The organism is Mesorhizobium sp. WSM4311 (assembly GCF_002295115.1).
Taxonomy (GTDB): domain Bacteria; phylum Pseudomonadota; class Alphaproteobacteria; order Rhizobiales; family Rhizobiaceae; genus Mesorhizobium.
On sequence record NZ_NSFV01000013.1, the window covers coordinates 115,343 to 157,061 of the forward strand.

At 57.9% G+C, this 41,719-nt stretch carries 35 protein-coding genes and 3 pseudogenes (1 of these 38 only partly in view); 15 read left to right on the plus strand and 23 right to left on the minus strand.

Going from position 1 to position 41,719, the window contains the following annotated elements; all coding sequences use genetic code 11:
• The 4 genes and pseudogenes from CK226_RS27475 to CK226_RS27490 all read right to left on the minus strand — a co-directional run.
• A protein-coding gene (locus CK226_RS27475; RefSeq protein WP_063169275.1) for a HAMP domain-containing sensor histidine kinase crosses the window boundary here: on the minus strand, nt 1–24 show its beginning. Its footprint begins 1,305 nt before the window's first position; only the first 24 of its 1,329 coding nucleotides appear in the window; the start codon lies at nt 22–24; its stop codon lies off the left edge, out of view.
• Nucleotides 21–680, minus strand: a complete 660-nt coding sequence (locus CK226_RS27480) for a response regulator transcription factor (protein WP_024505389.1) — start codon at nt 678–680, stop codon at nt 21–23. The genes CK226_RS27475 and CK226_RS27480 overlap by 4 nt, the downstream gene beginning before the upstream one ends.
• Nucleotides 681–1,299: 619 nt before the next feature.
• A pseudogene (locus CK226_RS27485) lies at nt 1,300–1,732 on the minus strand (helix-turn-helix domain-containing protein); the annotation flags it as partial.
• Nucleotides 1,733–1,976: 244 nt separating this feature from the next.
• Nucleotides 1,977–2,435: a response regulator transcription factor gene (locus tag CK226_RS27490; RefSeq protein WP_224570033.1), complete on the minus strand. Its 459-nt coding sequence runs from the start codon at nt 2,433–2,435 to the stop codon at nt 1,977–1,979.
• A 751-nt stretch (nt 2,436–3,186) separates the two neighbouring features.
• Between CK226_RS27490 and CK226_RS27495 the strand changes: the two genes are divergently transcribed.
• Together CK226_RS27495 and CK226_RS27505 are read left to right on the plus strand one after the other, a co-directional pair.
• Complete coding sequence (locus CK226_RS27495; protein ID WP_063169274.1) at nt 3,187–4,308, plus strand: DUF418 domain-containing protein; 1,122 nt, start codon at nt 3,187–3,189, stop codon at nt 4,306–4,308.
• 1,543 nt (nt 4,309–5,851) lie between these two features.
• On the plus strand, nt 5,852–6,064 hold the full coding sequence (locus CK226_RS27505) for a cold-shock protein (RefSeq protein WP_008874821.1): 213 nt from the start codon (nt 5,852–5,854) through the stop codon (nt 6,062–6,064).
• A 228-nt stretch (nt 6,065–6,292) separates the two neighbouring features.
• On the opposite strand, the gene CK226_RS27510 is transcribed toward CK226_RS27505, so the two are convergent.
• The 6 genes from CK226_RS27510 to CK226_RS27535 form a co-directional block, all read right to left on the minus strand.
• Entirely contained in the window at nt 6,293–6,763 is a 471-nt protein-coding gene (locus CK226_RS27510; protein WP_024505385.1) for a MucR family transcriptional regulator, read from the minus strand.
• An 894-nt stretch (nt 6,764–7,657) separates the two neighbouring features.
• Nucleotides 7,658–8,200 carry a tetratricopeptide repeat protein gene (locus tag CK226_RS27515; protein ID WP_082826568.1) on the minus strand — a complete coding sequence of 181 codons (543 nt, stop codon included), beginning with the start codon at nt 8,198–8,200 and terminating at the stop codon, nt 7,658–7,660.
• 53 nt (nt 8,201–8,253) lie between these two features.
• Entirely contained in the window at nt 8,254–10,317 is a 2,064-nt protein-coding gene (sctV, locus tag CK226_RS27520) for a type III secretion system export apparatus subunit SctV (protein ID WP_063169272.1), read from the minus strand.
• A 232-nt stretch (nt 10,318–10,549) separates the two neighbouring features.
• Nucleotides 10,550–11,440, minus strand: coding sequence for a hypothetical protein (locus tag CK226_RS27525; RefSeq protein ID WP_024505382.1), 891 nt, complete (start codon nt 11,438–11,440; stop codon nt 10,550–10,552).
• A 117-nt stretch (nt 11,441–11,557) separates the two neighbouring features.
• A complete protein-coding gene (locus CK226_RS35775; protein WP_224570034.1) occupies nt 11,558–11,800 on the minus strand; it encodes a nodulation protein NopA in 243 nt (80 codons plus the stop codon).
• 71 nt (nt 11,801–11,871) lie between these two features.
• Nucleotides 11,872–12,201, minus strand: coding sequence for a hypothetical protein (locus CK226_RS27535; RefSeq protein WP_081714433.1), 330 nt, complete (start codon nt 12,199–12,201; stop codon nt 11,872–11,874).
• Between the two features lie 1,402 nt (nt 12,202–13,603).
• Between CK226_RS27535 and CK226_RS27540 the strand changes: the two genes are divergently transcribed.
• Nucleotides 13,604–15,664, plus strand: a complete 2,061-nt coding sequence (locus CK226_RS27540; RefSeq protein ID WP_245437864.1) for a hypothetical protein — start codon at nt 13,604–13,606, stop codon at nt 15,662–15,664.
• Between the two features lie 525 nt (nt 15,665–16,189).
• Here the strand turns inward: CK226_RS27540 and CK226_RS27545 are convergent.
• From CK226_RS27545 to CK226_RS27600, 12 genes are all read right to left on the minus strand, one after another.
• Nucleotides 16,190–16,993: a hypothetical protein gene (locus CK226_RS27545; RefSeq protein ID WP_024505378.1), complete on the minus strand. Its 804-nt coding sequence runs from the start codon at nt 16,991–16,993 to the stop codon at nt 16,190–16,192.
• A gap of 355 nt (nt 16,994–17,348) precedes the next feature.
• Nucleotides 17,349–18,386: an EscU/YscU/HrcU family type III secretion system export apparatus switch protein gene (locus CK226_RS27550; protein ID WP_024505377.1), complete on the minus strand. Its 1,038-nt coding sequence runs from the start codon at nt 18,384–18,386 to the stop codon at nt 17,349–17,351.
• Entirely contained in the window at nt 18,383–19,201 is an 819-nt protein-coding gene (gene sctT, locus CK226_RS27555; protein WP_063169270.1) for a type III secretion system export apparatus subunit SctT, read from the minus strand. Before sctT ends, CK226_RS27550 begins: the two co-directional genes overlap by 4 nt.
• Nucleotides 19,202–19,209: 8 nt before the next feature.
• Nucleotides 19,210–19,485: an EscS/YscS/HrcS family type III secretion system export apparatus protein gene (locus CK226_RS27560; RefSeq protein WP_024505375.1), complete on the minus strand. Its 276-nt coding sequence runs from the start codon at nt 19,483–19,485 to the stop codon at nt 19,210–19,212.
• A 2-nt stretch (nt 19,486–19,487) separates the two neighbouring features.
• Complete coding sequence (gene sctR, locus CK226_RS27565; protein ID WP_029354851.1) at nt 19,488–20,153, minus strand: type III secretion system export apparatus subunit SctR; 666 nt, start codon at nt 20,151–20,153, stop codon at nt 19,488–19,490.
• Complete coding sequence (sctQ, locus tag CK226_RS27570; RefSeq protein WP_095769044.1) at nt 20,146–21,174, minus strand: type III secretion system cytoplasmic ring protein SctQ; 1,029 nt, start codon at nt 21,172–21,174, stop codon at nt 20,146–20,148. Before sctQ ends, sctR begins: the two co-directional genes overlap by 8 nt.
• Nucleotides 21,175–21,263: 89 nt before the next feature.
• A complete protein-coding gene (locus CK226_RS27575; protein WP_063169269.1) occupies nt 21,264–21,776 on the minus strand; it encodes a hypothetical protein in 513 nt (170 codons plus the stop codon).
• The gene (sctN, locus tag CK226_RS27580; protein WP_063169268.1) at nt 21,752–23,110 is read right to left on the minus strand and encodes a type III secretion system ATPase SctN; all 1,359 of its coding nucleotides are present in this window, start codon (nt 23,108–23,110) and stop codon (nt 21,752–21,754) included. Before sctN ends, CK226_RS27575 begins: the two co-directional genes overlap by 25 nt.
• Nucleotides 23,107–23,730 (minus strand): type III secretion system stator protein SctL, encoded by a 624-nt coding sequence (sctL, locus tag CK226_RS27585; RefSeq protein WP_024505371.1) that lies wholly within the window; start codon nt 23,728–23,730, stop codon nt 23,107–23,109. Before sctL ends, sctN begins: the two co-directional genes overlap by 4 nt.
• Nucleotides 23,727–24,365, minus strand: a complete 639-nt coding sequence (locus CK226_RS27590; RefSeq protein WP_306462320.1) for a nodulation protein NolU — start codon at nt 24,363–24,365, stop codon at nt 23,727–23,729. Before CK226_RS27590 ends, sctL begins: the two co-directional genes overlap by 4 nt.
• On the minus strand, nt 24,358–25,221 hold the full coding sequence (gene sctJ, locus CK226_RS27595) for a type III secretion inner membrane ring lipoprotein SctJ (protein ID WP_024505369.1): 864 nt from the start codon (nt 25,219–25,221) through the stop codon (nt 24,358–24,360). Before sctJ ends, CK226_RS27590 begins: the two co-directional genes overlap by 8 nt.
• 9 nt (nt 25,222–25,230) lie before the next feature.
• Complete coding sequence (locus CK226_RS27600) at nt 25,231–25,740, minus strand: nodulation protein NolB (protein WP_024505368.1); 510 nt, start codon at nt 25,738–25,740, stop codon at nt 25,231–25,233.
• Nucleotides 25,741–25,927: 187 nt separating this feature from the next.
• Between CK226_RS27600 and CK226_RS27605 the strand changes: the two genes are divergently transcribed.
• The 12 genes and pseudogenes from CK226_RS27605 to CK226_RS27660 all read left to right on the plus strand — a co-directional run bounded on the left by CK226_RS27605 (nt 25,928) and on the right by CK226_RS27660 (nt 41,481).
• Nucleotides 25,928–26,626: a secretin N-terminal domain-containing protein gene (locus CK226_RS27605; protein ID WP_024505367.1), complete on the plus strand. Its 699-nt coding sequence runs from the start codon at nt 25,928–25,930 to the stop codon at nt 26,624–26,626.
• Between the two features lie 301 nt (nt 26,627–26,927).
• Nucleotides 26,928–28,862 carry an HrpF/NolX family T3SS translocon protein gene (locus tag CK226_RS27610; RefSeq protein ID WP_024505366.1) on the plus strand — a complete coding sequence of 645 codons (1,935 nt, stop codon included), beginning with the start codon at nt 26,928–26,930 and terminating at the stop codon, nt 28,860–28,862.
• Nucleotides 28,863–29,918: 1,056 nt separating this feature from the next.
• Entirely contained in the window at nt 29,919–30,263 is a 345-nt protein-coding gene (locus CK226_RS27615; RefSeq protein ID WP_082826567.1) for a helix-turn-helix domain-containing protein, read from the plus strand.
• Between the two features lie 37 nt (nt 30,264–30,300).
• Complete coding sequence (glyA, locus tag CK226_RS27620; protein WP_063169266.1) at nt 30,301–31,638, plus strand: serine hydroxymethyltransferase; 1,338 nt, start codon at nt 30,301–30,303, stop codon at nt 31,636–31,638.
• Between the two features lie 57 nt (nt 31,639–31,695).
• The gene (gene metK / locus CK226_RS27625) at nt 31,696–32,871 is read left to right on the plus strand and encodes a methionine adenosyltransferase (RefSeq protein ID WP_063169265.1); all 1,176 of its coding nucleotides are present in this window, start codon (nt 31,696–31,698) and stop codon (nt 32,869–32,871) included.
• 100 nt (nt 32,872–32,971) lie between these two features.
• Complete coding sequence (locus CK226_RS27630; RefSeq protein WP_063170366.1) at nt 32,972–33,985, plus strand: adenosine kinase; 1,014 nt, start codon at nt 32,972–32,974, stop codon at nt 33,983–33,985.
• Nucleotides 33,986–34,050: 65 nt separating this feature from the next.
• On the plus strand, nt 34,051–35,085 hold the full coding sequence (gene tdh / locus CK226_RS27635) for an L-threonine 3-dehydrogenase (protein WP_063169264.1): 1,035 nt from the start codon (nt 34,051–34,053) through the stop codon (nt 35,083–35,085).
• A 714-nt stretch (nt 35,086–35,799) separates the two neighbouring features.
• Nucleotides 35,800–35,968, plus strand: a pseudogene (locus CK226_RS35780) (transposase); the annotation flags it as partial.
• Between the two features lie 805 nt (nt 35,969–36,773).
• The gene (locus CK226_RS27645; protein ID WP_063169262.1) at nt 36,774–37,460 is read left to right on the plus strand and encodes a response regulator transcription factor; all 687 of its coding nucleotides are present in this window, start codon (nt 36,774–36,776) and stop codon (nt 37,458–37,460) included.
• A 71-nt stretch (nt 37,461–37,531) separates the two neighbouring features.
• Nucleotides 37,532–38,953, plus strand: coding sequence for a type II and III secretion system protein family protein (locus tag CK226_RS27650; RefSeq protein ID WP_063170365.1), 1,422 nt, complete (start codon nt 37,532–37,534; stop codon nt 38,951–38,953).
• 12 nt (nt 38,954–38,965) lie between these two features.
• Complete coding sequence (locus CK226_RS27655; protein ID WP_063169261.1) at nt 38,966–39,526, plus strand: CpaD family pilus assembly lipoprotein; 561 nt, start codon at nt 38,966–38,968, stop codon at nt 39,524–39,526.
• A gap of 83 nt (nt 39,527–39,609) precedes the next feature.
• Nucleotides 39,610–41,481: an acyltransferase family protein gene (locus tag CK226_RS27660; RefSeq protein WP_063169260.1), complete on the plus strand. Its 1,872-nt coding sequence runs from the start codon at nt 39,610–39,612 to the stop codon at nt 41,479–41,481.
• A gap of 106 nt (nt 41,482–41,587) precedes the next feature.
• Here CK226_RS27660 and CK226_RS27665 read toward each other — a convergent pair.
• Nucleotides 41,588–41,719, minus strand: a pseudogene (locus CK226_RS27665) (IS481 family transposase); the annotation flags it as partial.

A 41,719-nucleotide genomic window follows, 5' to 3' on the forward strand; every position in this document is an offset into this window, starting at 1 on the left:
CGTCATGCTGTTCGAGTTCGTCATGTGACCACGAGCCTGTATCCGGAGCCACGCACGGTTGCTATTCTATCCCCGCCGATCTTCTTGCGGAGCCGGCTGACATAAACCTCCACTGTGTTGCTCTCGAACTCCGAATTGAATGAATAAAGCGCGTGCTCGATCCTCCCCTTTGAAACGACCGAACCGGGCCGGCGTAGAAGGCAGTCGAGCACCGCCCATTCGCGTCCAGACAGGTGGACCTCCTGCCCGTCGCGGAAGAGGCGTCGCTCGGCTGCCTGTATGGAAAGCGTCCCAACCGAAAATTGCGGCTCCGGAAAATGCCCTTGGCGACGTGCCACTGCACGGATGCGTGCCGAGAGTTCCCCCAGATCGAACGGCTTGACCAAATAGTCGTCGGCGCCAGCGTTGAGCCCCTCGATGCGATGCGAAATCCGATCGCGGGCTGTCAGAATGATGACCGGCGTTGTATCAAGCCCCTTGATCAGCTCCCGCAGATAGTCGATGCCATTGCCGTCCGGCAGGTGAACGTCGAGCAAAATAACGTCGTAGCCGGCCACAGCTGCATGACCGCGCGCTCCGGACAGGCCCTCGGCCCAGTCGACCGCGTGGCCACCAGCCACCAAATGATCGTGCACAGCACTTCTAAGGTCGTCGTCGTCTTCAATGAGCAGTATTCGCATCAGGCTGCCGAGCTCCGGTATGAGGGCAAGGCTCCTGCCTTATTGATCGAAGCTGACAGTAGGCTGAACCGGCGCCAGCGAATATCTGGGGGCTTTCAGGCTGCTGTCAGCTACAATTGCAAGAAAGGGGTCGTTAACAAAGCCAAACGAAGAGGCCTTATGAAACCCCTCCTGATCTCGGCACTTTTGCTCAATGTGACCACCGGCGGCTGTACACTGGTTGGCGGGCAATTCGACGTGGCGGTCAACGAATGGCAGCCGCGCCACGCGTCAATGTCCAGGCTTGAAACTGACAGGTGTCTTAAATACGAGGGCACCGTAGCGGGTGCCTCCAGTTATCGAACAGTGCCTAGCAGGTCAGAAGTGCACTTTGACCATAGGGGTCGTCCGTATTTTCGGCGCTCGCGAACAGAGTCGACGGTCAATCGATGCGCCACTGCCAGAGTCTGGAACGGTCAAGTGTTTGTTATCCCCCGTCCGGGCCATATTCTCTGCCGAGGACCAAGAAGGCCCTATTTTCGGTGCCCACGAACAGAGCCAACGGTCAATCGATGCGCCACTGCCAGGGTCTGGAACGGTCAAGTGTTTGTGATCCCCTGTCCCGGCCGTGTTCTCTGCCGAACTCGCCCTTGTAGTCGGCACACCAAAGATCGTTAGGGCGACAGCCGTTTGAAAGTGGTGTCCCCGTCGCCCTGTTGCGCCTGCGCTTGCGGCGCTCGACCATGCCGTGGCGGTCGAGCACGGCATGCACGGCCGAGATCGCGGGCCGGTGCACATCCGGATACAGCCGGGCCAGCCGCTCGCGTATCTTCGGCGCACCCCATGTCGGCTTGTCTTGCTTGAGGCGCACAATCAGCTTCTCGATTTGAAACGGAAGCTGATTGGCGTGGCGATAGGGCCGCCGCGATCGGTCCGTCAGCCCTCCAGGCCGCTGTCGTTGTAGCGCGTGAGGATCTTGTAGCCGGTCTTGCGCGAGATATCGAACTCCCGGCAAAGCACCGCCATCTTCTCGCGTCCAGCAGCCGGGCGACGAACTTCAGCCGCTCTTCCATGACGTTACACTCCTTCCAAGGCACCTTGCTCTCCTTGCAAAGGGCCGAAAGTGTAACCCATCTATCCGGAATGAACTGTCACCCATCTCTCGGGAAGGAAAGTCATGGCCAAGGCAACTGGAAGCCGAATTTTCTTTTAGAGTATGAATCAGCGCCGTCTGCCGAAAAGCGCGTCCACGATCTTCCCTTTTGAAACGACCGTGCAGGGCTGGGGCAGACGGTAGTCGAGCACCGCCCATCCGCGTCAAGTCAGGTAGACCTCCTGCCCGTCGCGGAAGAGGCGTCGCTCGGCTGCCTGTATGGAAAGCGTCCCAACCGAAAATTGCGGCTCCGGAAAATGCCCATGGCGACGTGCCACTGCATGGATACGCGCTGAGAGTTCCCCCAGATCGAACGGCTTGACCAAATAGTCGTCGGCTCCAGCGTTGAAGCCCTCGATGCGATGCGAAATCCGATCGCAGGCTGTCAGAATGATGACCGGTGCCGATTCAAGTTCCTTGATCAGCTCCCGCAGATAGTCGATCCCATTGCCGTCCGGCAGGTGAACGTCGAGCAAAATAAGGTCGTAGCCGACCACAGCTGCATAATCGCGCGCTTCGGACAGGTTCTTGGCCCAGTCGACCGCGTGGCCACCAGCCACCAAATGATCGTGCATAGCACTTCCAAGGTCCTTATCGTCTTCAGTGAGCAGTATTCGCATCATGCTGCCGAGCTCCGGTATGAGGGCAAGGCTCCCATCTTATTGGTCGAAGCTGACAATAGGCTGAACCGGCGGCAGCGAATTATTTGGGGAGCTTTCAGGCTGCTGTCAGCTACAACTTGCAAGAAAGGGGTCGTTAACAAAGCCAAACGAAGAGCCCCTATGAAACCCGTCCTGAACTCGGCACTTTTGCTCAATGTGACCCCCGGCGGCTGCATCAGCAAATTGATTTGGGAAACAGGCGCGCCGGTTCTAATGACCGACGCAGGCCGAGGTCTGGAGCTGGACCAGCGAACGGCGTCTTCGGTTTTTCAGGCAACAGCCACATGGAAGAATATGATTGGCTCGACCATGCGCCGAGCTTTGTCGAACGGATTGGTCGCGGGCGCACTACCACAGATTATGGCAGGTTTACGCCCTGGCCTTGACACCCGGGGTGATCGTCACCGGCGGAGCCGCGGCGTACTGATCGGATATCTAACGTCGCTGAGTCTCTCGTCGGTGCAGTGGATCTCTCGGCTTAGCCATCATGCAAAAAACGACGGTTCCGCGACACCACTTTTCAGGTCCGTGACACAGGCTTTGTGAGCCGATCTGTTGTTCTTACCCCAGGCTAATGGCTGAACAGCTCTGTCGCCGGCTCGATGCGCCAGATGGCGCGATGTTTTGAACCCTTTCACGAGGCGACGGCAGCAGCCGACCGGCTCTCCTATCGCGGCTCCCGCGATCCACACACCCAACAAGGGAATCTACCATGGTAATGAAGGCACCGGTTGCCGACGCTAGGAATGGGTCGGTAGTAGATCGGCTGGTCGGCATCGACCTCGCTCGGGGCCTGGCTGTCTTCGGGATGTATGCCGCCCATCTCGGTCCCGACCCCGGCGAAGGAGGACTAGTCGGGTTTCTGATGGAACTAACCCATGGGCGGCCGTCGGCCCTGTTTGCCGTATTGGCCGGTTTTTCAATCCTCCTGATTACAGGTCGCAAGGCGCCGAAGTCGGGGATAGCCGGTAGACAGGCCATCGCCAGAGTCGCAATTCGTGCCCTTGTTTTGCTCGCGCTTGGCTCAATCCTGGGCTGCCTCGGTACCCAGGTCGAAGTCATCCTAGAATACTACGGAATTTGCTTCTTGTTGGTATTGCCGCTCCATCGGCTCAGCGCATATCAGCTGGGCTTGATCGCTGCCGCTACGGCATTAGTTCTCCCGCAAGTCCGTTCCTCCCTTCTGTCGGTTGCCCCCAACCTCCTCGACCCGGTCTTCAACCTCATGGTCAACGGCTACTATCCCGCGGTGACCTGGGTTCCTTTCCTCATCGCTGGCATGGCCATCGCGCGCCTTAATCTTAATACGCTAGCAGCGCATTGGCGCCTTGGTCTGGCGGGGGTCGCGCTGGCCGTGTTGGGCCATGGGGGATCCTTGCTCGCGCTGAGTTCCCGCGCTTTGACTGAAACCTCCTTGTGGTGGTCTGACGTTGACGGCGCTTTTGAGCCTTCCAAGTCGTCATTTATAGTCAAGTCGTCATGGATAGCCGCACCTCATAGCGAAACGACGCTTTCGATCGTGGGCAGCACCGGTTGCGCAATGATCATCTTGGCGGCTTGCATGCTCGCTGTGGATGCGCTCCCGCGTCTGCGAAAGCTGGTCTGGCCAATAATCGCAGTCGGCTCGATGTCTTTGACGGCCTATGTGCTGCACATTGCGGGAATAGCCTATCTTATGAAGATAAACATTTTCAAAGACGAGAGCCTGTCCACGCTCTTTGGCTTCGTTGTGGTTATCAGCACTTTTGCGGTGCTTTGGCTGCGCATCTTCCAGCGAGGACCGATGGAAGTGCTGATGGGTAGGGTCGCAGATCTCGCGCGTCACATCCGCTGAGCACCGCCGCGCCCCGGCCTCCCGATCACATTACGGACAAGGTGGGGCTTTGTCCAAAGCTTGTTCGCGGCAGGGGAGGGTACTTCCTCCCAGCCTGCCGCCTTGTTGATGGAAGCTAAAACGGTCGCGCAGGCGCTAGAGTTGCATCGGCATAATCAGCTTAAACTCGCGAAGTTAAACCCGCGGTTGGTCTATCTCGGCCCGCCTCACCTGAAAGGCTAAGGTATCCGTTTCGGTCAAGGGTTTTAGGGGCCATTTTCGCTGCGCCTTGAGGAGAGCGTTTGCTAGGATGAGGAGCTTTCGCAACAAGATGATGACCTTTGCGGGTTTGCCTGCCGCCTTTAGCGCCTGGTATTTTGCCTTGAGGTCGGGGTTGAAGCGCAGGGCGAAGGGCCGGGCATGTAGAGGGCCTGGCGAACATTGGCCCGGCCGCCCCGGATGAAGGCGCGGCCGCTCCATTTTGCCGAGGCCGGCGAGGCTTGCGGCCTTTGGTTCCGAGTTCCGGCATGTCGATGGTGAGTGTGCAGGCGGTGGCATCCGATGCGCCATATGCTGGTCAGGATTTCGCGGCGCTGGACAGCGTCGGGATCGGCTTTCATGAGGGTAAGCATCGTCTGATCGATATCGCTGAGTTCACGTGGATCTGCTTCCAGCCACTCGTTGTTGTGGCGCCTGAGCAAGGCAAGCGGTCAAGGTCTGGCTCTGGTGCTGGCTGCGGTGCGATCCCCGCACGGGCCAGGTGCCGATCGTGTCGACGATCCACCTCGCCGCGACCAGAGAGCTGCTACTCTCTTCCGCTGTTCATTCTGGCCTCTTCGCAATGAATGTCATAAAATCACCTGTCGCAATTAATGGTTTTTGATTTGGCTCCTACAGCTGGCAGATATCGCCGAGAGTTCCGCAGAGAGCGTCGAAAGTTTTGGCCGCCTTCTTCCGCAGCCGCGCCTTGAGTTTTGAGCAGACCTGTCTTGATCGGGTTGAGATCGGGCGAGCATGGCGGCAGGATCAGGAGCCAGTGCCCCTTTGGCCAACCAGTGGGCGGCGCGTACCTTGCCGACAATCTGGGGTTCCGAACCCGACAGTTGGTTTTCAACCCGACAGTGGCCCGCCTCAGAGCAGGCTACCGCCCTTCGGAGCAGGCAGAAGCTAATCGAGGTTCGCGGGTTCCGGTTTGAATGTGCAGGTCGCTGCGCGCCTGATCTTTCGGTCTGGCGGCACATGACAAAAACTCTCATTTTGGCCGACGATACCCGGTCAGGAGCGGGTATCGCAGTCGAGAAGCGACCCGAGCACGTCCACAAGATGTGCCGAGTTTGCAAGGTGTGTCATTGTTTCTGTCAACGTTCGAGCGACAGCGCACGACGAAACGTCTGGCATACGCCTCGTCTGGCACGCGCCTCGCATATGTTGCAGTTGCTGCTGGAGATCAGGCGATCGAGTGGGCCTTGCAATTTTCCGATTTTGATGCGCCTAAAGTCTCGTGTACAAATCAGGCTGGCGTGAATGGCCTGCCTAAGTTGCGACTTATTACAAAGGAATGGATATGGCGACTGGAACGGTGAAGTGGTTCAACAGCACGAAGGGTTTTGGTTTTATTCAGCCTGACAACGGCGGTCAGGATGTCTTTGTCCACATTTCCGCTGTTGAACGAGCGGGCCTGTCGACCCTTAATGAGGGCCAGAAGATCAACTACGAGGTGGAACAGGATCGCCGCACGGGAAAGTCCTCTGCAGGCAGCCTCAGCAAGGCTGGCTAACGGTCCGGGAAAGCCTTGGCAAGGTTCGTCATCGCCGGAACGCATTGACGGCTCGAAACCCGGGCCGGAGCATGCAAGTTAATGCCGCGGCAGGGATTGCTGGAGCCATCATGAATTACTCTGGAAATGAGGCTCTTGGACGGGAAAGGCGGGGCTCATCCCCGCCCTTTGATTCCGCGCAGATTGGGCCAACGGCTGCTGCGCGTCCGAACGACTGTTGATACGGATTTAGGCTGCGACCTTCTTGCGGGTCCGTTTCGCCGGCGCCGTGGCTGGGGCTTCCGGCTCTTTCGGTTTGCGGCCGAGTCCCATGGTCTTGGCCAAGGCGGAGCGCGCAGCGGCGTAATTCGGCGCCACCATGGGATAATCCGACGGCAGACCCCATTTGGCGCGATATTCGTCTGGGGTCAGACCATAGTGCGTCGCCAGATGGCGCTTTAGCGATTTGAATTTCTTGCCGTCTTCAAGGCTAATGATGTAGTCCGGTTCGATCGACTTTTTGATCGGGACAGCAGGTTTTTTTACAGGCACAGGCTCTTCTGCCGGTATGAGTCCAGCCGTGCCGTTTAGAGCCCCGTGCACTTGGGCGATCAGGGCAGGAAGCTCCCCCGCCGGGACGGGGTTGTTGGAGACGTAGGCTGATACAACATCGGCAGTGAGCTCGATGAGGATGTCGGTCTTGTGGGGTTCTTCTGTCATAAACTTCTCCGGGCAGCTTGAAACACAGTTGGGCGAAGTGTCGCTTCATAGTGGCGGTTGCCGCTGAAAGCAAATGGATCGACGGGTGCGCTGCTCCTCCACCATTGAAGTCTCGGCGACGCATCCCGTCATCGTCCATCGCTAAAGGCAGCGTATTGAATTATGGGAGCGGTCGCGCCCGCCCCACCATAGCGATACAGCAAGACAATCAAAAAAGCCGGTCTTTGCTTGGCCCCAAATCTTTTCTCCTTTCGTGAACGCTGAGCTGCCAAGCTGCTACAGTTCACCTCGCGGGGCAACCGTGCACAACACAGGAGTTGCCCGAGCGATACATTCTTCACTTGCCGCTTATCAGCGCTGGTGATTGCACTTTGCAGCCTGCCTCCGGACCCGCAGCGCTCACGCTGTTGGTTTTGCGCCTGCAGGCGTCGGAAGTCGGATCGCCGCAGCTAATTTCCTCAGGCGGACGAATTCAACAAATCGATTGTTTGGATCGAAGGCATCCACACCATCGATGCCTCTAGAATATGATCCAGCTACAATCACCGTGCTGTAATGGCAGGGACGGCCAGCACAAGCGCGACACGATCCGGCGGGTCCATCGCTGCGTTACGTATTCATGGCTACTGCATCGGGCGCTCGGTCGACCGCCTTAAGCCAGGTCGCCGCATTGCGAGACGGTGACCGGCGAGGGAGAGGGCGCTCTGGCAACGAAGCGAGGCGGGTGGCCTTGCGGGTGGCCGCGTGATGTCATCCGGCTCTCCTGCCGATCTCTGCCGGCCAGATCTGGAGCAACTGTTTTGCATAGATATGGCTCTCTTCAGGGGGCCATCTATGATGGGAGCCGAGCGCGTGTTCGAGCCGGGGAACAGGCTGCGCATGCACTGTGCCCACCTATTGCGATCGTGCTAACCTTGGTTGTTCGGACTTGCCGTTAAAGGCAAGCGACAGATTGAAGTTATGCTGCACCATCTGATTGCCTGGCTCGTTTTCGAGAGCTCGCCGATACAGGGCCTGTGCCGCGTCATGCCGCCCCTCAATGTCCAAAATCACGCCCTTCGCATTCAATGCACGTACGTTTCCTGGGGCTGCAACCAAGACGCTGTCGAGCACCTCAACCGCTTCGTGCGGGCGCTTCTGGCCCACCAAGGCATTTGTAAGTCGTATCGCCGCATCAACATTGTCCGGGTGCTGCTTCACCTCATCCCGCAAAGCCCGCTCTTGAACATCCTGACCAACTTCGCGCAAAATGCGTTCGCGCATAGCCGGATCGATTTGATCGGCGCTGAGCAACTCGGGGGAAGATGTCTCCTGCACGGAAAGAGCCGGCTTTTGCCAGCTGGCGCAACCGCCCAAAGGCAGAATGGCGAGTACGGCAAAAAGAAGTGAGTTCCGGCGCAGAAACATAGGCGATGGAGAAACTGTATTACTATTCATGTTATCTCTCAGTTATCGGGGAGGCGCGTGGCGTTCAGTTAGGAAAGGTGGGACTACTCTAACAATCCGCTGTTCGATCCGTGCGGGAGTGTGACGGATCCTGCGGGGCGAATTGTAAAGTCGGAGGCGAGGTCTTGATAAGACAGCACGGCGAGATCAACCCCGTTTCGCGTCAGAAAGCCGCGGACGAAACGTCGGACATCCATCGACGTCAACAGAATAGGGCGGGTTTGACCCGGTTCTGCGTTCGAAAGGACCTGACGTATCTGTGATAGCATCGCTTCGCTTTGCCGATCCTCCAGTGCGAGATAGGGGCCTGCATCCGAATCTCGAACCGCGCCACGCATCACATCCTCGCTCTCGCGCTCGACGACCAGGGCGGACACGATGCCCTCCGTGTTGGCATGGCGGTGGCAGATCTGTCGCTTCAAACCAGAACGGACATATTCCGTCAGCAGGGCAACGTTCTGCTCACGCTCGCTCCATTCGGCCAATGCCTCCAACACGAGACGGGTGTGGCGGATTGGGATACCTTCCTCCAGGAGGCGGCGCAGAACATCGGCAATCCGAGGAATCGGCGTCGTGCGTAGCACCTCTTTCACAAGCTCAGAATATTCCTGCTCCATTCGGCCCAGGAAATGTCGGGTCTCTTGGATGCCCACCAATCGCGGTGCGTAGCGGGTCAACGCTGCATGGACGCGCAAGGCGAGGAGTTCGCCGGGAGCCCTATGCTCCGTGCCGGCGCCCGTAAGGGCCTTTGCAGGGGTATGTTCAACCGGGAGTCTGTCCGTTTTCGGCTCACGTCTAAGGGGGACACCGCTCGAGTCGACGTGCGCTACATCGGCTCGGAGCGCCATCTGGTTTGGATCTAAGGCGTCCTGTTCGACTGGCACGCCCTCGACATCAATTCGGAATTGCGATTCAGGCAGCTGCTCGTCAACCAAGACAGGGATGCGAGGAACGATAATGCCCAGATCGGCTGTGACCAGGAGCGAAACGCGCCCAATATGTTTTTGCAATTCGGCTTGATCGACCGCCTGCATAAGATCTGGCGCTAGAAAAAATGCGATCGGGAATTCCTTCGCAGGCGCGGCTTGCTTAGGCTCCGCTGCAGTTCCACCTTTCGCATCGGCAGTGCCGGCGCCCAGCACATCAGCCTTGACAATGCTTACCGCAGCGAACACTGCGGCCAGCATCAGAAAGACGGGGAGGGGAAACCCAGGAACGAACCCCATTACAACCAGGACGCCGGCCGCCAGTCGCAAGGCTCGAGTGCTGGCCGTGAGCTGACTGACCATTTCTGTACCGAGGTTGATCCTCGCCGTCCCAGTCACACGGGTGACGATGGTCGCCGCAGTAATGGAGAGCAGAAGGGCCGGAATCTGCGATATCAATGCATCGCCTATCGTCAGCAGAGTGTAGTGATGCAGTACCTCGCCGAAGGACATGCCCTTGGAGAGCAGGCCGATCGAAATTCCACCCAGCATGTTGATGCAGATAACCACCAGCCCGGCGATGGAATCGCCCTTCACAAATTTCATCGCGCCGTCCATCGCGCCATAGAGTTGGCTTTCCTTCTCCAATTCGGCGCGCCGCCGGCGGGATTCGTTGGCATCGATGTGGCCGTTGCGTAGCTCTGCGTCGACCGCCATTTGCTTGCCCGGCAGAGCATCCAGCGTGAAACGCGCCGCCACTTCTGCCACCCGTTCGGCACCCTTCGCGAGGACCATGAATTGCACCATGGTGACGACCAGAAATATGACGAAACCCACCACGATATTGCCTGAAATGACGAAATCGCCAAAAGTATGAATAATGCTGCCGGCCTCCCCCTCGGCCAGGATCAGTCGCGTCGTTGCGACCGTGAGCGCGAGACGGAATACAGTGGAAATCAAAATAACGCCGGGCAAAGAGGAAAAATCAAGTGGAGTACTGACATACAGGGCAACCATCATCAGCAGTATGGCCAACCCCATATTGAATCCTATCAGGGCGTCGACCACCACGACCGGGATAGGCATGACCATCATCGCGACAGCCAGAAGCAGCATCAACGCAACCATTAAATCCGGGCTGGCCGGCGCACGCTTGATGAAGTCACGCAGGACGTTGGCCATCGAGACACCTTTGCAATCGGTTGAGACTTACTCTGCTGTTACGCCATGAAACGTGGCTTTCGAACTCCGAAGGCGCCTCAGCCTTGGCCAGCGCGTGACCCTGCATGAGAGCCACAAGCAGGCGCGAAATGGCTGGGCAGCAAATGTTTCCAACGCAGCCAGCTTGTCAGCACCGAGCGCGACAGGATGTTTGGCTGGCCATAGAGTGCTGCTTGATGGGGCCTGCGAGCTTTCAATATTGGAGAGCAGCAATGCGGCCATTCCTGCTCAGCAGCACACGGCTGTCCTCAATACGTTCGACCACCCATCCATCAGCCAAAATGGCGCCGACAAAATACTTCTCGCTGTCGATGACAATATATGGTTGGACCCCATGCCACACAGCTTCGACCGCGATTGCGGATGGCGCCTTCTCCTCTTTGATGAGCACTCCGTTCACCAGTGTTAGAGTACCCTTGGTGCGACGATCGAACGATTGCTGAAGCTTCTGCCAACTGATGACCGATTCAGACGTGACGGTGCCTTCGGCGGTCACAACACCCTTTGCCGACCCAATCTTGACGTCGAGAAGACCCGCTCGATCGACTTCCTCCTGCAGCTCTTGGGCCGCTGCCTCCGTAAGTTCATTGTCAGCGCGGTGACTGATCGTTCTGGACGCGACTTCAGCCCGAAGTGAATTGGGGCTCGATCCACTTGCATTGCCAAGATAGGAGATCGTGCCTGAAAGCGCGCCGATCCCGAGTGAGCTGATTATGACCATGGCGAGCACACCGATCGGTAGGCGCGGTATGCCGGTCGAACCAGGCGGCTCTGCATCCTGCACGGACAAAGCAATGGACATCTCGCCTACGAGCAGGACGACAGGAAGGGGCACAACAACGGACTGGCCTGCGGCGATATTCCGGTTGCCCTCGATACTGAGTCCGGGTGCAAGCGCCTCCAGTTCGATCGACTTGCCAAGAAGAGTTACACGAAGGTGATGCGGTGCCAGTCCCTGCTCGACAAAGACCAAATCGGCATCGAAGCCGCTGCCGATTAAACACTTTTGAAGATCCGTCTTGCCGGTCAGACCGCAATAGTGCCCCGAACGCACTTCGAAACGGAGGGAAACGGCGTCATCCACAGAGCATCTCTCAAACAGGATAGAAGCCGCATGGCAATTGCCATGCGGCTCATTTCGGGACTACGTCGCGTCAATAAGGAGACGCGCTAGGGGGCAGTCTAAAACCCGCTTCCGACATTACGAAACGCGTTCGTCGGCGGCCTTCTTGATGGTCTGGAGATTGGTCGTTAGAGTGCGCAACTGGACACTCCTTTTCGTCGCCTCCAAGCTAACATTGGTTAGTTCCTGCACTTGCGCCTGAAAAGCAGTAGCATCAGCTCCGCTTGTATTGCCGGGAGTGCCACTGTTAGTTTTATCGGTATTGCCGGCGCTACTGGTATTGGTATTGCCTGATTTTTTATTATTATCAACTGCAGCCATGATCATTCCTTTTTCTGTTGGAGTTGTGCCGTCAATAACGGCCTGTATGACCTCACGCCGGATTTCCCGCGTCAGGCATCTTCTGTGTCATCCAAAGCTTCATCGGCCTCAGCCATCGCATCGTTCGCGAATTGGAACGCGAACGATCGCAGGATACTTTGGAAGGCTTCACTTTGTGCTGCAGACTGTGAGTTGTCTTGAAGTTGATCATTTGAAACGGTCCGGTTATCCGCCCGATCGTTCCCGCCAGCTGCCTTGCCATCATTCCCACCAGCTGGCTTGCCATCATTGCCATCAGCCGGCTTGCCATCACCAGAATGCTCGGATTTCGAATCCCCATGGCCCTTTCGGATCAAGGAAGTCCCGAGGTTGCCAACTCCACTCCCAATTGCTGCTATCATCAGGTACTCCGGCATTTGCCATTGGCGGCGACGTGTTAAAGGTTAGCCTCGATCAAGCTAAGGGCGGGAGCTTTCGAGAACCTGACGGCTTTTGACAAAAACCGGCCAGCGCAAAAACGTATGCTCTGCAGGATGTTGCTCTCGCATCGAACAGTCGACCACGATCTCGGCTGTTCGGCCAATCCCGCCGTCCACGCATGCCGCGACCGAATGGCAGCCGCAGCAGCTCGTTTGCATCCTCGATGCTGTGGTGTCGAACAGGAGACACGGTCCACGTGCTGCATGACCGCAATGACCGTATTCTTGCTGGCTCCACGGGCGCACGCAACGAGCAGGAACTCGGTCTTTGCATCACCATTCTCTCGCCTGCACATCACGGCCCGGCGCGGTGAGCTCATTGGCTTCGAGAAGGTCGGCGACCGTACGAACATGGGATGGTCTGCCGGCTTTGGGAGGCCGGTGCGGATCCTCTTCTCACCATATCGAAAGCTTGAAGCGGTCGGATTTTCTTGCCCTGTTCGTGAGAACTCCCATCGTCAGCTAATCGTCAGCCAAGCGGTCTATCTAGGCCGGCCGTGCCTGACCTTCGGATCCAAAGGTCCCGTCTCGACACTTTTTGTAACTATAGATCGAAATGGTCCGCGTGATACGCAACGCACACGCTTCTCTGAAGCAAATGTGTGACTTTGTCGGTGGCGAACGAGAGGAGTGACGCATCAATAAAATCGTCAGGCACGTGTCTAGGAAGGGGAGCTAGCCGAGTTGGTCTGATTTCATTCGCTGTTCCTGGAAATCGGCGGACTGAAGCGCTGATAATCTCAGGACATCGATGGCAACGTTGCGAAAGTCCTGTGAGCTCGGGCCAATCTTGGCCTGCTACTGAGAAGCACTTTGGCGGGAACATTACGCCGTCGCGGGTCTGGCTGACCGTGACGTTAACCGAAAGATGCCGCTGGTCTCGTCAGCCGCCAGCACAATAGCAGCACATTCTCGCCTACTACGGAGACGCAATATGAAGGGCATTGGCCGACCACGGAAATCGCAGGCTGAAACTGGAGCCAGCCGCGCGGGGCGGGCGAGCAGTTCCCTTTCGCAATCAAGTCTTGCTGCGGGAGAAGGTGGACAGTCATTCGATTCCGTTGTGGAGCAGATGCGCTCTGGGGACGCCGATAGGAGGCCCTCCTCCCTTCCAGTTGCGCGCGGTCCAGGCGATGCCCGCGAAAGTCTGCCAGGCGCCTCGATTGGCGAAGATCAAATCCTGAACACACCGCCACGTGGAGCCGCTGCGCCACCACGCGGAACCGTAGCGCCACGTGGCGCAGCCGCAAGGCGGCGCGGTTCTCCCTCCATGTCTGAGGGCGAAGCCATGGCGCCGGTCGGTAGCCAACTATCAACCGCGCAGGTGGAAGGCACCAGCTCATCGTCAAATAAAGATATCAGTCCGACACAGCTCAGAATGAACAGTCTTGTTCAACAACTGACTGATTGCGAGGCTGCGGCCAGGAAAACCGACGTCCCCGAGGAGGCGGTGGAGCTGATCAGTGGGGTCGTCGATGCAGCCTCAGCAATTCTGGAGTACCGCGCTAGCCTGCCTGCGGCTGAGGCGCAGACAATTATGCCAGACGACAAGGTGCGTAGATGTTGCCAGATCGTGTGCGACGCCGCGAATGAAGTAGACAAACTTGGCCTGTCGACGATCACGAAATTGGACAAAAAGACCAAGAAAGCGGCAGGTATGGTCGATAAACTCTACTCCTACTCCCAGGCGGACCGGCAGGAGCTGTTGATTTTAAATGTGGAGAACCACCATACGGCGGCAATTAAGTGGTGGGAAAAAAAGGCATGGCGCTCCGAACGGCAGCGATCCGCCTGCGCTGCCACCGCTAGCCTATCCAGTGGAACGCCCGTGATGCGGGAAGCCGAGCGGTGCGCACTGCGGCTGCGTGCCGGCTCGGTACTGAGTGTCAGGATCTGGCTGGTCCGTGAGCGGATCGGTCTTGCGCGGGCCAAGATTGAACTGCGGGCGAGCAGGTTCGAGCCAGATTTGAAGGAACTCCTCGTCGGTCGAAATGGAGTGGTGCAGCTGATGGCAAGCGCCGCTCAAGAAGCTCTTCGCGCCCTCTCTTTGGCGAAGGGCATAATGGATGATGGCAAAACACTCAACGCTCATGATTGCGCGGTTGTAGAAAAAATCATGGAGCGGCTTTCGGATTTTGGATTGGCGTTGCACGAGGTGCATACCAAGCTAAGCCATACCTACCCAGATGCCGGCCTCCCATTGAAACTGTTCGAACGGATCGTGGACGATGCATGGATCACTGCGCACGATGCCATGCACTTGTTGAACCTGCAGTCTCCGCCGTCAGCCATCATGGCGCCACAGGCCCAGGCGGGCGCTGCGATGCCGGCCAGGGCAGGCGCTGCGATACCGGCTGACACTGCTGGTACGGCTGCAGTGTCAGAAGGCACTACAGCGCGAAGGAAAGGGAAGTCAAAGCATAAGTCGGCAGCTCGCGCCGGGACTTCTGCCGCCGGGCAGCCATCAACACCAGTCGCTGCGAACGCCGGCACAGTGCCAGCAGCCAAGGTTCTCGCGCGCTCGGATCAAGTTGCGAGTACACAGGTGAGAGCGCAAGAGGTGGCTGCGAGTTCGTCGGGGGCAGGCTCGACAATCGGGGGCGCCGCGTTGTCAATGGAGGTATTGACGGAGCGGCTCAAACGATTGGACGAACTTTTGCAGTTCGATCTGGCCGGTCAGCAAAGCGTCGTCTCCCAAGTGCGCCAGATGAAGCCTGAGGAGGCCGGTAAGGTCGTGGACGATGTGGCCCAGTACCTGCGAGCCCAGGCCATTGAGATGCAAACCTGTCTCGCCGGGTTGCAGGGGCGTAATGTACGCCTGCTACTCACCTCCACCCAGCTACCCAAAGTGCACGAACGCACAGACCAGCTCAAAGGGTTGCTGAACATGGTGCTGGGACAGGCCAACGCATTGAATGAAGGAAAAGCCGGCATTACGACTGATTGCATGAAGACCTACGCATTTCCGGCGCAAAAATACCTGGAACATTTGTGCAATGCCGACGAATTGATGCCGCCGGAGGCACCGGTCGCGCTGCGTGGCGAGCCAGGAAAGCTGTTTGAGATGAAGCTGCAGCCCAAGATGCTGGTCAATGGTGCGATGCCGAGCCCGATGTGGGTGCACATCCACACGAGTCGCCCCGTCATGGCCAGAAACTTGGAAGGGCTGGCTGATTCCGAATTCACCGCTTGCCACGTTAAATCCAACGAACAGCGCGGCTACAATCGAGAGCGAGAGGAAGCCGATGCTAGGTCCGGTCGCGAGAAGGTCATAATTCATCGCGGCAAACTCACCCCCGCTTTCTGTAAGTCCTTGTTGACCTCAGGGCTTGGCCGCCAACCACGCCATTCGCGTGCCGAGCTCCCGTCGGCGCAGGCTGCATGACAGGGCACTCAGAATGCGGCCGGCCACGCTGTGAGTCAGCGAGCATTTCTCCTGGCCAAACCGCGAATGCCGCTGCGCGAGTTGCGGTCCGGCGATTGGAGTCGATCGGCTACCGTCAGGGCCGATTTGCGATGTCGCGTTACCGGCTGTTGACGTGGCGGCGTATCTTGCCTCCCATCCAACTTATCGCCGAGATCGCGCCGCCAAGATCGAGGCGGAAGGTCTTCCTGCGAGCGCGGAGCAGGCATAGCCGATCCGATCGGGATCGGCGCATCGCAACGACCCAACGGTGTGGTGGAGAAAATTGGATTCGGGAGAGCTCGGTTCCAAGAGGCGGAGTTCCGGCCCGAATACAATCCGCTCGCAAGCACCCACGATGCGCATCCGCAGTTTATTGTCTGGGAGATGGGCTGGATTGCTCGGCGGCGCTGGCGCTAAGGCGGGGCTGTCGCCGGACAATTAGCATTCACTGCCAACAGCCTTGCAACCGTCACCAGTTGCAAGGCTCGGCGGCGGGTCGACAAATCACATGAAATCGTCGTCGGACCCGCTATCGCTGCTGTCGCTATCCTCGGTTTTGTGGAGATAGAGTGGAGGTTTGCCTGCACGCTGCCACTCACCGGCACTGTTCTTCGTCCATTTGTCGGGATGCTGCGTAGGGTCAAGCACCAGGTCGCCATGATCCACTTCAACAAACCCCATCGTCTGCGCGCGCGCTTGTGCTTCCGGATTAGCCGCACGCCAATTCAGCAACGGTCGGTCGCCGTCTATCCGAAGTTGATGCTCCAGCAGAATATCGCCCGCATTTTCGACGAGCGGATGGGCGACTTGAAGATCCACTATGGAAGTGACCTCAGTTCGACCAGGAAATTGTTCCCGCCAACTTTCCGATTCGAACTCGTTCATGCTGAATCCGCCTTCCATTCTCAGCAGTCCGGCACTCCGGTCTCCCAATTGGTAACTGAAATATCGCGCGTGCTCCGTATCTCGACGGATGCCATATTGCTGAGCAACGTCCGCGGTGCGCCTGGCTCGTGACGATACGAACTCCGAATACTCTTGAGGATTGTCGGCGATGTGCGTGATTTCATCACCATGAAATTGCCTCACCTGTCTCCTGAAGGAAGTCCTGTTGATCTCCACCACAGGAGGTCGGGAATTGAGGGAGTATGCTTGGGGAGCCGCCGATGATGAGGCGCCGCTACCTTCCGATCCGGATAAGTGCATTCGGGCAAATGTGTCCGCGAACCCTTCGCTTCCTGCATCCGATTGCTCGCCGGCATTATGCGCGCGGTAACTATCGGATGAGCCACCAATTCGACCATACATGACGATTCGTACTCCTATGTTTCGCAACCGAGCTCAAGTTAGCACGGCTGTTCAACATAGGGCGCTTAGTTGACGACTAGCTGACGAGGGCATTCCAACGGCTGCACCAATCAAATCCGCACTGCCGGCCTCAAAACCTCGGACTGCGCCACGCACCGGCCAGCAGAGGCTGCAAGGTCATGCCCGGAGGACTTGCCGTAGTTGCTGGGTGGCAGATCCGAGGGGAGTGATTGCCCCAGGCCCGCGGTTGCGCGGTTGGCCTGACAGAGACACTGGGGCACGGATGGCCAGCCGACATTTGCCACTAGCATGGAGCCAGGTCAGTTTTGAACTGGGCAGTCGTGGACTTCCATGACTAGGCCAAGCCTGCGGCAAAGAATGCTTTCGCGACAGGCTGGAAATATTGCATAGGAACCGCGTGGCCGAGTTTTGTAGTGCCTATCAGCTGACGCGCTAAGACATGGTCATGGACGATCGTCAGGCGTAGTGCCCGCGCCTCGCTCAACACATGTGAAACGCGCTCACCTTCGGCACGGCAAACTAAGAACGGCACCCCGGTTTCACCGCGAACGTAACGCAGACCGATCAGGACCGCCCTTCCTGTTAAGACCAGCGTGGCGCGATGCACGCCAAGCGCAGGCTCGTCGGCCGCCTCCTCGCGGATGCGACGCTGTTCACCTTTCAACTCTGGCGCTCCTTGCTGATCCTTCGACTCGCGCGTCACTTCGGTATTGGTCATGCGCATTTCGCGCAGATACAACGCGCGCTGGAGCAGAAGATCGATCAGTCCGCCGACCAGCAGTGCGCCGGCGCCAATTCCCATCAGCAATTTTGTCTCCATAAAGATGAGGCCAACACAGCCCATGCCGCAGATCGGCAGAGGGACCATTGTCTTCCACATCCCGAGAAGGACAATGGAAAAGGTTGCGCTGAGAACCAATACCTTGAACATGGTCTTGCAGACTTCGACCATGGAACGAGCAGACCCCAAGCGCTTCAGCCCTTCAAAGGGGTCAATTTTCTTAAAGCTGAGCTTCATCGGCTCCAGAGAGAAGACAAATCCACCATTGGCTAGCAGGCTGGCCAAAATCACCGCGGCGACAAGGGTTCCAAGCAGCGGGCCAACAGCCGCGACTGTGAGTTGGACGAGCACAACCAATGCCTGCGGCACCGCGGTATCGAAAGGTAGGCTCTGCAACTTGGTGGCTAATAGGAGCGCTTCCCGGCATTTGTCCTCGATCACGCTGCCTCTTAGCCAAAGGTAGCCGAGCCCAGCGCAAGTCCCGACCGCGCGGACGAAATCGGAGCTACGTGGCAGCTGTCCTTTTTTGCGCGCTTCACTTAACTTCTTCGGGCTGGCGGCGTGTGTCTTCTCTTCACTTGTGTCGCTCATGGCAGCAATTTGTCGAACCACTCCAGCACGCCGTTGGCACGTGTGACCTCCAGTTTCATGCTCTCCACCAGATAGGCAGCGTAGGTGACCATGAGAACTGGAAAGACAATGTTCTTGATTGCCGGAGACAGTTGGCTCGCCTTAAATTGCGGGGCAAAGCGACGCAGCAGCATCATCGATATATCAATCAGTATCAGGAAGAACACGACAGGCCCCGAAACCAATAATGCCGTGCGCATTATGCTGTCGAGAAGCCCCAACAACTCCATTGCTCCTGGCCCGCTCAGTGTCGGGTGAAACTGATACACCGGCCAGATCAAGTAGCTGCGGTACAGGACACTGATCAAAGTTTCCAGGCCTCCTGATCCGACGAATATGGCAATCGCAGTGATCCCCAGAAAAACGCCCATCGCGGAAGCCTGACTGTTCGTCGCGGGATCGGCCGAAGCGGTCGGGCTGCTGATGCCGCGTTGGTTGTCGATAAGCTCCCCGGCAGCCTGAAGGCCCCAAAGCGGAATGCCAAGAAAAGTGCCAAGGAGTACACCGACAAAAACTTCCTTGAATCCGAGCAGGGTTAGCTGGATCAGGCGCGTATCAGGATCCAGCGCCGGCAATCCGCCGCTGACGTGTGCCAGGCATGGTAGTGCGAAGCCAACAGCCAAACAGCCCCGGATCAGCCCACTGATCTGCGAGCGTGTGAATACGGGAAAGATCAGCATGATGCCCATCGCGCGGGCTGCCCCAAGACCTGCCGCAACGACGAGTTCGAAAGCCGTCTGGATCAGAATTTGAATATCGGCCGATGGCGCGTCCATGGGGCGGACTAGTAGCTAAGTGTCATTGCGGGAAACTCGGTGAAGATCTGATCGGCTAGCTCTATGAGCGGGGCGCTTAGCACAGGAGCAAACAGCCCAATCACCGCGACAACGACCAGAAGCTTCACGGTGAGCGGCAAGCTTTCATCCTGGATCTGCGTCGCCGCCTGGAGGATGCCGATGACGAGGCCGACAACCACTGATGCAATGAGCGGCGGTAGAATCCAGATCATGAAAACCACCAGTGATTGGCTCATAAGAGTAATGATGCTGGATTCAGTGATGATCAGCCTCCCGGTAACGTATAACTCAGCACAAGCCCATGCATCAATTTTGACCAACCATCAATGGCAACAAACAAGAAGATCTTGAACGGAACAGATATAACAGTTGGTGAGACCATCGACATACCCATTGCCATCAAGATAGTTGTCACTATCAGATCTATAACAATAAAAGGCAGATAAAGTAGAAATCCTATCTCAAATCCGCGCTTCAATTCTGATAGCAAGAAAGATGGTACAAGTATTGCAAAGTCATCAGGCGTGGCTGCAGCGTGCATTTCCTCTGGCCAGACCTTTTCTGTCGAAGATAGGAAAAATCGCCGCTGCTCTTCATTTGTGAATTTCTTGAGATGCTCGCGCAAGGGCTCACTTCCGGCTTTAGCGGCGCTTACCCAGTCGTCGAATGTCTGATAGTGGAGCTTGGGATCCGACATGCGGTCATAGGTCTGCTCAGCAACGGGCGCACTAACGAACATAGTGAGGATCATCGCCGCGGCGTACAGCACCACATTGGGTGGTATGGTCTGGGTCCCGAGCGCATTGCGGACGAGGAAAAGAACAATTGATACCTTTACAAAGGCCGTTGTCGTGGCAACTGCTAAAACCAGCAGACCGAGTCCGGCGGTAACCGCAAGAAGCGCCAGGATTGTCGGCTGAGCTTCACTCATTGCATGCAAACCCGCCACGGAGCCTGATGCCCAGCTCTTCTCCGATGCGGACAATGTCGCCACGCCCGATACGCTGACCATTGGCCACTATGTCGACCGGGCCGTCGATCGGCCATCCAAGTTCAAAAATATGCCCTTCGCCGGCACTTCTTAATTCCCCAAGAGAAATAGGCCAGCGGCCGCATTCAAAGACAAGCACGATCTCGACATCGTCGAGATCCTTAGTAAGCTCCAGTTGCGATCCGGGTTGTGTCATATGCGCACTCTCCAAAGGACACGGTCGCGGGCGGAAAGGCCCCCGCAAGATTAATTCATCGCCGTCAAGATCCGCCTCGGCGCACAACTGGCCGACAGCTAGGGTGATCTGGCCGCGGCCGAACGGCGCAATATCGGGCAACAATGCATCACCGACACATGCGCTTCGAAGAAGCGCCGCAGGAAGGCGAAGCGTGCCGACCTCTCCTGCAACAATGAGCGGGAGCTCTGGAGGCAGCCCGCCCAGCTGCCGCGGCAACTGGGCAAGCAGTTCGCCTAGCGCGCGAAACGCAGGCGGTACTAAGCCGTCAAGTGGCGTGAACAGGAATAGACGGCCCTTGCCCTTGACCGCGCCGAAAATGATGTCGAGTTCAAGATGAGGAGCCAGCATCGTGGCTTCGCATACCCGCACGAGTTGCACGTTCAGACGCGTCGTCTCCTCCAGTCGAGTGACAAGCGGCTCCAGAGCGAGTTCGAGAATTAGCGAAGCAGTTGGCTCGGAAGGGAAGGCCAAGCCGTTCTGCACTGTCGTGATGAACTCCTCTACGAGCGGGCGCGACAGTGACAAGATGACCGTTTCGGCTCCCACTCTCCAGACGCAGTCAAGCATCGGAATGGCAGCAGGTTCCTGCTGCCAGACAAGCCCTGCCGTTCGCACCGATAGCGGCACCTCGTTGATCCGGCTTTGAAACGGCGTGCGCGGCGCTGCTGTATCATTGAGCCACGAGACAACCGTGTGGGACAGTTTCAGAACTGGTTCGAACATGGCGGGTGTGACCGCAGCGCCTATCAAAGACTGCACGGTCGTGTCATTCGGACGACCTCTTGCGACCGTCGGATCCGGTTGCGCGGCATTTAGGCAAGCGACCCCCTCGCATATTTCAGCAGTATCTCATCGTCGGCCTCGATCTCGGCTGCGGCCTCCGAATGAGTCTCGACGGCGCGCCGCACGTCGTCCTCGATTTGTTGCCATTTGTCCCTTGCCGCCGAACATATGACCCATAGCTCCCTCGTCCTGGACGCCGCCATCTCAGCCTCCTCTTGAGCGATTTGGGTATCATCAAGCATCTGCCGTCTGGAATTGATCTCAGCGGCAAGTTGTTCAGTGTGAAGGCGGTGACGGTCGAGCGCTGCGCTAGACAAGTTGTCGAGTGACATCAGATGCTGATAGAGCGCTGCTTCTTTTCTTGAACAATGTTGCTGTATCATTGCAAGCTCCCTAGAGGCATTTTGTACGGCTGAGGCGGCCACATCGCGCTGGGCTTCCTTCTTGGACAGCTCGCCAAGGGCACGACGCTCTTGCATTTCCTTCAGAAGCCGTATACTCGAAGACTGAATCCAGTTTACGCGGTCAGACGCGACATCCATGCGACCGTCTCCTCGAAATCTGACGCGTCATCTTCGCTCTGGCGCAGAAACTCCCTCAGTTCGTCGATTGACGCGACAGCCCGGTCAGTCAGGGGATCTCCACCTGGCTTGTATTCGCCAACATTGATCAAGAACTCGGTCTCGGCATAGCGCGACAGGAGCTCGCGGAAAATGGATGCTGCCTTGCGATGTGTCCCCGAAACGACTGCATCCATGACGCGGCTGCGACTCTGCAGCACATCAATAGCGGGGAAATGCGATCGCGCCGCAATAGCGCGTGAGAGGATGACATGGCCATCGAGAATACCACGCGATTCCTCGGCGATTGGATCACCCGTGCCATCACCCTCTACAAGCACCGTATAGAAGGCCGTGATTGAGCCCCGCTCACCCATGCCGGCGCGCTCGAGCAGGCCTGGCAGCATGCCAAAAACGGAAGGAGGAAAGCCCCGTCGCGTCGGCGGCTCACCCGCAGCAAGGCCTATTTCGCGCATAGCGCGGCAGAAGCGCGTCAGCGAATCCAGCATGAGAGCAACGCGTAGGCCTTGATCGCGGAAATATTCCGCGAGCGCAGTCGCCATTGGAGCGCATTGCGCACGCTCTACCGCCGAGCGGTCGGATGTTTCAACCACGACGACCGTACGGAGAAGGCCCTCTTCACCAAGATTCCTTTCGATGAATTCACGAACTTCCCGTCCACGTTCGCCTATGAGCGCCACTATGACGACGTCAGCGGCGGCACCCTTTACGATCTGTGACAACAGCGTCGACTTGCCACCACCTGGCTCGCCATAAATCCCGATCCGCTGGCCCTCGCCGCACGTCAGCAGACCATCGAGGACACGGACCCCAAGCGGGAATGGCCGCTCAATCATGCGCCTCGTCATCGGATTGGGGGCTCTGCCATGCAGGGGCCGAGTTTCGACGGTCTTGATTTCGCCTTTGCCGTCCAATGGGCGGCAACGACTGTCGATCACGCGACCGAGCAAATCGCCGCCGACGGGCACCTCACGCATTCGGCCAGTGGCCACGACCTCTGCGCGGCTGGATAGGCCCACCAAGTCCCCGATCGGTGTCAGCAATACACCATCACCCGACAGGCCGATCACCTCGGCCTCGAGCGACAGCCCGGTTCGCGGGTCCTCTAGGAGGCAAAGTTCCCCAATACGAGTGTCTGGCAAGACGGCATGAACCAGTGTGCCGATAGCCCGCGTGATCCGACCGCGCACCGCACGCGTGTCAATTCGCTTGGCCGCAGCCCTCAAAGACGAGATTGCTGGAACGAGAGCTCGAGTGTGGGCGTCAGCGTTATGTTCTGGGACGGGCTTTCTCATAGCTCGCCTTTCTCACAGAGCGTCCCGAAACCAAGGCGCAGCGCGCGCATCTGGGCGTCAAGTCCAAGGTCAACATTGCCGTACTCGCTCCACAGCACGCAGCGTTGCGGCGACAATGTCGGGTCGGGCTCGATCCGCACCCTTGGTCGACCATCCTGGCCGTCGCATCGAGCAAACTCTCGTGCAAGCATGTCGACTTGCATGGGAGAAACATGAAGGCAAACGTCGGCGCCGCTGTATTGACACTCTATGGCGTGACGAACAGCCCTCACCAATAGCTCGCCCGGATCGAAAGCGCCGATAAGATCGCTCAATATTTCCATCACGAGCTGCGGCAATTCCTGCTCCAGAGCCGCCTTTCGTCGCGCGATTTCGGAGATTGTCTCCGCAATCAACCCTGCCATCTCCTCGGTGCCTGCATTCGAGCCCTCCATGTGGCCGCGCGCCCACGCCCGCTGGTAAACCGCGCGTGCCCAGTTTCGAACGCGCTGCCGATGCCGTTCTGCCGCGGCAAGGGCTTGCGCGGCGCTGTGCCAGGTTTCGAGCTCGCTCGCGGGTATCAGTGGTCCGACTGGACGCATCTGCGGCGCTATTGGCCCCTCGGAAAGTTCGACTGTCATTTCACCGGGGTCTCTGTCTCAAAATGAGCTACTACAAGTGAAAGCAATTGGCCGGCGGCGGTCCAATGCTCATGTGCTGGAGTCTCCGCGGCAGTCCCCTCGGGCAATCGAAGAAGCACGCGGTTACGCTCGGTCGCTGAACTGTCCTGGAGCCAAGCTCCAAGACATGCGTGTCCATCGTATTCGATTTGCTGAGCGAGTTTTTCTGGGTCCGAGATCAGTCTTTTGTCAACAGCATGCAGCAGGTGTCGGATTCCGAATGCGTGTGCATCCACGCCGATGCGTTTAACAAGGATGGCAAGCTCAGGCTGAGAGACAAACGCGACCAGCGAACGGGCATGCCAGATACTACCAGCAAGAAGGGTCGCTCGATATGGATCATGCCCGCGTAGAAGGTCCGGCCTGCAGCCGATGTGGTTCAGATCCACGTCATCGTTGCCCAGCAATTCTGCCAGCCTTGGATGCAGTCTGGAACACTTCTGCAACTTCACTAACGTTTCGGCCGATAACGCTGGATCAAGACGCGCCGCAAGACGGGTTGGATGGGCCGAAGCCGCAAGCTCGCTCGCGCCCGGAAAGTGCGGACCATCAGGTCGGGCGGTCTGTATAGGCATTGGCAATGAGATGTCACCCACGTCCAATTGCAGGCATTCTTTTGCGAATGGCCTCGACAGCAGAAGCATCCCGGCGCCCCTCGACCTTGGAAACGCCGGTTGATTGCTTGCGCCGACGCGTAACAACGCCGATCAAGAGATAACAGGCCACGGCGAATACGGCTGCGGCAAAACCTGTTACGGTCGCCAGAAGTGGCGCAGGAAGAGGTAGTGATGCTTGTGGCAAAACAGCAGTCGGATCGGGCCGTTGCTCGTGTGCGGAACGTTCTACCGGCACCAAAACCACTTCCACCTTATCGTAGGACAGGCCTTCGATGCTGTCGGCTACAAGCATCTTTATCTTTGGCAGCAGAGCCGCGACATTTGTTTTTGCGTCGTGCCTGATAAACACCGAGGCCGAGGATGGCGTGGCACCGGCTCGCACAAGGTCGTTATGCGGCAGCACGACGTGAACACGTACAGAAAAAACGCCATCGATATCGCTGATCGTCCGCGACAACTCTTCGCTCAGGGCATACACGTAACGGGCACGCTCTTCGGTCGGCGAGGCAATCAGGCCTGATCCTTGGAATATCTCACCGAGGTTCTTGAAGGATTGGCGCGGCAGCCCCTTGGCGTTCAGAAGGTTGATTGAGAAGGCGAGCAGCTTTTCGTCAACCTGGATCGTGCTGGTTCCATCCTTGGCGACCACCCGGATCGCGGCGACCCCGTTGTCTTCAAGAAGTGCGAGCATTTCATTTGCCTCACGCTCTTGCAATTGCGTGTAGAGGTCGGCTTTGCAAGCAGTGAGGGCGACGAGAACTGGCAGCATGACAAGTCTAACCGACCGCCACCCTGACAGGCCACGCATGATTTCGCCCTCGGCCAAGCCAATCATGCGCGCGGTTCAGCCTTCCTTCAAAAGTTTATTCACGGATGATGTGACGCCGCTGACGCCTTTGGAGATAAGCGCCACCTGGGTGACGCCGTTGTAAACATCCCGAAGACCAGCCATCATCGTTTCGAAGTCTTGCCCTTGTTGGGGAATGCCCGAGATTCCGGTTCCCGCCTCACCTGGAACGGGAAGCTTCTGCGCCGGTCCCGGTAGAGCGCCCTTCGAAAGGGCTATGTCATGGTCGAGCGCGGGGAAGGAAACAGTGTTGTGTGGATATAGGGAGGAAATCGTCTGCAACACGCGATCGCCCATGCCGCTCGTCGGCGCAGCCGCGCGCTGAACATCCATCGCCGCAGCAACTGGCGCCGCACTCGCTGGCCCCGCGGCGGCATCGTTTTTCAGCGAGTCGGCTGCATGCCCTAAGGCGCGCTCAAACTGGGCCTGCTCGACAATCGACGGTGATCCGACCCTGGGGAGGCCAGCCGTTAGAGTGGCAGAGATCGACGTGACAGGCATCATCATGTAAGGACTCGGTTGCTCTCTCTGACCGGGCGAGCCCCGCCCATTCATCACCCGGTGTCGGCGCAACACTCCTAGGGGGGCAAGCTGACAACAAGCTGACTAACGGCGGCGTCATTTCGACAATCTAAAATCTCTTCGGCAATTTAGTCACTTGTGATGATTTCAGCGTTTGGTTTATCAGTGCGACATGCCGAGAACGCTTATCCAACCCGTCACCCTGCATGTTTTGAGACTTCTTTGTGCCGGGTTTTTTCTGTCCACCGGGATTCACCCGGCGCATGCAGTCCCGCTGTCCCTTCCGGCGACACCCTATAGATACACGGTTCTGGATCAGGAGCTCGCTGCAGCGTTGCAGGAATTCGGCAACAACCTGAATATCAGGGTCAACATCAGTCCTGCGGTGAAGGGGCGAATTCGCGGACGTATGCCTGATTTGCCACCGCGCGCGTTCCTCGACCGCTTGACGAACCTTTACGGTCTACAATGGTACTATGACGGCCTTGTGCTCTATGTGTCTGCTGCACAAGAATCGCAAACTCGAATGCTTTTGATGACGTCGATTCGCTTCGATGCGTTCAAGGGGGCTCTCGACAAGCTTGATATCTCCGACGAGCGCTATGTGGTCAAACCCGTGCCAGGCAATGGCCTCGTCTTCGTTTCCGGTCCACCGCGCTTCGTCGCACTCGTGGAGCAGACCTTTAACGGCTTGGTGGCGCAGGCGCAGGCGCAGACTCACATAGCGGCAACGCCAAAGGAATCAGTGCTGATCTTGTTTCGCGGCTCCTCCACTACGGTCGTTCGCGACGGACGACCGGATGCTTCTTATTCTTCTGACATCCCACAACAGGATAGCGTTGGCGGGAAGCCTGAGCTGGGCAAGAAATGAACATTGAGGATTTCCCGCAGCTCTGAAGAACATGACTGCGGCTACCCCTTTGTGAACTCTTCGCAAACTCGTCAGTTTCTCGAAAGCTAATCCGCTCATGATGAGTCCCGGCAGCTCTCGCGGTGACTCCGGCCATTGTGTTGGACCGAACCTTGGAGCCGGCCCGGAACACAGCAATTGAAGGCAGGGCAGGCGCATTCGTGACCTGCCGACGCTTGGAATTGTCGAATTTTGTGAAACGCAAGGGATCTTCTGTCGGGGTCTCTTGTGGGGATTTCAACGTCACGTCTGAGGATGCATAATGTCGGCCAGTAATCTTTCAACTTTCTACCGCTCAAATTCGCTACAGTCCGCAAGGGGTTGGCCGGGCCTGAAAGTTTCCCATTTTGCGACCCAGCATCAGCAAAGTGCATCGTGCTTCGAAGCGATGCTGTCCACTTGTGTGCTGGCAGACAAGCCCGGCTCTTTCGCGCAAGGGGATCTGCCAGCGTCGAATCTTGATTCGACAATGGATAAATTGCGGCAGGACCCTTTGGGCCATCTGGCACCGGATGTCTTGACATTGAATGGCTTGGAGCAACACCCACTGGATCTGCTGCCGCCAAATATGAGGGCGGCTCTCAAGGAGGACCAATCGCAACGCTCCAAGGCGACTGAAGCCCAACATCTGCTCGGCGTCACTCCGAAGATCGAGCCGGCTCCCAGGCCGAGCCCCGGAATCACGTGGAACGGTGGGTCGCTGACCACGGCTGAGTTGCAGATTGTTGCGGTACTCAACCGTCACAAGGACCAATGCCCGCTTACTTGGAAGTCGTTGACCGACAAAGCCAATGATCCCTCTACGCCACCGGATCTGAAAGCGGCGATCCAGGGACTGCAGCAGGATTCGGGACTTTTTTATGCGATTGGCTCGCAGGGCGACGGCCGCTGTGGAGGCAAGATCAACGCCAAGGACTTGGCCGGATTTTCAAACCACCACCCACAAGTTGCTGCATTTCAGGAAGCCCAAGCGCGAAGCTACGAGCAGAACTACATACCATCCGACGGCAGCGGAGGTTTGCAGCCTTCGGTCATGACCTTGAGCGATGCCTTGCGGGAGTTTTACCGGTACTCCGAAAATCTGTCCAAGGACCTGAGTCTGGATGAGTTCAAGAAAATGGTCGGCGGCGAATCGAAAAACGGCAAATTTCCGCCCCAGGTCATTGCGGCGGCGCAATATTTCCTCGATCACCCCGATGCTTGGAACCAGTTGTGCGGTGGCTCGAAAGGGAAGATGCACAAAGAGGATTTCCTGCAAGTCGCCTCATCGTCGATGAGCCTCACGCAAACTGAGCTGAATACGGTCGAGATGATCAAGGACCATCAGGACACGTTCTTTGGAAGCGGTGTTCTGACTCGCGACAAACTGGCGAAAATGAAAGACGACAAGAGCCTTGATCCGAAAGTGCGGGAAGCAGCCTCTCAGCTCCTTTCAGATCCTCTTTTGTTTGGCCTCCTGAACAATTCGATCACGGGCTATAAGACCCATCATAAATTCTTCGACTTTGGCGGCGGGCATACGGTTGATTCCGGCAATATCAGCAAAAAAGACTTTGCCCATTTTTGCACAAACATGTCGTCTGCGAACCGCAACGTTCAGCAGCCAATCACCCACGGCGCCCAAACCGCAGAAGAGCAGAATGCCGTCGCGGACATGAAGATGGGCCTGATGGACCAGCCTGACATTAAGTCAGCCAAAAAGAACGGCGGGGCCGTCATGCACGTCGTCGACTCCGTGCTCAAAATCGAGACGAAAGTGCTCGACTTGGCGGCAACGGCGGTGGGACTGCTCAGCTTCATTCCGGGCCTCGGACAAGTAGCCGATCTTGCCTCGATGGTTCTCGAGGCTGAGTCGCAAGCAGCCAATCTCCTGCGTACGGCCATTAACGGAGGCGATATGAAGCGAGCGCTGGAGGAAGCTGGCCTCAATATGGCCGCGCAGGCGATCGGCCTTATCGCAGGCCCCGAGGTCAAGCTGGCCATTCGAAATGGGCTCGTAAAGCACCTGATGGAAGAGGCCTTGGCGGCAGGCATTGATCTTTCGGTCTCGACGGCGCAGGACTACGCAGAAGGCTATGTGAATAACCTCAAAGCGCGCCTTGCAGGCGGCCCTGAGCAAAGCCTAGGCCTTCCGAGCATGCCATCATTCCAGAGTGTGGCAAGCAATGTGCCCTTCGTCGGCATTGCCTTATCCTAGCCGTCGCCTTGCGCGGAAGCTTTGGCTCGCGCGCTGACATAAGGGTCATTGTGGCACAAGCAGGGGTTCATCCGCATCAACGCAAGCGGTGTTCCTGACGCCATCTGGATCGGACTGTGAGGGGGATGTCCGAAGTCTGTGAAGACTTCGGTATATGACGACTTCAGAGTTACGCTGAGCCCAGCCATCTCGAGCCGGTGCGCCGGGTCGAGGTTTTCACGGGCGCCGGCCGGTAGCGGGAATGGTCTCCGGAAGGCACGGCGCGGATGGTGGCGGAGCGGCGCAGCCGAAGGAACGGCTGTCGCGCGCCCAGGGCGGCCTCCCGAACAGCAGACGATGATCTCCTGCCTTGGGCCTATATCCTCGTGCCACGCTCAAGGCAGTCGGCTGAAAACAGCGCTGATTTAAAACAGCATTATCCTGCACTGCACCCTCGATCCTTGCGCTCACCGATCGCTCGTCGACACGCACGCGGTCAAGTCGTTATCGGCGCTATGCCGATGGGCTTCGAGAGCAAGGTGGACGCTGAGCGGTGCGTCAGCCTCAGGGCGCGGCTGGCCAGCTTTGGGTCTCACGCTCTATGACGGCAACACCCGGCTGATCCACTTGGCCTGTTCGCGGGCTCCCGGCAGCGGCGCGGAAGCCACGGTCCGCCTTCCTCGGCTTCAGGCCAAAGATACCGCAGCATGCTCCAGAGCTATGTCTGCCGCCTTCGCCCCATCGTCGCTGGTCATGTGGAAAGGACAAGCAGGCTACGCACCCTATAATCCCGTCGGGCAGGATTCGACAGTCGACGGCGAGACATTCGCCAAACCTCCCCCTTGATTCTCAGCAACGTTAAAAAAAATTCACATAATGTTCGTGAGTGTAGTCTCCTGTCAGGTGGTACATTAGCCCCAATATCTGGCGTCTTAGTCGTAGAAAGGACTGTGATCTATCTTCCATTAGCATCCATACCAGCGGATTTACAGCAAATGACGAGAGAGGTCTCATGCGGATTGATGGGGATAGAAGGGCTAGCGGCTTGCTGCATCCCGTCCGGGTTGATGCTAACCAATGTTGACACTGGTAAATCGCCTAAGGACGGCAGCGCATCTTGATCGCCTTCGAATCCTGGGCCTTTGCGCGCATGCGGATCTAACCGTCGGCGAGCTGGCCGATATTACCGGTCTGCCTCGCGAGCAGGTTCGACGCCACGTTCGGCGGCTGGTCAGAGCCAACTTTCTTTGCTGCAACGAACAACGTCCGCAGTCTTCGTACCATATGCAAGCAGGAGGCAAGGATGGCGAGCTGGCTCAATTGGTGGTCGATCTCCTGCCCCACGATGATGGCCATCATAAAAGAGACCTACAACGCCTGGAAGCAATACAAGACGCGCGGTTGAAGGGACCGCCTGCTTGATCGTGAAATAGATCAGTCCAAATGGAGCGCGACTACCATGGATAACTCCGCCGGCGGCGCCATCGCGCAGCCCGACACTTACGGGCGGCCTCACTTAGCCGCCGTCGACTCCCGCGTTCACGAACTGCTTCTAAGACAGGAGCGTCAGGAGCGGACAACTCTCAAACTGATCGCCTCCGAGAACTTTGCCTCCTCGGCGGTGTTGGAAGCGACCGGGTCGATTTTCACCAACAAGTATGCCGAGGGATACCCCGGTGCGCGCTACTACGCCGGAAACGAGATCGTCGATGAGCTTGAGACCCTCGCGATCGAGCGCCTGAAAGCGCTATTTGGCAGTGAACATGCCAACGTCCAGCCTTATTCAGGCTCGCCAGCCAACCAGGCTGTCTATCGCGCGCTTTTGAGCCCCCGTGACAAAGTCATGGGCTTGCCTTTACCCGAAGGCGGCCATCTGACTCACGGTTGGTCCGTCAATTTTTCCGGCAGCGATTATCAGCGCGTCCCGTACAGGCTGCACGAAAAGACACAGCAAATTGACTATGACCACTTGCGCGAGACCGCCAAGCGGGAACGCCCGAAGCTAATTTGGGTCGGCGGAACTGCTTATCCGCGTATTTTTGACTACGCGGCAATGGCCGAAATTGCTTCGGAGGTGAACTCGTATCTGGTGGCTGACATCGCCCACATCTGCGGCCTGGTTGTCGCAGGAGTGCATCCGAACCCCGTGTCCCATTGCGATGTGGTCACCAGCACCTCTCACAAGTCGATCCGCGGTCCCCGGGGTGGCTTCATTTTATCAAGGAATGAAGACCGTTATCAGCCCCTCCATCATCCGAAGAGCAAACACAATCTGGCCAAACGTATAGACCGCGCCGTGTTCCCTCTTCTGCAAGGCGGACCGCATATGAATACTATCGCCGCGCTTGCCGTCGCTTTGCAGGAAGCAGCGAACTCGTCCTTTCGTGTCTACGGTCAGCAGATCGTCCACAACGCCAAGGCTCTGGCCCAGGCACTTCTGGAGCGAGGTTATGAACTCGTCACCGGGGGCACTGACAATCACATGCTGATCCTTGATCTTCGGGACCGGTCGCTGTCAGGCAAAGCCTATGCGGAGCGCTTATCGCGTGCAGGCATCATTGCGAATTTCAATATGGTCCCGGGCGACCGGCGGCATCCGGCGCTGACAAGCGGCATCCGCTTAGGGACACCAGCGGTGACGTCCATGGGCATGCGCGAAACGGAGATGGTGCAGATCGCCGCTTTCATCGACTCGGTCTGCCGCCAGCCCGATGACCAGGAAGTTCATGCGAGCGTACGAAGAGACGTTGCCGACTTCTGCACTGCGTTCGATGTTCCCGGCATCCCCGACCGATAAGCCACCCCAATCCAGAAACTCCTCACTAACTCCAGCACTTGAAGCGAGGGCATTTTTATGACCAGGCAGTTCGTGTTCTCTTCCGAATCCGTCGGCGCGGGACACCCCGATAAGATGGCAGACAACATCTCCGATGCCATTCTCGATGCGGTCCTGCGCACCGATCCGAAGGCGCGCGTCGCCTGTGAAGTGTTGGTGAAGACGGGGATGGTCGTTGTGGCTGGCGAGATCACCAGCCATGCCCACATCGATTACAGCCAAGTCGCCCGCGATACGATACTCGATATTGGCTACGACGATGATGCGATTGGCTTTGATGGTCGACGTTGCGCCGTCGTTCTGGCCCTCACCGAGCAGTCGCCCGACATAAGCCAGGGCGTTGATGAAGGACGAGGGCAGGATCTCGGGCAAGGGGCAGGGGATCAGGGCATCATGTTTGGATTCGCATGCAACGAGACGGATACATTGATGCCCCTGCCGATCCAACTCGCTCACCATTTGACGAAAAGACAGGCCGAGGTCCGGAAAGCGGGACAGCTTGGCTGGCTGCGTCCGGACGTGAAATCTCAAGTGTCGGTACGCTACGAAGGGCTCCGCCCGGTGGCGCTGGATACCATAGTCCTGTCAACGCAGCATGACGAAGCGGTCTCACAAGCCACGGTCCGCGAAGGCGTCATTGAGGAGATCATAAAACCGGTCCTGCCGGCCCACCTGGATACTTCGGGGATCAGATTTCTGGTCAACCCAACAGGGCGGTTCGTGGTCGGTGGGCCTGCCGGCGACTGCGGCCTCACAGGACGGAAGATCATCGTCGATTCCTACGGTGGGACCGGGCGTCACGGCGGCGGTGCCTTTTCGGGCAAGGACCCATCCAAGGTTGACCGCTCGGCGGCCTATGCCGCCCGGTATGTCGCGAAGAACATCGTTGCCAGCGGCCTTGCGGAGGTCTGCGAGGTTCAGCTTGCCTACGCGATCGGCGTGGCCAGTCCGGTTTCTGTCATGGTCAATACCTTCGGAACCGCAAGGATCGAGGAAAAAAGGATCGAGCGCCTTGTTCTCGAGGTTTTCAATCTCCGACCGAAAGGCATCATCAAGATGCTTGATCTCTTACGGCCGATATACCGCAAGACGGCGACATACGGACACTTCGGGCGTGAAGAGCCTGAGTTCACTTGGGAGAAGACGGACAAAGCTGACGATTTGCTGCGTGAAGCCGGACCGGCAGCTGCGTGAGGGCGGCTGGATCAAGCGCATGCGGCAACCCATTTCAACTCGCGAGACCACGCCCGGCCGGCGTGGCAAGAAGCCGGCTCGGGTTTTGGCGGAGATTTTGATGCCGGATTATGACGTGCTTTGCATCGGCAATGCCATTGTCGACATCATCGCCCAGTGCGACGAGGAATTCCTCGAGACCAACGGCATCATCAAGGGCGCGATGAACCTCATCGACACACAACGCGCCGAACTGCTCTACAGCCGCATGGGCCCGGCGATCGAAGCGTCCGGCGGCAGCGCCGGCAACACGGCGGCCGGCGTCGCCAGCTTTGGCGGCCGCGCGGCCTTCTTCGGCAAGGTCTCCAACGATGCGCTGGGCGAAATCTACGCCCACGACATCCATGCGCAGGGCGTCGCCTTCGGCACCACGCCGCTCAAGGGTGAGCCGCCGACGGCGCGCTCGATGATCTTCGTCACGCCCGACGGCGAGCGCTCGATGAACACCTATCTCGGCGCCTGCGTCGAGCTTGGCCCTGAGGATGTCGAAGCCGACAAGGCGTCCGGCGCCAAGGTCACCTATTTCGAAGGCTATCTGTGGGACCCGCCGCGCGCCAAGGAGGCAATCCGCCAGACGGCGAAGCTGGCGCACGCGGCAGGCCGAGAAGTGTCGATGACGCTGTCGGATTCGTTCTGCGTCGACCGCTACCGCGACGAATTCCTCGACCTGGTGCGCTCGGGCACGGTCGACATCGTCTTTGCCAACAGCCACGAGATCAAGTCGCTCTACCAGACATCGTCGTTCGACGAGGCGCTGGCCCAGATCCGCAAGGATTGCCGGATCGCCGCCGTCACCCGCTCGGAAAAAGGCTCGGTGATCGTGCGCGGCGACGAGACCGTGGTGATCAAGGCGACCGCCATCAAGGAACTGGTCGACACGACGGGCGCCGGCGATCTCTATGCCGCCGGCTTCCTGCATGGCTACACGCAAGGCCGCGACCTGCAGACTTGCGGCGACCTTGGCTCACTGGCAGCCGGATTGGTGATCCAGCAGATCGGCCCCAGGCCCCGTCAGAATTTGCGCCGCGAGGCTGAGCAGGCGGGGCTGACCATTCCGGACGTTCAAACGAGTTAGTGGCCTACCTTCCCGTTGTGCAGGCTATCTCGCCAGAAGCGCAATCACGGAATAGGGAAATCCTGATGTCGAACATGATGAAGGCGCTTGTGAAGGCCAAGGCCGAACCGGGCATCTGGATGGAAGAGGTGCCGGTGCCGGAAATCGGCCCCAACGACGTGCTGATCAAGATCAAGAAGACGGCGATCTGCGGCACCGACGTGCACATCTACAATTGGGACCAGTGGGCGCAGAAGACGGTGCCGGTGCCGATGGTGACGGGCCATGAATTCGTCGGCACCGTTGCCGATTTCGGCGCAGCGGTCACCGAATACAAGGTCGGCCAGCGTGTATCGGGCGAAGGCCACATCGTCTGCGGCCATTGCCGCAACTGTCGCGCCGGGCGAGGGCATCTGTGCCGCAACACGCTCGGCGTCGGCGTCAACCGTCCAGGCGCCTTCGGCGAGTATCTGGCGATCCCGCAGCACAATGTCGTGCCGATCCCCGACGATGTGCCCGATGAGATTGCCGCGATCTTCGATCCCTTGGGCAATGCCGTCCACACCGCATTGTCCTTCGATCTGGTCGGCGAGGACGTGCTGGTGACTGGCGCCGGGCCGATCGGCATCATGGGCGCGCTCGTCGCCCAATGCGTCGGCGCGCGCAAAGTGGTCATCACTGACATCAACCCGGTGCGGCTGGCGCTAGCCAAGAAACTCGGCGTCCAGCATGTCGTCGACGCCTCGAAGGAGAAGCTGCGCGACGTCATGCCGGTGCTCGGCATGACCGAGGGGTTCGACGTCGGCCTCGAAATGTCAGGCGCCGCCCCCGCTTTCCGCGACATGATCGACACCATGAACAATGGCGGCAAGATCGCCATTCTGGGCATCGCGCCGACCGGCTTCGAGATCGACTGGAACAAGGTCATCTTCAAGATGCTGCATCTCAAAGGCATCTACGGCCGCGAGATGTTCGAAACCTGGTACAAGATGATCGCGCTTGTGCAGGGTCCGCTGGATGTCTCCGGCCTGATCACCCACCGCATCGGCATCGACGATTTTCAGATCGGTTTCGATGCGATGAAGAGCGGCAGTTCCGGCAAGGTGGTGATGGACTGGTAGGGATTGCCTTGGCCGCTATTCAGGAAAAGCTGACGACAGCACCTCTGGTCCGCCGGACATTTTCCAACTAGGGGAACATGGCTGGGTGGAGAGCTATGGCTCCGCTACGTGCGCTCGCTAATCATATACGGCGACGTATCGCGGCCCACCCGGTGACGGTCGATGGGGCAATTCGCTTCAGTCGATGACGGAAACCCGGTGAACCGATGCTGAGGCCCCGACGCGATCGTCTATTTCCTATGATCTGCGATTGAGGTCGAGGTGTTGCCGCTTTCAGCGGGTAAGATGCGATAGACGACTTCCGGTACCCTTCCGGTCAGCGAAAAGGAAGGCAACGAGCCGCATTGCCTCAAGCAAAATGTTACCAATAGTGTCCTGTTCCAAAGGGGATGGACAGGTCGTGCCATTCCGGTTCGGGGGAAGGATGGCGCGGCTCAGCATGGCGACACGGTGAAGCGGCGATCGTGGAGCTTTATTGCGGCGTTGACAAGCGGCGCATTCTGGATGAGTTCGAGGCGGTAACCGGCTATTATTCGCAAGCGCGCGATCCGTCTTATGAACCGTCGTGAGCAGAGGCCGTCTGCGGGCAAGAGCCGCAGCCGCTGTTACGGCAGCGATGTCCGCGACGCGCTCATCGTGTTGTGGGAGGATTCGGAGCGGCTGGGTCCGCATCGACGCTCGCGGCGGCCAGCGCCGCCGGGCAGGAATGAGTTCGCAGTTCGCCGCTCGGTGCCAGCCCGCACCTTCGGCGATTGGAAAGATCCGCCGCCCGGCTTTGTTGAGCGCATTCGGGCACGTCTTCGTCAGGGAGCTTCGTGCAGACGATGGTGCTGACCGGATTGCCGCCGGCTGGACCGATTGCATTCCGCTCCGCACGCGCGACAGCGGCAATGTGATCATGGCGATCAAGCAGGCCCGCTCCCGGTTTCGCTGACCCTGTGCTGCTGTTTGCCGGCATCCGCCCGCACAGGAAGAGCTTGTAAAAGTGCGGAAATCGAGGAGCCGTTGGTCGTCGATCTTCAGCCTGAACGCGGTCGTTTGCTGGTGCCGCAAATCGGCTGTTGCATGTACATCCCTGTCAGACGTCAGTTTTCCTCGCCTATTTTGGTGTCGAGCGCGAAGTGCTCCAACCAGATTGCAAGGCTTTTTGGAAATGAGAGCGGCTTTGCGCAGGGCGCTCCGTTGTTGAGCATTCAAGCTACCAAGCCAATGACGCGCAGGTTCCACCAGGCTCGCCAGCCTTGAAGGACAGCGAAAAAAGCAGAGCACGACAGACACAACAGTGCATCAGGACGCCGCAGTCGTTGAAGATGGTGCGCTGCATCCATACCGTGGATGCATTCGATCCAAATAATCGATTTGTTCAATCAGTTTCTCGAAAGCTAACCCTACCCTCTGTGGGAATCGGGCTCTGAGCCGCGACGCTGCCTTGCGAGCGCAGGGGCTGCACGTAGGAGAGATGATGCAACGAGAAATCGCACGCGGGTTGCTGGCCTCGTGGGTTCGCCGACCGGCGTATTTGAGCCCGTCAGTTGGTCCTCACCCGCGCCTATTGCCACCGAGCGACTTGCATGTCCCTCCGACTCGGACCAGTTCCGAGAGCTGCGACGAGTTGCGCGCCGTGTGCTCCGATCAGATGGCCGCCGGTGACGCGTTCGATGGGCCGTCCCTCTTCGAGAGGAGATGAAATGCGAACGCTGCTCGTGGATCATCATGCGGATCTTGCGCGCGCCATGCGACTTGCGCTCGGGGATGGCGGCTTCGTCGTTGATGTCGTTGGTACTCTGGAACTGGCTTCGAGTGCATTTTCTTGCGCCAGCTATGAAATTCTCCTGCTGGAATTGGCTCTGCCAGATGGCGATGGCTTGGGTTGGCTGAGGCAGTTGAGGACCCACGGGCATTCAGTTCCTGCCGTCATTATGAGCAGCCTTAACGATCTCGATAAGCGAATTGCGATCTTCAACGGTGGTGCGGACGACTTTCTGCTCAAACCCATCTCTACCGATGAGCTTATTGCCAGAATGAGAGCCATTCTGCGCCGGGCGACACAGATGACCGACCTGAGGCTCGTATTTGGCAATCTCGACTTTGATCCGGTCGCCCGCCAGGTTTTCGTTGATGGGCACCCAATGATGATCGCACGTCGCGAACTCTGTGTTCTAGAGCACCTGCTTAACCGGGCAGGCCGCATCGTGCCCCGTGCGCAATTGGAAGATCACCTCTATTCATTCAACGACGACGTGTCTGCCAACGCGCTTGAAGTCGGAATTTATCGTTTACGGGGACATCTGACCAGATCAGGTGCAACGCCACGGATCAAGACCATCCGAGGCATTGGTTACATCCTAGAATTGACTGACGCCTCGTCCGCATAGTTTGTCGAATCGAAAGAAGATCTATTTTGCTGATCCTTCAACATCCTTGCGCTGCGCTCAATTGGCGGGCGATCGCCAACAAGGTTACAAGACCTGCAGTGCCCCGTTACCTGGGCCATCTCCTCTGCGCGCTTATTGTGACTTTCCCACTTGGTGTCGCGGCGCAAAACAAGCAGGACAAAGGCCCGCCGCATGCGGCTTCGAATAGCATCAACGCCACGCTGACCCTTTCCTCTTCGCTCGGGGAGACCGTTCATCTGCCCGGGCCAGCCACGACCATCTTTGTTGCTGACCCCACGATCGCGGATTTTCAGGCGCCATCGAGCAAAACAATCTTCGTCTTTGGCAAGAAATCGGGGCGGACCAGCCTATTCGCCTTGGATGGCAATGGCGAGCCTCTCGCCGAATTGCGTATCGTTGTCACGCAACCGATCGGGGATTTACGCGCCATGTTGCGGGAGCAGGTCGGCGACTATCCCATCCGCGTCAACTATACGCCGCGCGGCGCAATCCTTAGCGGGACGGCGCCCGACGCAGAGGTCGCCGACACCGCAAAAAGAGTCACTGAGCAATATCTGGGCGACGGAGCGCAAGTCGTCAACAACATCAAGGTCGCTGGATCCCTGCAAGTTAACCTCAGCGTGCGCGTAGCCGAAGTCTCACGCAGCGCCATGAAGTCACTCGGCGTCAACTTGTCCGCCTTCGGTCAAATCGGCAATTTCAAAGTGGGCGTTCTAAGCGGAAGCGCTGCAAGCGCTGGGTCTGGTTCAACCCAGGGTGGCGGTACAGCAGAAATCGGATTCGACAACGGTGCCGTCAACGTCAGCGCGGTTCTCGACGCGCTCGCCAAGGAGCATATAGCTTCCGTCCTGGCTGAGCCGAACCTCACCGCTATGTCGGGTGAAAAGGCCAGCTTTCTCGCGGGCGGCGAATTTCCCATTCCTGTCCTGCAGGAAAACAGGCAGGTATCGGTTGAATTCCGTCACTTCGGCGTCAGTCTGGAATTTGTGCCGACAGTTCTCAGCAACAATCAAATCAACATTCACGTAACGCCCGAAGTCAGTGAACTGTCGACGCAAGGTGCCGTGCAAATCAACGGAATTTCCGTGCCGGCAGTTTCCACGCGCCGAGCCGATACGGTCGTCGAACTCGCCAGCGGCCAGAGCTTCGCAATCGGCGGTCTAATCAGGCGGAACGTCAACAATGATGTCAGGGCCTTTCCCTGGCTCGGAGAACTGGCGATCCTGGGACCGCTTTTTCGCTCGACCTCGTTTCAAAAAGAGGAGTCAGAACTGGTCATTCTAGTTACGCCTTACATTGTAAGACCAGGCTCCAACCCAAACCAGATGAGCGCACCGACCGAGCGGGCGGCACCGGCTTTGAACGGAGGGGGCGCTCCGACGAATTCCGTGACAAGTCCCCCGCGAGACCGCGCTGCTATCCGTGCGGGCGCGCCAAGCGCCCAGGGCGGTCTCGGCTTCATCATCGAATAGTGTCATCCAAAGATGTTGCGTTTTATAATCCTCTTTGTCGCTCTGGCACCAAGCGTAAGTGGCTGCACAAGCACTACGCCAGTTGATGTCGAACCATCGGCACCAATGCTTGTCCGAGAGGAGACCACCGTCCTGACGTTGCAAAGCCTGCGCGCTTCCGAACGGCAGCGTTTGCGTGTTTTCCTAGACAAGGCCAGTCGCGGCCGGTTCGATGCCATCCACCTCCTCATCAGCGGTTCGCCCCAGCTCAGCGCAGGGGTAGCCCATCAGGCCAGGCAGTTGGCAATCGAAGAAGACAACATTCAATTGCGCGATCAACACGACGCCGGCTCAGTGCGAATTGAGGCGATTGTCTATCACGCCCGTCCGCCGGTCTGTCCCTCATATGGTGCCTTACCCAATGAAGAATCCTTCAAACAGCCGCTTGGTTGTTCGACAGGACATAACCTGGCCGTGATGGTCAACGATCCGCGCGATCTGCTCGACAATCAGGCCGTCAAGGCCGGCGATGGCGATCGTGCTTCTGTACCAGTTGCAACTTACAGAACATTCGGGACGGATAAAGGTGGCTGATACCGCCCTTATCTCGGCAGCACTCCTACCGGAGATTGAAAGCTTCCAATCGCGTCCTGATCTAAAATAAAAGGAACCGCTGGATGCAATATAGGCGCTATATCGAGGGCCTTAGGGCCGTTGCTGTACTTCCGGTCGTACTCTTTCATTTCGGAATTTCGGCGATCCCGGGTGGCTTTAGCGGGGTCGATATCTTCTTCGTCATCTCCGGCTACCTAACCAGCGGAAGCCTCCTGGATGACCTTGAACGCGGCCAATTTTCCATCGTCAACTTCTACTGGCGCCGTGCCCGGCGCATTCTGCCGGCGCTCGTCTTTGTGATGCTTCTCACCTGCATTGCGGCATTGTTCATTCTTCTGCCACCGGATCTGCGCGGATTCAGTCTTAGCATCATAGCTACCTCGACCTTCTGGTCGAACGTTTTCTTCTGGAAAACGTCAAGTTACTTCTCTATCGATGCCGCGCTTCTACCACTGTTGCACACTTGGCCGCTTTCCGTAGCGGAGCAGTACTACATCTTCGCACCAATCCTGATGTTCCTAATCTATCGCTACATCGGGAAGCGCTGGCTGACGACACTTCTTCCGATAATTCTCTGCAGCTTCGTAGTGGCGGTGATGGCGACATCGCTGGCACCCACCGCCGGATTCTATCTGCTGCCGACCCGAATCTGGGAACTCATGTTGGGCGCCCTGCTCATGCTCAAATGCCCCTCGCCGCTGGGCAACCGACTCCTGATGGAGTCGGTGGGGGTGGCCGGATTTGGCCTTCTCGCCATCGGGTTCTTCGCGATTTCGGCGAGTGATCCGTTCCCAGGCTACAACGCCTTGTATCCATGCATCGGAACGGCCCTTCTGATCTATGTTGGCCAAAATACCCCCTCGACGGTCGCCACCCGCATGCTCGAAGTCAGGCCGCTGGTCTGGATTGGGCTCATCTCGTATTCGTTGTATCTTGTTCACTGGCCTCTCAATGCGTTCGCGCACTATCTTTCGTTCCAAAAACTCGATCCGTTGATGACCGGTGCGATGTTGGTGGCAAGCCTCGCATTGGCTGCATTCTCCTGGAAGTTTGTAGAGCAGCCGTTTCGACAGAAGAGGGCCTTCACCTCCCCGGGGCCTATCTTCGCCTTTTCAGCGCTCGCGATCGTTGTCCTTTGTGCCGGCGGAGCGGCGGGGGCGCTCGGCAACGGCTTTCCGCAACGGTTTCCGGACTATGTCCAGCGGCGCATTTCCGTCGGGGACTGGAGGAATGGCATCTGTTTCAACGAGGGCACCAGCCGGATCGAAAGCTGGAATATGGAGGATTGCACGCGCACCAGCGGTTTTCCAACAACGGTTTTTTTGTGGGGCGACTCCTTCGCCGCGCACTATGTTTCCGGCTTGGGTGCTAACATAAATCGATTGCAGGCGAACATCGTTGAATATACGTACGCCAGCTGCGCGCCGATACTCTATTACTACCCGTACGATCGTCTTGATTGTGTCCGGTTCAATCGCAAGGCCTTGGACGTCATCTTGGAAGCGGACATCAAGACGGTTATCCTCAGCGGTAGATGGAGTGACTATGAGGTCAGAGGTTTCGACGGTCTTCAGCAAACAATCGCTACGCTTCGTGCCCTGGGCGTGCGCGTGTTTGTCATCGGCCAGTCTCCGCAGTTCCCAACTGACGTCCGGAAAATTGCGTTCTTCGCCAAGCGCCAAAATCTGGACGATACGTCCTGGCCGATCGCGATGGACCCCGACGTCAACGAACGTGTGCGCTCATTTACCAAAGGCGCCACATTCATCGATCCGCTGAAATTCCTGTGCAGCGCAGGACGCTGCGCCTATTTCGATAGAGGAGAGTTTTTATATTTCGACTATGGTCATTTCTCTTCAGCCGGCGCCACACTGGCAATCTCGAAATACTGGCCGGCTTTTGGCAAGGACAATGCTCTTCCTAAGACGAAGTAGCGGCTCAGCGGCTGACAAGCACCAGTACGGGTCCCAGTGATAGCTCCTGCTTCCGCAGCAGCCGCGACGATGGAGCTGTTCAGGTTTAAGGCCCCCCGATAGTGACCTAGGTGTGGAGCTTCAACAGGTTGTCCTCGATCAGGGCGAGGCGACTGATAGGCGTTTTTGACTTTAGGCTGCCATGTGGACGATGCCAATTGTATCTGTGCAGCCAGACAGGCAGTTCGGCGGCACGATG

Bases quoted from the DNA above. Each gene is read 5' to 3' on its own strand.
- CK226_RS27495 (WP_063169274.1), top strand. From the start codon at position 3,187: ATGGTAATGAAGGCACCGGTTGCCGACGCTAGGAATGGGTCGGTAGTA.
- CK226_RS27655 (WP_063169261.1), top strand. From the start codon at position 38,966: ATGTTGCGTTTTATAATCCTCTTTGTCGCTCTGGCACCAAGCGTAAGT.
- sctT (WP_063169270.1), bottom strand. From the start codon at position 19,201: ATGGACGCGCCATCGGCCGATATTCAAATTCTGATCCAGACGGCTTTC.
- glyA (WP_063169266.1), top strand. From the start codon at position 30,301: ATGGATAACTCCGCCGGCGGCGCCATCGCGCAGCCCGACACTTACGGG.
- CK226_RS27615 (WP_082826567.1), top strand. From the start codon at position 29,919: ATGTTGACACTGGTAAATCGCCTAAGGACGGCAGCGCATCTTGATCGC.
- CK226_RS27480 (WP_024505389.1), bottom strand. From the start codon at position 680: ATGCGAATACTGCTCATTGAAGACGACGACGACCTTAGAAGTGCTGTG.
- CK226_RS27535 (WP_081714433.1), bottom strand. From the start codon at position 12,201: ATGATAGCAGCAATTGGGAGTGGAGTTGGCAACCTCGGGACTTCCTTG.
- CK226_RS27645 (WP_063169262.1), top strand. From the start codon at position 36,774: ATGCGAACGCTGCTCGTGGATCATCATGCGGATCTTGCGCGCGCCATG.
- CK226_RS27630 (WP_063170366.1), top strand. From the start codon at position 32,972: ATGCCGGATTATGACGTGCTTTGCATCGGCAATGCCATTGTCGACATC.
- CK226_RS27600 (WP_024505368.1), bottom strand. From the start codon at position 25,740: ATGATGATGCCTGTCACGTCGATCTCTGCCACTCTAACGGCTGGCCTC.
- CK226_RS27505 (WP_008874821.1), top strand. From the start codon at position 5,852: ATGGCGACTGGAACGGTGAAGTGGTTCAACAGCACGAAGGGTTTTGGT.
- CK226_RS27550 (WP_024505377.1), bottom strand. From the start codon at position 18,386: ATGAGCGACACAAGTGAAGAGAAGACACACGCCGCCAGCCCGAAGAAG.
- sctL (WP_024505371.1), bottom strand. From the start codon at position 23,730: ATGACAGTCGAACTTTCCGAGGGGCCAATAGCGCCGCAGATGCGTCCA.
- CK226_RS35775 (WP_224570034.1), bottom strand. From the start codon at position 11,800: ATGGCTGCAGTTGATAATAATAAAAAATCAGGCAATACCAATACCAGT.
- CK226_RS27545 (WP_024505378.1), bottom strand. From the start codon at position 16,993: ATGTATGGTCGAATTGGTGGCTCATCCGATAGTTACCGCGCGCATAAT.
- CK226_RS27515 (WP_082826568.1), bottom strand. From the start codon at position 8,200: ATGAATAGTAATACAGTTTCTCCATCGCCTATGTTTCTGCGCCGGAAC.
- CK226_RS27510 (WP_024505385.1), bottom strand. From the start codon at position 6,763: ATGACAGAAGAACCCCACAAGACCGACATCCTCATCGAGCTCACTGCC.
- sctV (WP_063169272.1), bottom strand. From the start codon at position 10,317: ATGGCCAACGTCCTGCGTGACTTCATCAAGCGTGCGCCGGCCAGCCCG.
- sctQ (WP_095769044.1), bottom strand. From the start codon at position 21,174: ATGTTCGAACCAGTTCTGAAACTGTCCCACACGGTTGTCTCGTGGCTC.
- CK226_RS27605 (WP_024505367.1), top strand. From the start codon at position 25,928: ATGCCGAGAACGCTTATCCAACCCGTCACCCTGCATGTTTTGAGACTT.
- CK226_RS27660 (WP_063169260.1), top strand. From the start codon at position 39,610: ATGCAATATAGGCGCTATATCGAGGGCCTTAGGGCCGTTGCTGTACTT.
- metK (WP_063169265.1), top strand. From the start codon at position 31,696: ATGACCAGGCAGTTCGTGTTCTCTTCCGAATCCGTCGGCGCGGGACAC.
- sctN (WP_063169268.1), bottom strand. From the start codon at position 23,110: ATGAGAAAGCCCGTCCCAGAACATAACGCTGACGCCCACACTCGAGCT.
- sctJ (WP_024505369.1), bottom strand. From the start codon at position 25,221: ATGATTGGCTTGGCCGAGGGCGAAATCATGCGTGGCCTGTCAGGGTGG.
- CK226_RS27575 (WP_063169269.1), bottom strand. From the start codon at position 21,776: ATGGATGTCGCGTCTGACCGCGTAAACTGGATTCAGTCTTCGAGTATA.
- tdh (WP_063169264.1), top strand. From the start codon at position 34,051: ATGTCGAACATGATGAAGGCGCTTGTGAAGGCCAAGGCCGAACCGGGC.
- CK226_RS27490 (WP_224570033.1), bottom strand. From the start codon at position 2,435: ATGATGCGAATACTGCTCACTGAAGACGATAAGGACCTTGGAAGTGCT.
- sctR (WP_029354851.1), bottom strand. From the start codon at position 20,153: ATGAGTGAAGCTCAGCCGACAATCCTGGCGCTTCTTGCGGTTACCGCC.
- CK226_RS27610 (WP_024505366.1), top strand. From the start codon at position 26,928: ATGTCGGCCAGTAATCTTTCAACTTTCTACCGCTCAAATTCGCTACAG.